The 43707-nt window shown below is 64.3% G+C and carries 43 protein-coding genes, 4 tRNA genes and 1 pseudogene; 27 read left to right on the plus strand and 21 right to left on the minus strand.

Annotated features, from left to right (window positions below; genetic code table 11):
• Nucleotides 1-770 precede the first annotated feature (770 nt).
• From C2R25_RS08910 to C2R25_RS08925, 4 genes are all read right to left on the minus strand, one after another.
• A tRNA-Pro gene (locus tag C2R25_RS08910) sits at nucleotides 771-847 on the minus strand.
• Between the two features lie 44 nt (nucleotides 848-891).
• Nucleotides 892-967 (minus strand) — tRNA-Ile (locus C2R25_RS08915).
• Nucleotides 968-1055: 88 nt separating this feature from the next.
• Nucleotides 1056-2051: a polysaccharide deacetylase family protein gene (locus tag C2R25_RS08920; RefSeq protein WP_103728859.1), complete on the minus strand. Its 996-nt coding sequence runs from the start codon at nucleotides 2049-2051 to the stop codon at nucleotides 1056-1058.
• Nucleotides 2052-2062: 11 nt separating this feature from the next.
• Nucleotides 2063-3913, minus strand: a complete 1851-nt coding sequence (locus C2R25_RS08925) for a HAMP domain-containing histidine kinase (RefSeq protein ID WP_103728860.1) — start codon at nucleotides 3911-3913, stop codon at nucleotides 2063-2065.
• A gap of 252 nt (nucleotides 3914-4165) precedes the next feature.
• Between C2R25_RS08925 and C2R25_RS08930 the strand changes: the two genes are divergently transcribed.
• On the plus strand, nucleotides 4166-4630 hold the full coding sequence (locus C2R25_RS08930) for an Lrp/AsnC family transcriptional regulator (RefSeq protein ID WP_043975394.1): 465 nt from the start codon (nucleotides 4166-4168) through the stop codon (nucleotides 4628-4630).
• 14 nt (nucleotides 4631-4644) lie between these two features.
• Complete coding sequence (locus tag C2R25_RS08935) at nucleotides 4645-5136, plus strand: hypothetical protein (protein ID WP_103728861.1); 492 nt, start codon at nucleotides 4645-4647, stop codon at nucleotides 5134-5136.
• An 11-nt stretch (nucleotides 5137-5147) separates the two neighbouring features.
• Here C2R25_RS08935 and aroQ read toward each other — a convergent pair whose 3' ends face one another.
• The 4 genes from aroQ to C2R25_RS08955 all read right to left on the minus strand — a co-directional run bounded on the left by aroQ (nucleotide 5148) and on the right by C2R25_RS08955 (nucleotide 6798).
• Complete coding sequence (gene aroQ, locus C2R25_RS08940) at nucleotides 5148-5585, minus strand: type II 3-dehydroquinate dehydratase (RefSeq protein ID WP_103728862.1); 438 nt, start codon at nucleotides 5583-5585, stop codon at nucleotides 5148-5150.
• 99 nt (nucleotides 5586-5684) lie between these two features.
• Nucleotides 5685-6047, minus strand: coding sequence for a hypothetical protein (locus tag C2R25_RS08945; RefSeq protein ID WP_103728863.1), 363 nt, complete (start codon nucleotides 6045-6047; stop codon nucleotides 5685-5687).
• A gap of 34 nt (nucleotides 6048-6081) precedes the next feature.
• Nucleotides 6082-6696 (minus strand): holin family protein, encoded by a 615-nt coding sequence (locus C2R25_RS08950; protein ID WP_103728864.1) that lies wholly within the window; start codon nucleotides 6694-6696, stop codon nucleotides 6082-6084.
• A gap of 25 nt (nucleotides 6697-6721) precedes the next feature.
• A tRNA-Pro gene (locus C2R25_RS08955) sits at nucleotides 6722-6798 on the minus strand.
• Between the two features lie 279 nt (nucleotides 6799-7077).
• On the opposite strand from C2R25_RS08955, the gene yajC reads away from it, so the two are divergent.
• The 3 genes from yajC to secF are packed head-to-tail and all read left to right on the plus strand — an operon-like array spanning nucleotide 7078 to nucleotide 10059.
• Nucleotides 7078-7413, plus strand: coding sequence for a preprotein translocase subunit YajC (gene yajC, locus C2R25_RS08960; protein WP_103728865.1), 336 nt, complete (start codon nucleotides 7078-7080; stop codon nucleotides 7411-7413).
• Between the two features lie 30 nt (nucleotides 7414-7443).
• Nucleotides 7444-9054, plus strand: coding sequence for a protein translocase subunit SecD (gene secD / locus C2R25_RS08965; RefSeq protein WP_103728866.1), 1611 nt, complete (start codon nucleotides 7444-7446; stop codon nucleotides 9052-9054).
• 15 nt (nucleotides 9055-9069) lie between these two features.
• On the plus strand, nucleotides 9070-10059 hold the full coding sequence (gene secF, locus C2R25_RS08970; RefSeq protein WP_103728867.1) for a protein translocase subunit SecF: 990 nt from the start codon (nucleotides 9070-9072) through the stop codon (nucleotides 10057-10059).
• 89 nt (nucleotides 10060-10148) lie between these two features.
• Here secF and rsmA read toward each other — a convergent pair whose 3' ends face one another.
• The 4 genes from rsmA to C2R25_RS08990 form a co-directional block, all read right to left on the minus strand.
• Nucleotides 10149-10976 (minus strand): 16S rRNA (adenine(1518)-N(6)/adenine(1519)-N(6))-dimethyltransferase RsmA, encoded by an 828-nt coding sequence (gene rsmA, locus C2R25_RS08975; RefSeq protein WP_103728895.1) that lies wholly within the window; start codon nucleotides 10974-10976, stop codon nucleotides 10149-10151.
• On the minus strand, nucleotides 10973-12001 hold the full coding sequence (gene pdxA, locus C2R25_RS08980) for a 4-hydroxythreonine-4-phosphate dehydrogenase PdxA (protein WP_103728868.1): 1029 nt from the start codon (nucleotides 11999-12001) through the stop codon (nucleotides 10973-10975). Before pdxA ends, rsmA begins: the two co-directional genes overlap by 4 nt.
• Nucleotides 12002-12021: 20 nt before the next feature.
• On the minus strand, nucleotides 12022-13383 hold the full coding sequence (locus C2R25_RS08985) for a peptidylprolyl isomerase (protein WP_103728869.1): 1362 nt from the start codon (nucleotides 13381-13383) through the stop codon (nucleotides 12022-12024).
• Between the two features lie 179 nt (nucleotides 13384-13562).
• The gene (locus tag C2R25_RS08990) at nucleotides 13563-15893 is read right to left on the minus strand and encodes an LPS-assembly protein LptD (protein WP_103728870.1); all 2331 of its coding nucleotides are present in this window, start codon (nucleotides 15891-15893) and stop codon (nucleotides 13563-13565) included.
• Between the two features lie 95 nt (nucleotides 15894-15988).
• On the opposite strand from C2R25_RS08990, the gene C2R25_RS08995 reads away from it, so the two are divergent.
• From C2R25_RS08995 to C2R25_RS09010, 5 genes are all read left to right on the plus strand, one after another.
• Nucleotides 15989-17464: a leucyl aminopeptidase gene (locus C2R25_RS08995; protein ID WP_103728871.1), complete on the plus strand. Its 1476-nt coding sequence runs from the start codon at nucleotides 15989-15991 to the stop codon at nucleotides 17462-17464.
• 17 nt (nucleotides 17465-17481) lie between these two features.
• Nucleotides 17482-17919, plus strand: coding sequence for a DNA polymerase III subunit chi (locus tag C2R25_RS09000; protein WP_103728872.1), 438 nt, complete (start codon nucleotides 17482-17484; stop codon nucleotides 17917-17919).
• A gap of 71 nt (nucleotides 17920-17990) precedes the next feature.
• On the plus strand, nucleotides 17991-18413 hold the full coding sequence (gene ndk, locus C2R25_RS09005; RefSeq protein WP_103728873.1) for a nucleoside-diphosphate kinase: 423 nt from the start codon (nucleotides 17991-17993) through the stop codon (nucleotides 18411-18413).
• Between the two features lie 125 nt (nucleotides 18414-18538).
• Nucleotides 18539-18673 carry a hypothetical protein gene (locus C2R25_RS21150; RefSeq protein WP_255400454.1) on the plus strand — a complete coding sequence of 45 codons (135 nt, stop codon included), beginning with the start codon at nucleotides 18539-18541 and terminating at the stop codon, nucleotides 18671-18673.
• Between the two features lie 95 nt (nucleotides 18674-18768).
• Entirely contained in the window at nucleotides 18769-19014 is a 246-nt protein-coding gene (locus C2R25_RS09010; protein WP_103728874.1) for a hypothetical protein, read from the plus strand.
• 47 nt (nucleotides 19015-19061) lie between these two features.
• Here the strand turns inward: C2R25_RS09010 and purN are convergent.
• Together purN and purM are read right to left on the minus strand one after the other, a co-directional pair.
• A pseudogene (purN, locus tag C2R25_RS09015) lies at nucleotides 19062-19628 on the minus strand (phosphoribosylglycinamide formyltransferase); the annotation flags it as partial.
• Nucleotides 19621-20724, minus strand: a complete 1104-nt coding sequence (gene purM / locus C2R25_RS09020; RefSeq protein ID WP_103728896.1) for a phosphoribosylformylglycinamidine cyclo-ligase — start codon at nucleotides 20722-20724, stop codon at nucleotides 19621-19623. The pseudogene purN and the gene purM, both read right to left, overlap by 8 nt.
• 69 nt (nucleotides 20725-20793) lie before the next feature.
• Here purM and C2R25_RS09025 point away from each other — a divergent pair, with 69 nt between their 5' ends.
• The 4 genes from C2R25_RS09025 (at nucleotide 20794) to C2R25_RS09040 (ending at nucleotide 23899) form a co-directional block, all read left to right on the plus strand.
• Nucleotides 20794-22083, plus strand: coding sequence for a hypothetical protein (locus C2R25_RS09025; protein WP_103728876.1), 1290 nt, complete (start codon nucleotides 20794-20796; stop codon nucleotides 22081-22083).
• Nucleotides 22084-22091: 8 nt separating this feature from the next.
• Complete coding sequence (locus C2R25_RS09030) at nucleotides 22092-22730, plus strand: ATPase (RefSeq protein WP_103728877.1); 639 nt, start codon at nucleotides 22092-22094, stop codon at nucleotides 22728-22730.
• Between the two features lie 84 nt (nucleotides 22731-22814).
• Nucleotides 22815-23519: a serine O-acetyltransferase EpsC gene (epsC, locus tag C2R25_RS09035; protein ID WP_103728878.1), complete on the plus strand. Its 705-nt coding sequence runs from the start codon at nucleotides 22815-22817 to the stop codon at nucleotides 23517-23519.
• Between the two features lie 8 nt (nucleotides 23520-23527).
• A complete protein-coding gene (locus tag C2R25_RS09040; RefSeq protein ID WP_103728879.1) occupies nucleotides 23528-23899 on the plus strand; it encodes a DUF2794 domain-containing protein in 372 nt (123 codons plus the stop codon).
• 33 nt (nucleotides 23900-23932) lie between these two features.
• On the opposite strand, the gene C2R25_RS09045 is transcribed toward C2R25_RS09040, so the two are convergent.
• Entirely contained in the window at nucleotides 23933-24844 is a 912-nt protein-coding gene (locus tag C2R25_RS09045; protein ID WP_103728880.1) for an SDR family NAD(P)-dependent oxidoreductase, read from the minus strand.
• 128 nt (nucleotides 24845-24972) lie between these two features.
• On the opposite strand from C2R25_RS09045, the gene purS reads away from it, so the two are divergent.
• Complete coding sequence (gene purS / locus C2R25_RS09050; protein WP_103728881.1) at nucleotides 24973-25209, plus strand: phosphoribosylformylglycinamidine synthase subunit PurS; 237 nt, start codon at nucleotides 24973-24975, stop codon at nucleotides 25207-25209.
• On the plus strand, nucleotides 25209-25886 hold the full coding sequence (purQ, locus tag C2R25_RS09055) for a phosphoribosylformylglycinamidine synthase subunit PurQ (protein ID WP_103728882.1): 678 nt from the start codon (nucleotides 25209-25211) through the stop codon (nucleotides 25884-25886). The genes purS and purQ overlap by 1 nt, the downstream gene beginning before the upstream one ends.
• A gap of 7 nt (nucleotides 25887-25893) precedes the next feature.
• On the opposite strand, the gene C2R25_RS09060 is transcribed toward purQ, so the two are convergent.
• The 4 genes from C2R25_RS09060 to C2R25_RS09075 form a co-directional block, all read right to left on the minus strand.
• A complete protein-coding gene (locus tag C2R25_RS09060) occupies nucleotides 25894-26958 on the minus strand; it encodes an ABC transporter substrate-binding protein (RefSeq protein WP_103728883.1) in 1065 nt (354 codons plus the stop codon).
• Between the two features lie 90 nt (nucleotides 26959-27048).
• The gene (locus tag C2R25_RS09065) at nucleotides 27049-27576 is read right to left on the minus strand and encodes a nuclear transport factor 2 family protein (protein ID WP_103728897.1); all 528 of its coding nucleotides are present in this window, start codon (nucleotides 27574-27576) and stop codon (nucleotides 27049-27051) included.
• A gap of 22 nt (nucleotides 27577-27598) precedes the next feature.
• Nucleotides 27599-28411 (minus strand): SDR family NAD(P)-dependent oxidoreductase, encoded by an 813-nt coding sequence (locus tag C2R25_RS09070; protein ID WP_103728884.1) that lies wholly within the window; start codon nucleotides 28409-28411, stop codon nucleotides 27599-27601.
• Between the two features lie 90 nt (nucleotides 28412-28501).
• The gene (locus C2R25_RS09075) at nucleotides 28502-28891 is read right to left on the minus strand and encodes a hypothetical protein (protein WP_103728885.1); all 390 of its coding nucleotides are present in this window, start codon (nucleotides 28889-28891) and stop codon (nucleotides 28502-28504) included.
• Between the two features lie 138 nt (nucleotides 28892-29029).
• Here C2R25_RS09075 and efp point away from each other — a divergent pair, with 138 nt between their 5' ends.
• The 9 genes from efp (at nucleotide 29030) to C2R25_RS09120 (ending at nucleotide 39832) form a co-directional block, all read left to right on the plus strand.
• On the plus strand, nucleotides 29030-29593 hold the full coding sequence (gene efp, locus C2R25_RS09080; protein ID WP_103095827.1) for an elongation factor P: 564 nt from the start codon (nucleotides 29030-29032) through the stop codon (nucleotides 29591-29593).
• A complete protein-coding gene (locus C2R25_RS09085; RefSeq protein ID WP_103728886.1) occupies nucleotides 29593-29997 on the plus strand; it encodes a hypothetical protein in 405 nt (134 codons plus the stop codon). Before efp ends, C2R25_RS09085 begins: the two co-directional genes overlap by 1 nt.
• Nucleotides 29998-30048: 51 nt before the next feature.
• A complete protein-coding gene (locus C2R25_RS09090) occupies nucleotides 30049-30870 on the plus strand; it encodes an inositol monophosphatase family protein (RefSeq protein ID WP_103728887.1) in 822 nt (273 codons plus the stop codon).
• A gap of 181 nt (nucleotides 30871-31051) precedes the next feature.
• Nucleotides 31052-31135 (plus strand) — tRNA-Leu (locus C2R25_RS09095).
• A gap of 516 nt (nucleotides 31136-31651) precedes the next feature.
• Complete coding sequence (locus C2R25_RS09100; RefSeq protein ID WP_103728888.1) at nucleotides 31652-32968, plus strand: amidohydrolase; 1317 nt, start codon at nucleotides 31652-31654, stop codon at nucleotides 32966-32968.
• Between the two features lie 207 nt (nucleotides 32969-33175).
• Complete coding sequence (locus tag C2R25_RS09105) at nucleotides 33176-34561, plus strand: TIGR03013 family XrtA/PEP-CTERM system glycosyltransferase (protein ID WP_103728889.1); 1386 nt, start codon at nucleotides 33176-33178, stop codon at nucleotides 34559-34561.
• Complete coding sequence (gene prsK / locus C2R25_RS09110) at nucleotides 34558-36666, plus strand: XrtA/PEP-CTERM system histidine kinase PrsK (protein ID WP_103728890.1); 2109 nt, start codon at nucleotides 34558-34560, stop codon at nucleotides 36664-36666. Before C2R25_RS09105 ends, prsK begins: the two co-directional genes overlap by 4 nt.
• Nucleotides 36666-38033, plus strand: a complete 1368-nt coding sequence (gene prsR / locus C2R25_RS09115; RefSeq protein WP_103728891.1) for a PEP-CTERM-box response regulator transcription factor — start codon at nucleotides 36666-36668, stop codon at nucleotides 38031-38033. Before prsK ends, prsR begins: the two co-directional genes overlap by 1 nt.
• Nucleotides 38034-38047: 14 nt before the next feature.
• On the plus strand, nucleotides 38048-39832 hold the full coding sequence (locus tag C2R25_RS09120) for a tetratricopeptide repeat protein (protein ID WP_233203867.1): 1785 nt from the start codon (nucleotides 38048-38050) through the stop codon (nucleotides 39830-39832).
• A 13-nt stretch (nucleotides 39833-39845) separates the two neighbouring features.
• Here the strand turns inward: C2R25_RS09120 and panB are convergent, their stop codons facing one another.
• Nucleotides 39846-40715: a 3-methyl-2-oxobutanoate hydroxymethyltransferase gene (gene panB / locus C2R25_RS09125; RefSeq protein WP_103728892.1), complete on the minus strand. Its 870-nt coding sequence runs from the start codon at nucleotides 40713-40715 to the stop codon at nucleotides 39846-39848.
• Between the two features lie 185 nt (nucleotides 40716-40900).
• Here panB and C2R25_RS09130 point away from each other — a divergent pair, with 185 nt between their 5' ends.
• Nucleotides 40901-42466: an amino acid permease gene (locus tag C2R25_RS09130; RefSeq protein ID WP_103728893.1), complete on the plus strand. Its 1566-nt coding sequence runs from the start codon at nucleotides 40901-40903 to the stop codon at nucleotides 42464-42466.
• 613 nt (nucleotides 42467-43079) lie between these two features.
• Nucleotides 43080-43412 carry an SMR family transporter gene (locus C2R25_RS09135; RefSeq protein ID WP_199183799.1) on the plus strand — a complete coding sequence of 111 codons (333 nt, stop codon included), beginning with the start codon at nucleotides 43080-43082 and terminating at the stop codon, nucleotides 43410-43412.
• Nucleotides 43413-43437: 25 nt separating this feature from the next.
• Here the strand turns inward: C2R25_RS09135 and C2R25_RS20930 are convergent.
• Nucleotides 43438-43707, minus strand: a 270-nt coding sequence (locus C2R25_RS20930; protein ID WP_233203869.1) for a hypothetical protein, incomplete at its 5' end; no start/stop codon positions are given.

Here is a 43707-nt window from a genome sequence, read left to right on the forward strand (position 1 = left end):
ACAACCAACATCCCTGTACCCGCCGTTCGGAACCCAAACGGCGGCGCTTCTCACAATGAGATGAAGGGGGTCAATTTTAGACGCCGATCACCCCGCTAAGGGGGGCAATTTTGCACGCCGCTCCACAGTCCGAGATGCCGGCTTTTCGTTGTCAAGCCGAGTAGCGTGACACAACAACTAACACGAGGATCGACCCATGGCATGGTTGGCGAGATTGCTTCTGCTGGTTCCGGCGATCGTGGCCGGCTGGTTCGTATCGCGTGAAGATCCGCGATATTGGGTTATCGCTATGGTGGTCGCATTGGTCTTCCTGGCGTTGACATGTGTGGCGGCGATCTATGCTCCCCGTCTCTCGATCGTTCCACGGCGGCGCGGCAAGCGCCGCGGGGCAGGAACTCGCACGAGAGGGCGATGACAGCGGCATCTTGCAGGAGGTTGCACGCCTCCCTCACGTCTCCGCAGGCGCGAGCACGCTACGGCAAACCGCTGTAGCGCTTCCTCGTCGTCTTCATTCCCGTACCGATCCATCAGGTCGGGAGTAGCTTAACACCCCGTCCAGAGAACCGGCACCACCTCAGCCCGCTCACACATTGGCGGAACGAATCGGCTTGGATGAGGAACTATGCTGGATCGTTTGTGTGGATCTACGTTGCTAAACGTGTGTGGTTTCGCACCCGCTACTGCTCCGTCGCGCCCCATCGTCAGCTTCGGGGGCACCGGTTGCTACAGCATACATCCTAAGCCGTTTTAAACGAAGAATTTTTGGAAAATGGTCGGGGAGACAGGATTCGAACCTGCGACATCCTGCTCCCAAAGCAGGCGCGCTACCGGGCTGCGCCACTCCCCGACCTGGGGTGTCGATGTCCGGCATCACGAGATGCCGTTCGGCGTTGGTGGGCCCGGCAGGATTCGAACCCGCGACCTAGCCGTTATGAGCGGCCAGCTCTAACCGCTGAGCTACAGGCCCCGCCTTGCCGTTCCGGCTCCATCGACGAAGCCGGCCTGAAGCGCGTTAGCTTGGCTTTGTGAATCAGGCAAGCGGGCTTCTGACGGTTTTACACCGCCTCCACGATTTCCTTCGCACTGGTCGGCTTCACACCGCGCATCATCAGGTGCGTGAAAAGGCTGCTCCACCAGGCATAGAGGGTGTCCAAGTCGGCTGCGCTGCGCACGTAGGGTGTGTGGCCCGGTGCCAGCGAGGGGCTGTGGAAGGAGAAGACGAGAACGGGCAACCCTTCGTCGAGGGCGATGTCGACGCCGCGCAGGGCTTCTTCGGCGGTGACGCCTTCCGGGGTCAGCGGTATGCGTTCAAGCAGCCCGGCTCGTGCGAGGGCGCCACGGAGCGAAGGCGCACGCCACAGGTGAGGATAGAGAATGTTGCCGATCTGGCGCAGCGGTCCCCAGTACACCGTGGTCAGGGGCAGTTCGAGCAGCCGGCGTGCCGGATCAGCCCAATAGGGGTGAAGGGGGTGCTCTCGAAAGTTGGGGCCGCCTCCACGGCTGTAGTCGAACCGGGCCCGCACCGACGTGTCGATCCGAATGCCGCATTCGAGAAGGATTTCGGCCGTCTTCGGGCCAAGACCGTAGCGGCCGGCGCGGTAGGTCTGCGGTGCGACTTCGAAGACCTCCTCCAGCCGATCCCGAAGCGTCAGAAGCTTTTCCCGTTCCAGCGCGAAGGGCAGGTTGCCGGCGTAGCTGTTTCGCTCGTTCACCTCCTCGCGAAAAGGCGGGCTGACCCAGGGATGGAGCTGCACACCGATTTCCGCCGCGCCCCGTGCCACCGCGTCGCCGAGTGCATCGCGGGCGAGCGGTGAAACGGCGACCGGCCAGTCGATCAGGTATGTCGGAACGACCCCAAAGCCCTCGCAGAACTGCTGGAAGTGGCGAAGTGCCGGCACCGTGGCGGTGCCATGCGTCGTCCGGTCCAGCGGTGAGGACCAGTCGAATTCCTCTTCCGTGTCCACCGTGACGATGAAGCGTTGTCCGAAGCCTTGATCAAAGGTCGCAAAGGCCTGCCGGGACGGCGGCAACAGCAGATTGGGGGTGGGCAACTGGTTTCCGTTCAGGAGCGGTGCGAAGACATCGCCGGGCCGTCCGGGGCATCGGCAGCGAGCGCGGGTAGCGAGAGCCGCAGGACGTCACCCACGCGGTGAAGACTACCGCCCGCAGCGGTCGCTTCGGCCGTGGCAAGGCGGAGGGTGAAGCCGATGCCGAACATGCCTGCAGCCAAAGATTGTCCCCGGTCGCCGGCGATCGCATCGAAAAGCGCGTCGGGCTCCCTCTCCACAAGTGCGGCGGGCAGGGCGATGGACAGTTCGACGGCTTCCGGACGCACGAGCCATCCGATCCTCAGCATTTCGCCCGGAGCGGCCGAGCCTGCAAGCGCGGCGAGCAGGCGCCAGATCAGGCGCTCGGCCTCGACCTTTGCCAAGCGGACGGGGAGGCGGGTGGCCGCAAGATCCGCAGCAAGAGAGAAGCCACTGTTTCGCGGCTCCGTCCAGGCCCGCAACTGGACGATCGTCTGGGCGAGGACATGGGCAAGGTCGCACTTGCCAGCCTCCATCGCCTGAACCCCCGATTCGAGCTTCACCAGCCGGTCAAGCTCCTCGAACCCGGCGAGAATATGCGCGCAATCGCCCGCGATCGCGGCAGCGAGAGCCCGATATTCATGAGGGGCGGGCCCATAGAGCTGCTGCTGGATGATCTCGGCGGCGACCTGGATCGCGTTTGCGGGCGTCCGCAGTTCGTGAAGCACCTCCCGCATGCGCTCGGCTTCCGCATGGGGGCCGGACCGTCCTGCCGTTTCAGCCGCCGAGGCTGGCCGACGAAGGCGGCCGCAGTACCCCTCGAAGCGGCCATGGCGGAAACGCGGCACGGCATCCACGCGCCACGGACCGCTCACGGCCGGAGCACCAGTGACGACGATATGGGCGCCCTGGATCGCAAAACGCTGCCGTAGGCTGTGAGCAAGATCGCTGACGCAATCGGCTTCCTCGGCAGCCAACGCCAGGTCAAGCCCGGTCACGGAGGGCGCGTGAGGGCCATCCGCCCAGTCGATTCTGCCTTCGACATTCGTTGTGAAGTCGATTGCGCTGGCCGTGCGTTGAGCGGGCGCGGAAGCGCTTTCCGGGCCGATGCCCGTAAGGTCCGCCGGCGCCTGGGCCAGCGCCTTTTTCTCCCGGGCCTTGCGGAACTCCTCGATCCTGCGGACGATGGCCCCGATGCCCTCGCGTGGGCTGGCGGCCGGATCGGCCGCGACCTTGTGCTGAAGTTCCTTTTGCTGCTGCACCGCCCGGGCTCGCGCCCAGTCGCTCAAAGAGGTGGGCGGTGGCGGCTGATCGTCGAACTCCAGCAGCTTCATCACATCGGCCGAGATATCCTGATCGGCGGCGATGTCTCCTGTCGGGAGCCTGGCGCCGGGTTGAACGCTCTCGGGGATCGGGTCCTCTGGCAGGGGCTCGGCGGGAGGCGCCGCCGGCAATCCCCGGTCGTGCACGCCAAGCTGCTCAAGCAGGTGATCGACGCCTGCGGGAAGATCACGCCGGTGGCGCAGGATGCCACGTGCCCGGACAGGCAGGCGCGGCACGAGCGCCAGCCACTCTTCATCTCTCAGTCTTGCGGACGCAATTGCCGCGCTGGCGACGTCGGGTTCGGCCTCGGCCAGCCAGCCGAGAAGGCGCGCGTTCGAAAGCGGTTGCAGCGGATGGCGCAGCAGCCGCGCCCGCTCCCCAGCGGGGAGACGACGGGCCAGCCGCTCAAGCTGCGCGAAGGCCGCTTCCACCGTTTCGCTCCTGCCGGCGCGCTCCGGCGCGCTCCCGAGTATATCGACGAGTTGCCGAAACTGGATCCGCGCCATGCCCTCTCCCGAGGAGGGCAGGCGCAGGACAGTGGCAAGGCGATCGTCGAAGTGCATTCCAACTCCAGGAGTGCGACCGCTGGCCGCGCCGATTCGGGTGACAGGCTCGTTCTATGGACCGTTTAGGTTTACGATAAGGAAACCGCCGGGAAGAACTTTGTAGCAGCGCCGCTTTTAGACGAAAGAGTGCGTTTTGTGGCGTTGCAAACTGGCACGATTACGCTATGGCATAATTATATTACGGCGTTCTAGCTTTTTTGAAGTGTATGTTGCTATGGGGTACGGAAGACGTCTGCCCGGGGAAAGCAAATGATCAATCTTGATGAAATCGACCGCCGCTTGCTTGCGGAACTGCAGGCGGAAGGCCGGATCACCAATGTCGAACTTGCGCAGCGCGTGGGCCTGACCGCGCCGCCGTGCTTGCGCCGCGTGCGCAGCCTGGAGGAAGCCGGCGTCATCCAGGGGTATCACGCTGACCTGGATGCATCAAAGCTCGGTTTCACCATCACGGTCTTCGCTCTTGTCAGCCTCAAGAGCCAGGCGGAGGAATCCCTGCGCGCCTTCGAAGACCACATGAAGGGGCTCCCGGAAGTCCGGGAATGCCACATGCTGAATGGCGAAATCGACTTCATCCTCAAAATCGTCAGCCGCGACCTGCAGAGCTTTCAGGAATTCCTGACGAGCAAGCTGACGCCCGCCCCGAACGTGGACAGCGTCAAGACCTCGCTCACCATTCGCACCGCGAAGAACATTCCGGGTGTTCCGCTGGGCTGAGGCCGAATTCTGAGATGAACGTTCGATCACGACGCACCCTGCTGCTCGCTGTCGTGGCGTTGCTGTTGCTGGGGGCCAACATCTGGTGGCTGACACGGCGAGCCGGGGATACGGAGCCTGCTTTCGTGCTTGGCGGCAGTTCCACCGCCATCACCGTCGACAGTTCTGAGCTTGGCAGCCTTCCAATATTCGAGGGGAAAAGCGGCTGGACTGTGCAGGGGCGCCCGCTGTCGTCCCTGCGGGGCTATGTGCGTCAGCCTGATGACCCGCAGTCGAAGGCAGGGGGAGCGTCACAGCCTTACGTGCTTGTAGCGCTGCCTGCCAAGGCGGATGCTGAAACGGTGCAGGCGATGCTGCTCTCGCTCGTCCGGGAGGACCTGTGCGCCGTCGCTGTCGTGCAGATGGACGAGAAGCGTGCCCCCGGGGCCTCGTTGAAGGCGTTTGTTCAGCGCATCGTTCTTGTGCGCGATGAGGACGGCGGCCGGCAGAGCTGCCGCGCCGCCTGATACCGATATCGTCAGAGCCGTGCGGCCGCTTCGAGCGCCAGCACGTAGCTTTGGGCGCCGAATCCCGCGACGGTTCCCTTCGCAGCTTGACCCACCCAGGAAGTGTGGCGGAATTCCTCGCGAGTATGAGGGTTTGAAAGGTGTACCTCGATCACGGGCACCGAAATCGACCGGATCGCATCGAGCAGCGCGATCGACGTGTGCGTATAGGCTCCGGCGTTGAGCAGAACGGCTTGGGCTCCACTGTCTTCGGCTTCGTGCAACCAGTCTACGAGCGCTCCCTCGTGATTGGACTGGTGCATGACCACCGAGATCCCCAGTTCACGTCCCCGATCCGTGAGGAGAGCGGCGATGTCGTCCAGGCTCTGCGAGCCGTAGATCGAGGGCTCGCGCTTGCCCAGCCGGTTGAGGTTAGGGCCGTTCAGCACGTAGACGAGCTTTTCCGCCATTTCTCTTGATAACTCCGCTGCTCAAAGGGGGCGAAGACTCCGCTTTAGCGGAGGCACCCACAGGCGCAACCTGCGGTCAGCGCAGAGCAGCCTTTGGCATTATCCGACCGGCGGTATGCCGGGGTCCGGTGCAGGAGCATTGCCGGGCAGGGGCGGTGGCGGCGGCGCGCCATCCGGCGCCATGGGGAACCGCGGCTGCTCCTTGATGTCCTCGTCTCGCGTGGTCTCCGCACCTTCGGCCGGCTCGCCCGCCCCTGCATAGAAGCGGGCCAGATCGGCCTCCCGCTTTGCCTTGGCCTCGGCCTTGAGGCGGGCGGCCTCCTGTGCCGCCTGCTCCTCCGACGAGGCTGTGCTCTCGAGAGCCTCGGGTGAACCTGATTGTCCGCAGGCAGCAAGGGCCGGAACAAGAGCAAGGGACAGAAGAGCTGCGCGCACGGCGTAGGAAGGAGCGGAACGGGCCATGGGCATCACGTAGCAGAAAAAGTTAGCGTTTCGTTCAACGGTCCGAGCCCTTGCCTTTCCCCCACTGGCGCATAGCCGAATAGCCGAGGTAACCCGTGCCAAACAGTACGTACAGCGGTTCAGGAAGCCCGGCGAGATAGCTGTTCATACCATCACCGATCGCCTTCGCGAGCGTGGGGTCGAACGCTGAAATCAGCCCCATCGGCAGAGCCCACAGGATCACGATGTACATGACGTAGAGAAAGGTCGGCCGCGCCCGGCTGGTCCACGGGTCCGCACTGCTGCCTTCGGCAATGATGGCCGAGACGCTGGATTCCACCCATGCGATTTCCTGCAGGCTTTCGAGTTTGAGAAGCTCCAGCTTCGCCCGATCACGCGCCTCGGTGTCGGGGACGACTCTGTCGATGATGCGGACGAGGGTTGCGAACAACGATTCGGGTAGCGCCATGACAAGTCCTCGCTGGAAGGTAGACTTGCCGATCTTTAACCGATCTGGTTCGTGTAGGAAAACGGAAAAGGCTTTCCGCTGCTCTTCCAGCTTCAGCACGGTGCGCCAGGAGAGATCGTGCCGCGGCGACCAGCCGAGGGTGGCGACAGTCAAAGGAAGGAAGGCCCGGTCTGAAGAAACGAAAACAGCCGTCTGTTGCACAAGGCAGCAAACGGCTGTTTTTGATTGGTCGGGACGAGAGGATTCGAACCTCCGACCCCCACACCCCCAGTGTGATGCGCTACCAGGCTGCGCTACGTCCCGACCGGAGCGCGGCCTATAGGCAGGTCCGTCGGGATGCGCAAGCGTCTCTGTAAGAGTTTTTCGTCGCAGCCCGCGCTCGCTTGAACCTTAGAGGCCAGGACCTATCTGCCTCACGCGGGCGGGGTGTGCGAAGGCGTTCGCGTTGCCACCGCTCGCCTTTATTGCTAACCGCCCGCATCCGACTGCACGTTGGGGCGGATATTCTCCACCACGCGTGCAGGAATCGACCGCTGTACGAATCGCCGGTCGATCCGCGACACGAGAAGGCCCATCATTTCCATGCAGACCTCGATCCTTGCCCAACTTGCCGCAGCCGCTCCTGCCGGTGCTCCACCGGCCTGGATCACGTATATGCCATTCGTGGCCATGGCGCTGATCTTCTGGTTTCTCATCCTGCGTCCGCAGATGAAGCAGCAGAAGGAACACAAGGCGAAACTTTCCGGTCTCAAGAAGGGCGACGAAGTGCTGACCGGCGGCGGCTTCATTGGCCGTATCGTGAAAGTGGATGACACCTACGCCGAGGTTGAGCTTGCGCAGGGTCTCAAGGTCAAGGCGCTCAAGTCGACCATCGTCGATGTGATTCCGCCTGCCGGCGCAAAGCCCGCGAACGATTGAGCGGACGCTTCTTGGGGAAAGCGATAGGCGATGCTTGAATTTTCCATCTGGAAGAAGGTCTGGTACTGGGGGGTGGCGCTGGTGCTCTGCCTTCTTGCGGTACCGACGCTGCTTTCCTTTACCACCGTTCACCTGCCGGAAGGCGTACCCGCTCCGAAGGTCAACCTCGGTCTGGACCTGGCGGGCGGTTCGCGCCTTCTGCTTGAGGCCGACCGCAACCAGGTCATCCAGCAACGCCTGGAAGGCATGGAGGAATCGGTCCGTACCAAGCTCAACCAGGCTCAGCCGCGCATCGCCATCGGCGACGTGTCCAGCCGCGGCGGACGTCTTACATTCACGGTACGCGATGCCGCGCAGGTGGATGCCGCGCGCGAAGCCTTGCTGCCGCTGACCAATGGCGCCGGTCTTTCCGGACAGCGCGACTGGGACATCCAGGTCGTGAACGGCAACCAGTTCGTGATGGCGCCCACGGCGGCCGGCATCGACCTGGAAGTCAGCAACGCCATGGAAACCGCGGTCGAGGTCGTGCGCAAGCGCATCGACGCGCTGGGGACCAAGGAGCCCGACATTCGTCGCCTGGGTGGAACCCGCATCGACGTCCAGGTTCCGGGGCTTCAGGATCCCGCCGCGCTGAAGGCGCTGCTCGGCCAGACGGCCAAGCTCGAATTCAAGATGGTCGACGAAACGGCCTCGCCGGCTGACCTGGCACAAGGCGTCGTGCCGCCCGGGTCCGAAGTGGTACCCTACGCCGATGCTGCCGACGCCGCTGGCGGTGCTCCCGTGATCGCCGTGAAGCGTCTGGGCGGGATCAAGGGCGATCAGCTCACCAACGCCAAGCAGAGCTTCGAGCAGCAGACCAACCAGCCGGTCGTCGATATCACGTTCAACCAGCAGGGCGGCGAACGCTTCGCTCAGCTGACGAGTCAAAATGTCGGCAAGCGCTTTGCCATCATCCTCGACGGCAAGGTGCTCTCGGCGCCGGCGATCAATGAACCGATCCTCGGCGGCAGCGCTCAGATTTCCGGCAGCTTCACGACCAAGTCGGCGACCCAGCTGGCGATCGCCCTTCGTTCGGGCGCTCTCCCCGTCGATCTCAAGGTCGTCGAGGAACGCACCGTCGGGCCCGATCTCGGTGCTGAAGCCATCGACAAGGGCGCCATCGCCATGGCCGTGGGCACGATCGCACTGATGCTCTTCATCGTGTTGACCTACGGCCGTTTCGGCATCTATGCCTGCGTCGCGCTGGTGCTGAACGTGCTCATGATCCTTGGGGTCATGGCTCTTTTCGGAACGACCCTGACGCTGCCAGGCATTGCTGGCTTCGTGCTGACCATCGGCGCCACCGTCGATGCGAACGTGCTCATCAACGAGCGCATCCGCGAAGAACTGGCGAGGGGGCGGCGTGTCGTCCAGTCGGTGGAACTGGGTTACCGCGAAGCAAGCCGCGCCATCTTCGATGCGAACATCACCAACTCCATCGCGGCGGTTCTGATGTTTGCCTTCGGCTCTGGCCCGGTTCGCGGTTTCGCCGTCGTGCTGATGATCGGCATCGCCACCTCGGTGTTCACGGCCGTGACTCTCACTCGCATGTGGATCGCCGGCTGGTTGCGCAAGGCGCGGCCTGCGACCCTCAATCTGTAAGCTCGGACAAAGATCATGAAGCTCCTGAAGCTTATTCCTGACAACACGAACATCCGCTTCCTCAAGTGGCAGTGGCCGTTCTTCATCAGCAACATCGCGCTGATGCTGGCGTCCGTCGTGTTGCTGTTCACGCACGGGCTCAACCTGGGCGTGGATTTCGTCGGCGGCCAGATGATCCGGGTGACGTTCGAGCGCAGCGCCACCGCGCCTGTCCAGCAGCTGGAAGACGCGGTCGGCAAGCTCGGCTACGGCGAGCCGGTCGTGCAGACTTTCGGCAAGCCCAACGAGATCTCGCTGCGCATGAAGCTGCCCGAAGGCACGGAGGCCCAGCCGCAGCTGGCCGATGCCATGGCGCGCAAGATCACCGAATCCATCAAGCAGAGCTTTCCCGACGCCCGCATCGACGGTGTTGATTCGGTGTCCGGCAAGGTTTCGGGTGAGTTGTTCAAGACCGGCATGATTGCGCTCGGTCTGGCGATGATCGGCATCTCGATCTACATCTGGGTCCGCTTCGAATGGCAGTTCGGCGTTGGTGCCCTGTTCGCCCTTCTTCAGGACATTCTCCTGACGGTGGGGATGTTCTCCTGGACGCAGATGGAGTTCGACCTCAACATCGTCGCCGCTCTGCTGACGTTGCTCGGCTATTCGCTGAATGACAAGATCGTGGTCTACGATCGTATCCGTGAAAACCTGAAGAAGCACCGCCGGATGCCGATGGCCGAACTTCTCGACCTGTCAGTGAACGAGACGCTTTCGCGTACCGTGGTGACGTCGCTCTCGATGCTTATCACCTTGCTCGCGCTGCTCCTTCTCGGGCCGGACGTGATCTTCGGGTTCACCGCTGCCATCACGCTGGGTATCTTCATCGGCACCTACAGCTCGATCTTCATGTCGGCACCGATCCTGATCTGGCTGGGCGTGAAGTCGGACAGCTTCGTAACGACGGAGTCCGCCATCGACCGGCAGGAGCGCCTCGCGCGCGAGCAGGGCTCGCCGCAGGTCTGATCACCGGATCCTGGCAGGAAAAAAGCCCGTTCCGCCAATGCGGGACGGGCTTTTTCGTGTGCAGCCTTGTTTGGGCTGGCGGCCGGTATTCAGATAGCGGGCGTCAGAACCCGGGCGACGCTGACAAACTCCGCAACCGTCAGAGTCTCGGCGCGGCGTTGCGGATCTATCCCGAGCGCCTCCAGAGCGGCCAGAGCGCCGGGTACGCCCTTCAGGCTCTGGCGCAGCATCTTGCGGCGCTGCCCGAAGGCCGCTTCGGTCACGCGCTCCAGCACCCGCATGGAAACACCCGGGGGCGCGGCGCCGGGCACGACATGCACGATCGCCGACATGACCTTCGGCGGCGGCGTGAACGCGCTCCGGTGCACCTTCATCGCCAGCTTCGATCGGGATCGCCACTGGGCCAGCACCGCCAGACGGCCATAGGCGGACGTATCAGGCTCCGCGACGATGCGACGGGCGACCTCTTCCTGGAACATCAGCGTCAGCGTTGCCCATTGCGGCGGCCAGGTCTTTCCGGACAGCCAGCCGGTAAATAGCGCCGTGCCCACGTTGTAAGGCAGGTTCGCGACGATGTGATAAGGCCCCGCAAACAGGCTCTCCGGGCTGATCTTGAGAGCATCGCCCTCCATCACCTTCAGCTTGCCCGGATAGGCGGCTTCCACCTCAGCCAGCGCCGGCAGGCAGCGCCGGTCCATCTCGATGGCCGTGACGTTAGCCCCGGCGCGGAGGAGCGCGCGCGTCAGGCCGCCGGGGCCGGGGCCGATTTCCAGAACGTCGCGGCCTTCAAGTGAGCCCGGGATGGCGGCTATGCGGTCAAGAAGCTGTTCGTCGAAAAGGAAGTTCTGGCCGAGGGCCTTGGACGCCGAAAGCCCGTGGCGAGCGATGACTTCACGAAGCGGGGGGAGGGGGGTCATCTTCTTCTCGCGGCGCATTCGCCGGCCATTCTCAGCGCGGCAACCATGGCGCCGGCGTTGGCCAGCCCCTTGCCAGCGATGCCGAAGGCCGTTCCATGGTCAGGGGAGGTGCGGACGATCGGCAGGCCCAGCGTGACATTCACACCCTGGTCGAAGTCGAGCGTCTTGATGGGGACGAGTGCCTGATCGTGGTACATGCAGAGCGCCACGTCGTATGCGGCGCGCGCGTGAGGCGTGAACAGGGCGTCGGCTGGGTGAGGGCCCGTCACGTCCAGACCTTCGGCGGCCAGCGCCTGGATGGCCGGTAGGATTATGTCGCGGTCCTCCGTCCCCATGCGGCCGTCTTCCCCGGCATGAGGGTTGAGGCCGGTGATGGCGATGCGGGGGTTCGGCAGGCCGAAATCGCGGGAGAGCGCACGGGCAACAATGCGCGCCTTCCCCTCGATGAGCTGTCGGGTGATCAGCCGGGGAACTTCGGCCAGAGCTTCGTGGACGGTGAGAGGCACCGTTCGCAGCGAAGGCCCGGCCAGCATCATCACCGCGGCATCATGGGGAAGGCCGGAAGCGTCCGCCAGAAACTCCGTCTGACCGGGCTGCGAGAAGCCGACCATGGCCAGCCGCGACTTCGCAATAGGCCCCGTGACCACCGCGCCCGCCCTGCCGGAAAGCGTCAGTTCCGTTGCACGGGTGAGGGAGTGCAGCGCGAGCCGCGCGCCGTCCAGCGTCGGCTGCCCGGGAGAAGCACCGCAATCCTCTTCCCCGAGCACAGGCAGGCCTGCAGCGAAAGCGTCCGCAGCCTCCGCAGGATCGCCGATGCGGATGATGGGAAGGCTGATTCCGCGCGTCCGGGCCGCGCTTTGCAGAACATCGGCGCCGCCAACCACAACGAACGGGGGAAGAGCGCTTTCCTCTCGCCGGGCCCAGCTTTCAGCGATCACTTCCGGAGCGATGCCGGCAGGGTCGCCAAGGGAGACGGCAAGCGGCAGGTCGGCCTGCGGGGCAGCCCCAGCCTTGCCAGGGTTCATGTCAGCTGCCCCGCCCGATCTCAGTTGTATTCGATGACTGCGTCACGACGCAGATCGCGCAGGTACGTCTGCGCGCGCTTGTTCACGCGATCGTCCTCGAGCTGTGCCTGCAACTGTTCGAAGCTGGGTCCGCTTTCGGACTGCGCGTCGTCGCGGCCGCACAGCATGAGGATGCGCACGCCGTCCTCAAGCGAGCCGAAGGGCGGCAGGGTTTCGCCGGGGGAAAGCTGCAGGACCGCGTTCTGAAGCTGGCCCGGAAGGTCGCGCGCCTTGACCTGGTCGTTGGTCACGACCTGTGCTCCGAGCGTCTTGGCAACGCCGTCGACATCGCCGCAGCCCTTGGCCGCCTTCATTGCCTTGGCGAATGCCTCGGCGCGCCGGCTTGCTTCCGCCTCGCTGACGCCTTTGGGGAAGGGAAGCGAGATCTGCTTGAGCGAGAGGATCGCGTCGCGCGGGTCGGCCGTCAGAACTTGCCGCTTGTCGATGAGGTAAAGAATGTCGAAGCCGCCGGGGACTTCGATCGGACCGGCGAGCTGACCGGTGTCCAGGTCACGCGCGACGGTCTGGAGCTCGGCGGGAAGCTGCGCCAGGCGGACCCAGCCCAGATCGCCACCGACGGACGCCGTGCTCGCCTGCGAATACTGGCGTGCGTAGGCGACGAAGCTGCCGCCCTGCCGCAGTTGCTGGACGATCTGGCTGGCGTTCTTGTACACCTGCTCACGCGTTTCGGGCGTGGCGGCGAGATAGATCTCGCCCAGGCGGTATTCGTCCGTACCCTTGGCCGCCTTCAGGCGGGCGAGCACGTCGTTCACTTCATCGTCGGAGACGTTGATGAAGGGTTGAACGTTACGCTGGAGCAGTCGCTGCCACGACAGTTCGCCCCTGATCTGGCGCTTGAGCGATTCGGGCGAGGAGCCCACGCGCTTGAGGTACGCGTCCATCGCGGCGGTGTTCTGGCCGAAGTTCTGCTGTGCGACGCGCGCGTAGGACTGGTTCACCTCGGCGTCTTCCACGGACACGTCGGCAGCCTTGGCTTCCTGGATCTGCAGCGTTTCGTCGATCAGGTTGCGCAAGATCTGCAGGCGCAGACGCTTCATTTCCTCGGCGTCAATCTTGCCCTGGTTAGCCGCGACGATCAGCGCCAGACGCTGGTCGACGTCCGTACCGGTGATCACGTCGCCATTAACTACCGCCGTCGCGCGGCGCATGTTCGGGTTGTCGTCCCCGAAGATCTTCACATTGTCGGGAATCACGATCTGGCCCTGTGGGGCCGACTGCGCCGACACGCCCTGCGCGGCGCCGAGGGCGGCGGACACGGCGACGAGGCTGCCGAAACATTGAAATGCGCGCTTCAGGAATCTGCTGCGATTGACTGCTTGCACCGTGATATCAATCCCGTTTCTGACCGGCCGTAAGCCGGTTCATCCGCGGCAGCGCTTCACCGAAGCTGTCTGTCGCATAGTACGTCGCACTTGCCGCGCGGCGGCTTAACCGAAAATGAGCACACCCGATAGCGGCTTTGGCCGGCAGTGCCAATGGTCCGAAATCAAACGGCAGGGCGTCACCCCCCGCCGATGTTCTTAAGCGTGAAACCAAGCTGGAACGAATCGCCGCGGCGCACGTCCCCCAACGCCACGTAGTCGCGGCGCCACGTCAGCGAAAGCTGGATACAGTCGTCCTCGTAGGCCGCGCCGATGCGCGTCCGGAGAGGCTGGAAACCATCGGAGCCGTTGAGGGGGTCTTCCTGCCTGTCGGTCATGTTGACCACGGCGGAGCCGAACACGGACCAGTAGCGCGCGAAGGCCAGGCGACCGGCGGCGCGCAGCTCCTCGCGATCCTGCAGATCCTCGATGTCGACTGAGATGTCCCGGTTCAGCTTGGTGTAGCCGACCTCGAGATATGTGCGGGTATTGCCGATGACCGCGTCGAATTCGTTGCGGCGCACGGCGAAGGTGTCCTTGTCCACGCGGAAGCGGTGGATGAAGTTGATGAAGTCGCGGTATCGGATTTCAGTGCGCCCGACGATGTCGGACGTCTTGTTCGCCAGCCCCGTGCCGTCCGGCAGGACCGTGGCGCGGTTGTTCAGCCGGACCGACTGGCCAACCGTCGTCTTGATGCGCCAGCGCGAGCGCTCGAACTGCCAGTCGAGCCCATAGGTGAAGCGCACGCCGTCTTCGATCCGATCGTAGCCGGGGAAGCGGTTGATGGCGAAAAGATTGCCGGTATCGAGTTCGATGGCGCGGGAATCTTCATTGGGAATGTCGAGGTTTCGGATCTTCGGGCTGGCAACCAGCTGTACGCGTGGGGTGAGCACCTGGGTCCCGCCGAATGCCTGGCCGACCAGGGGCCACTTCACGTCGATAGCGGCCGTCGCCACGCCGCGGCCCTGCCACCCGGACATGCCGCGGTAGAGATCCTCGCTCGTCAGTTCGTTCTGCCGCGAATGATAGACGTCTCCGCGCACGAGGCCGGTGAGGGTGATTTCCTGGCCCATTCCGGTCAGGCGGCGTAGTGACCACTCACCGTAGGCGAAGGCGCGCTGCGTATCCTGCCCGTCCGGGCGGGTGATCGCGAGCGAATTTGCCCGCAGTTCGAAGCGTCCACCCAGCAGCGGATCCTCGAGCCTGCGGCGGTATTCGACAACCGGCAAGGCGATCGGAATCAAGCCCTGCTTGCGATCCGCGACAAGCGTCTGCGTCGCATAGCCCGCAAGGGAGAAGTAGCTGTCCTGATCGATCCGCTCCAACTCGACCATGGAGCGCAGCCGGTCATCGCGGTTGATGTCGTAGCGGCGCAGGAAAGTGCGGTCCGTGGCGCGGCGGATCGATCCGGTCACGCTCCAGTTGTCATTGAGCTGAAAGCGGCCGTTCGCGAAGATGTAGCCACGAAACGCACGTTGGCCATCGACATCCTCGCGCCCGTCCGAGATCGGTATCTTCTGGCTTGCGGTGGCGTAGCCGGTGATCTGGTAGGCCCCATTTTCCGTGAGGGCCCGGTACTCCAGCCGACCCATCGGCGCCGCCTCGGTGAAGACGGAGAACGTCCCGGTGAGGTCCCGGTTTTCCGCTATCTTCCAGTAGTACGCCTGGGCGACTTCAAACCCGTTCGACGGGCTCGACTTGATGTCGGGCATGAGGAAGCCGGACACCGCATGGCCGTCGGTGCTGACCGTGAGGCCGAGCAGCGGAAGCTGCACCAGTCCGAACAGCTCGATCCGGGCTCGCTTGAAGCGAACCCGCTTGTCGGCGTCCGAATAAATGACCTGCTTTGCAACGACGCGCCAGCTGGGGTTCTTGGGGCAACCATCGTCATCGACCACGTCGCACCCGGTATAGGCGGCACGGGTAAGGATGACGTCCCCGTTGGGGATGCGTTCCCCTTTGAGCGCCGCGAGACGGCCTCCTTCGCGCAGGACGAGAAGGAGGTTCTCCATCATCCCCGTCTTCAACTCGTCGGTAAGCTCGACCTGTTCGGTGTAGAGCTGGTTGCCGTCGTCGTCGACCATGCGCACGTTGCCGTCCGCGACAATCTTGCCGCTGTCCCGGTCCCAGCGGACAGTGTCTGCCCGGACCGACTGGACGCGGCCCTGGTCGTCCCGCCGTCGTAGAACGACGTTGCCGCTTGCGGTAACGACCTCGCTGTCCTGCTCGTACTGCACGTCGTCCGCTTCGAACGCGACCGGTTCGGTGTCACCGGTGGAAGGAGGCGGAGCGGGGGGCGCACCTTCGATCGGTGCTGCATCGACGGGCCGCGCGACGTCCTGTGCAAACGCTGCATGGGGCAGGACGGAAGCAGAAATTCCCATCGCCAGTGCACAGAGGGGAAGGGAAGGCAAGCAACGGTCCGAAAGGGGAAAACGGGCTTGCAGGTTGGGCTGCGCGGCTGGGAGCATGGGTTGCCTATCGCATCGCCTGTGCCTAACTGCAATCCAGTCATGCGGTGAAGCGCAAAAGTTCAGCGTTTCATCGGGGAAATCCAGGAGAATCCATGAAGATCCAGTTCCTTGGCGCGGCTGAAGGGCCGAATGCCCTCAACGGAGCCACCGTCGCTGCACGCCTCGTCAACCAGGACGCCGTGCCTGCCGACCTGGAGCCCGTTCTTGCCGAGGGGGCCCGCCGGGCTCGCTTCACCGGCAAGGCAGGGCAGATATTCGAAAGCTTCGTCGATCGCGGGGGTAAGGTGGTCCGCGTTGCGCTCGCCGGTTTGGGCGAGCCGTCCGCGAAGGATCGCAAGAGCGCGATCGAACGGGCAGGCGCCGCGGTCGTCGCGAAGTACCTGACGAGCGGAGAGACCGCACTCGTGCTCGATGTGACGGGCGCGGGTCTTTCGGCCGAGGAAGCGGCCGGTGCGTTGCTCGGCGCGGTTCTGCGCTCCTGGCGTCATGACGTATACCGCACCAAGCTGGCGGATGACGCGAAGCCTTCTCTCGCGCAAATCGCACTCGTGGGCGCGCCAGACGGCACCGAGGCGGTGTGGGAGATCGAGCAGGCCATCGCCCAGGGCGTGGCATTCACGCGCGAACTGGTGACCGAGCCTGCGAACATCATCTATCCGGAAAGCTTCGTGGAGCGCTGCAAAGCCCGCATGGAATCTTCCGGTCTCACGATTCGCGTTCTCGACGAGAAGGAGATGGCGGAGCTTGGCATGGGCTCGCTGCTTGGCGTAGCGCAGGGGTCGGTCAAGCCGGCCCGCCTGCTGGTCATGGAGTGGCGGGGCGGCGAAGAGGGTGCCAAGCCCGTGGCCTTCGTCGGCAAGGGTGTCTGCTTCGACACCGGCGGTATCTCGATCAAGCCTGCCGCCGGCATGGAAGACATGAAGTGGGACATGGGCGGCGCCGGTGCCGTCGCCGGGACCATGCTCGCACTGGCGCTGCGCAAGGCCAGGGCGAACATCATCGGCGTGTGCGGCCTCGTCGAGAACATGCCCGACGGCAACGCCCAGCGTCCGGGTGACGTCGTCACCTCGCTGTCGGGCCAGACGATCGAGGTGATCAACACGGACGCCGAGGGTCGCCTGGTGCTCTGTGACGCCCTGACCTGGGTACAGCGTGAGTACGCTCCGGCCAAGATCGTCGACCTGGCAACGCTGACGGGTGCGATCATCCTCAGCCTCTCGCACGAATATGCCGGCTTGTTCTCCAACAACGACGATCTGGCAGCAGCCCTCAACGCAGCCGGCGATGCCTCGGGCGAGCGTCTGTGGCGCATGCCGATGGGTCCGGCTTACGACAAGATGATCGACAGCCCGATTGCCGATATGAAGAATGTCGGTCCGCGCTTCGGCGGCTCGATCACTGCGGCGCAGTTCCTGCAGCGCTTCATCGAGAACGATACGCCCTGGGCCCATCTCGACATCGCCGGCACTGTCTGGACCGACAAGGCAGGGGCGACCTGGGACAAGGGCGCCACGGGCTTTGGCGTGCGCCTGCTTGATCGCTTCGTGCGCGATACGCTGGAAGCCTGAGCGGAGGAACGCGGCTGATGCGCGTGGACTTCTACCAGCTCAGCCGCGACCCTGTCGAAGCGGCGCTTCCCCTGATCGCACGCAAGGTGCTGGCGGACGGCGGGCGGCTGCTCGTCGTTTCCGCAGACCGCGACCAGCGGGAACGCATATCGCGCAGCCTATGGTCGCTCGGGCCCGAGACGTTCCTGGCGAACGGTCATTCGGGCGAGGGGGAGGATGAGCGCCAGCCCATCCTCCTGTCGGAGAACGTGGCGCCCGTGAATGACGCCACCTTTCTGGCTCTGGCCGATGGCCGCTGGCGGGAAGGGGAGGCTACGTTCGCGCGCACCTTCTTCATGTTCGACGAAAATACCGTCCAGCATGCCCGTCAGGTCTGGAGGGACCTGCGCGCCCGAGAGGGTGTCGAGCACTTCTACTGGAAGCAGGAGAACGGCCGCTGGGTGCAGGCCGGATAGCCTTGCGACTGCCGCAAATCCCGGCTAGGGGCGCGCGCAACAATCACGCTTACATTCGCAAGGAACACCCCATGGCGGTCACTCGCACCTTCTCGATCATCAAGCCCGACGCCACCCGCCGTAACCTGACCGGCGCCGTCACGAAGATGCTTGAAGAAGCCGGCCTGCGGGTTGTCGCTTCGAAGCGCATCCAGATGACGAAGGAACAGGCTGAAGGCTTCTACGCCGTTCACGCTGAACGCCCGTTCTTCAACGACCTCGTTTCGTTCATGATCTCGGGTCCGGTGGTCGTTCAGGTGCTTGAAGGCGAAGACGCCGTGAAGCGCAACCGCGACATCATGGGCGCGACCAACCCCGAGAACGCCGATGCAGGCACGATCCGCAAGGAGCTGGCCGAATCCATCGAAGCCAATTCGGTTCACGGTTCGGACTCCGACGAGAACGCGGCCATCGAGATCGCGTACTTCTTCAAGCCGGAAGAGATCGTCGGCTAAGAAGACGGTTAATTTTCGTTAAGAAAGACGAAGGCCGCCGTTTCTGGCGGCCTTTTTCTTTGTCTGATTCCAATCACGGTCTTATCCCGTTCTTGAACGCTACCAAGGCGATTCTGGAGGGTAGGATGGCAAAGACAATTCTGGCAGCGGCATCCGTGTCGTTCCTTGCGGCGGTCCTGATGTCGCACGTCGGCAGCACGAAGGCGGTGGCGTCCGGCGGAGCGATGCAGGCCTACGCCGCCGAAGTGGAAACGCGCTGATTTCGCCCATATCGGCATGGCGCTTGACGGCTCGCAGTTTCGATTTGATCGAGCCTGTCTCGCTGCTGTAGCGTCTGCGCGATAGGAGACGCGCTATGCAAGGCATGGGTGAGACAGGAGAGGCCTGCCCCTTCGAATTCAACTTCGATGAAAAGAGCTTCAAGGTCGGGGACACGGTAAGCTACCGCGTGAACGGCAGCCTCGAAGGTTTTCCCTTCGTTGGCACGCTCGTCGAAGTTCATGAGGATTACGTGCTGATCGCCGGAGATCCTCAGGACCCGGACAAGCGGTATCGCGGCACGCGCGAGAGCCGGCCGATGGTCGATTACGAGCAGATCTGACGAGGCACGGCCAACCGTCCGCTGCGGGTCTAGGCCTCCGGCGTCGCCTGCGTGACGAGCCTGGCGAGGCACCGTGAATAGAGCTGGTGCTCCGCGATCAGCACGCGAGCCGCCAGACTGTCCGCCGTGTCGTCCGGCATGATGGCAACTTGCGTCTGGCCGAGGATGGGGCCGTCGTCGAGTTCGGCGGTCACAAGGTGGACGGTGACGCCGCCATGGCTGTCCCCCGCCTCGATCGCCCGTTCGTGCGTGTGGAGCCCAGTGTACTTGGGCAGGAGAGAGGGGTGGATGTTCACCATCCGGCCTTCCCACTTCGCCACGAACTGGCCGGTGAGGATGCGCATGTAGCCGGCGAGAGCGACCCACTCGGCCCCTGCAGCACGAATGGCCGCGTCCATCGCGGCGTCATGCTCGGCGCGCTTCATGCCCTTGTGGCTGAGGGCGAAGGTCTCCACCCCCTCGGCCTGCGCCAGGCGCAGGCCCTTCGCATCAGGGTCGTTGGCTGCGACCAAAACGATCTCGTAAGGGCAGTCGTTCGCGCGGCTGGCGTAGAGGAGGGCAGCCATGTTGGTGCCGCCCCCCGAGATCAGAACGGCGACTCTGGCCTTAGCCAAGGTGGACCGCCTCCCACTGTTCACGTGCCGACCAGGCTTCCGCCGATCCCTGCACGGTGCAGCCCTTGTCGCCCGGTTCGATGGCGCCGATCACGAAGACCGTTTCGCCGGCCGCTTCAAGCTCGGTCTTGAGGGCCGCTGCCTCGTCGGCCGCCACGGCCAGCACCATGCCGATGCCGCAGTTGAAGGTGCGCGCCATCTCGGCAGGTTCGATGTGCCCCTGCGCCTGCAGGAAGGCCATCAGTCGCGGCTGGGGCCAGGCATCGGCATCGATGCGGGCATGAAGGCCCTTGGGCAGGACGCGCGGAATGTTTTCAAGCAGGCCGCCGCCGGTGATATGGGCAAGGGCATGGATGCGGCCGGCCCGGATGAAGGGCAGGAGGGTTTTGACGTAGATGCGGGTCGGCGCGATCAGCGCGTCGATCAGCAGGGTGTCCTGGTCGAACAGGGCGGGGCGGTCGAGCTTCCAGCCCTTGTCCTCTGCAAGCCGGCGGACGAGCGAGTAGCCGTTGGAGTGGACGCCTGAGGAGGCAAGGCCCAGCAGCACGTCGCCTGCGGCAACCTTGTCGCCGGTAAGCTGCTCGCCGCGTTCAACGGCGCCCACGCAGAAGCCGGCAAGGTCATAGTCGCCAGCGGCATACATGCCCGGCATCTCGGCGGTCTCGCCGCCGATGAGAGCGCAGCCGGAGATCCGGCACCCTTCGGCGATGCCCGCCACGACCCGCTCGGCTACGCCATTTTCCAGCTTTCCGGTCGCGAAGTAGTCGAGGAAAAACAGCGGCTCGGCGCCCTGCACGATGAGGTCGTTCACGCACATGGCGACAAGGTCGATGCCAATGTGGTCATGACGGTCATGATCGATGGCCAGTTTCACCTTGGTGCCCACCCCGTCGTTTGCGGCGACGAGCAGCGGATCCTTGTAGCCAGCAGCGCGCGGATCGAAGAAGCCGCCAAAGCCTCCCAGCTCCGCGTCGGCACCCGGACGCGCGGTGGACCTGGCGAGCGGGGCAATGGCTTTCACCAGCGCGTTTCCGGCCGCGATGGAGACGCCGGCCTGCTCGTAGCTATAGCTCTTGGGGGAGTTATCGTCGGACATTGCGGCCGCGTAGCCGTTTGTGGCTTGGATTTCCATCTTCGTTTAGGCAAAAGGCCAGCGGTTTCGACAATGGCGATCACAATCTCATCAAAAAACCCGCGGCCTGCCCGCATGGGCCTGGCCTTCAAGAGGTCTGCGGGCAAGGCTGCGCTCTGGTGGTGCGGGGCTGCGTGCCTTGCCGTCGGCGCCATAACCGGGGGCCAGATCCTCGCGCAGATAGAGGGTGATCGCGGCATAGCGCCGCTCGCCAACTCTCAGGACATCCAGGTCAACGGCATCACGGTGGATGTAACGGCCAAGACGGGCGCTGAGGCGCGCATCGCGGGCTGGAAACAGGCTCAGAAGGAAGCCTGGAAGAAGCTCGGCGGGCCGGACATGCCAATCGAATCGATCGATGCGATGGTCTCTTCCGTCGTTATCGGGCGGGAGCAGATCGGGCCAAAGCGGTACATCGCGACGGTGGGGGTCATCTTCGACAAGGCGAAGGCAGGACAATACGTCGGGGCAGGAGCCGGAACCGGTCCGCGGTCAGCGCCCCTGCTGCTGATTCCCGTCCTGGATTCCGGTGGTGTGCGGCAGGTGTTCGAGGTTCGCGGCCCGTGGCAACGCGCCTGGGCGGAGTTCCAGGCCTCCTCCAGCCCCGTCGACTATGTGCGACCAACCGGCTCGGGCGGCGAATCGCTGATTCTGACCGCCGGGCAGGCGTCCCGGCGCAGCCGCCTTTGGTGGCGAAGCGTTCTTGGGCAGTTCAATGCCTCGGACGTGGTGATGCCGGTCGCGCGCCTTGAGCGGCAATGGCCGGGCGGCCCCATCAAGGCCACGTTTACGGCGCGCCACGGGCCCGACAACACGTTTCTCGGCAGCTTCACCATGCAGGCAGCGAGCGAGGAAGAACTCCCGCGCATGCTCGAGCAGGCCGTGGTCCGCGTCGATGGGATGTACCGCGACGCCTTGTCCTCCGGTGCTCTGGATCCTGATCCGTCCATCAATGCGGGCGGCGTGGCGCTGGACCGTGCCTTTGCCGAACTGCGCGAAAAGCTCATGCCGAAGGGCGACGTCAGCCCGCCTGCCGCTGCCCCGCAGCCGGCGACGGAGCAGACCGAAAGCGCGGCGCCCATTGTGGCGGAGGCCGTGTCGGTCCAGTTCGCGAGCCCGGATGCCGCGTCGGTCGACAGCGCTCTGGCTGCGGTTCGCGGCGTACCCGGCGCGCAAGGGGCCGCAGCGGTCAGCCTTGCAATCGGCGGAACTTCCGTGATGCGGGTCATGATGGTCGGTGGCGGTGAACGCCTCGCCGCCGCGTTGCGGGCGCAGGGCTGGAAGGTTTCGGGCGGCGGTTCCGCCCTGAGGATCAGTCGCTAGGCTTCCCGATGAGGCAGATCGCTCTCCCACTGTCCGCCGCGAGCGACAGCCCGCCGCGCATTGTCGTTGGCGACGCCAATGCGCCTGTCATCGACGCGCTCATGGAAGCGGACAAGTGGCCGTTCCACACAGCGATCCTGTCTGGACCACCCCGATCCGGCAAGTCTCTCCTGGCGCGGTGGTTTGTTGAATCGGGTGCCGGGAATGCCGTGGACGATGCGCAGGACATGCCGCAGGACGAACTCTTCCACCGCTGGAACCGCGCGCAGGAGGACGGGCGGCCGCTGCTGCTCGTCTCGAACAGGCCGTTCGTTCCCGGCGTAGGGGAAAGCGACGCGAAGTGCTGGCGGGTCCAGCTTCCGGATCTGTCCTCGCGCCTCGGTGCCGCCCTTGACCTGACATTGAGCGAACCCGACGACGCGATGCTGATCGCTCTGATGGAGGTTCACGCCGAAATGCGCGGCCTCGTTCTTGATCATTCGGCAACGCAATATCTTGCGGGACGTTGTACCCGTAGCCATGTGGGCGTCGAAGAGCTCGTTGCTGCCATTGACCGGTTGAGTCTCGAGCGCAAATCACCACCCACTCTGGCCATCCTGCGCGAGGCGCTGGATGAAACCAGGGCGGGCAACCCGTTGCAGGGATGACGGCTGTTTTGCGGCCTGAGTCCGAGAAGCGGGAGTTCAACGCGAGCCGTTGCAAAGCGGTTCGATCGATGGGAGTTTCGGGCAATGCTGCGTAAGATTGTCCGCTACCTTGATGCTGTCGTCGCGCGCGATCCGGCGCCGCGTTCGCGCTGGGAAGTCCTGCTTTACCCGGGCGTCTGGGCGCTTTTCTGGCACCGCGTGGCCCACGCCCTCTTCATGGCGGACCTGTTTTTCCTCGCCCGTCTGGTGAATCACCTGTCGCGGTTCCTCACCGCGATTGATATTCACCCCGGCGCGCAGATCGGAAAAAACTTCTTTATCGATCACGGGTTCACCGTCATTGGCGAAACGGCTGTGATCGGGGACAATGTCACGATCTACCAGTGCGTTACGCTTGGTGGCTCAAACCCGACGAACGGTGTCGGCGGCAAGCGTCACCCGACCTTGCTCGACAACGTGATCGTGGGATCGGGGGCGCAGATCATCGGTCCCGTGACCATCGGTCGCCGGGCGCGGATCGGCGCTAGCGCCGTCGTGACTGAAGACGTGCCGGAAGGGGCCACGATGATCGGGCTCAAGGCCCGGTCCACTCTCGTCAAGGCGGAGACCTGGGCGAAGGAGTTCATGCCTTACGGCACGCCATGCAAGGAGCCGTGCGAGCCGACCGGCGGCACCCAGCGGGTAGAGGATCTGGAACGGCAGGTCGCCAGCTTGCGGGCGCAGGTGGAGGAACTTCTGGCCGCCAGGTCGGACGGCTCGCAGACCGCGCGCGAGAACGAGCGTTGGTGATGGCCTGAATGGCGACAGGCGGCATTTCCTCCGGCGGCACTTCCGGCACCGTCGTGGCGTTTCCGGGTAATCAGACGCTGCAGGTGGGTTTCGACCGGCTCGAACTGCAGCGCATTCTCGATCTTTATGGCCGAATGGTCGCGGCGGGTATCTGGCGCGACTACGCCATGGACTTCGCCCGGGAGGCGGCCAGCTTCAGTGCGTTCCGTCGCGCTGCGGAGCGACCGCAGGCCCGCATCGAAAAGCGTCCGTCACTGCGCAGCCGGCAGGGCATGTGGACGCTCTTTGGCGAGATGGGGCAGATCCTCAAGCGCGGTCATGAGCTTTCCAACGTGCTGAGCCCGCTTGAACGCAAGCTCCTCAAGGTTGTCGAGGATTAGCCATCCGTTCGGCGCCGGCCCGTTCGGCTTCCATCACGATTGCTCCCGGGCTTTGGCTAGAACGGAAAGGGCGTTGTGCGCCTGATCCATGCCGGTGTCGAACGGATGGTCCGGCTCTCGCTCGCTGATTTCCTGCCAGGCAGCGGCCACATCTTCTGCCGTCGGCGCATCGCCCGGCAGCAGGAGGCCATCGTTCATCGTGACCCACGCCCGCTGGAAAAGCCCGCCGCCGGCGGCCAGAACCGCGTCCGTCGGAGCTTCTTTCGACACGAGGAAAATAGCGGCGGGGACGACCTTGGCGGGGTTGAACGCGCGGTACGCGTCTTCCGGGAAGATGTCGGCGGTCATCCGGGTTCCAGCGGTAGGCATGAGTGTGTTCACCCGGATGCCGTACTTGGCGCCTTCCAGCCGCAGGGTCCGCGCCAGACCCCAGACACCGGCCTTGGCCGCCCCGTAGTTGGCCTGCCCGAAGTTGCCGCCAAGCCCGGTGGAGGAGGAAGTCATGAGGATGCGCCCGTAATTCTGCTCCCGCATCGTCTCCCAGGCGGCCTTGGTGGCAAAGGCGCTGCCGAGAAGATTCACGCGGACGACGAACTCGAAGTCGGCAGGGTCCATCCTGGCGAAGGCGCGGTCCCGCAGGACGCCGGCGTTGTTCACCAGCACGTGGACACCGCCCCATGCCTCCTTCGCCCGTGCGACCATCGCTTCCATCTGGTCGTATTGCGAGACATCCCCGGCATCGGCCATTCCTTCGCCGCCAGCTTGCCGGATCTCCTCCACCACTGACGCCGCTGCATCGGAGTGGCCGGAACCGTCCCGCGCCGGACCGGGGTCGTTCACCACGACCCGCGCGCCCCGCCGGGCAAGTTCGAGTGCGTAGGCACGGCCGAGGCCCTGGCCGGCGCCAGTGACGATTGCGACCTGATCTTTGAAGGAAATGGACATGGGGGAACTCCAGATTCGAGGGTCGTCGTTGGCAGGTCCCCGCTTCGCGTTCAACCTTGCCCCGGCGGCGCCGAACAGCCATAGGCGCTTCCAACGAATCTGCCTGCCCTCCACCGAAAGGCCCCGAGATGAAAATCCGCGTCCACGTCAGCCTCAAGCCCGGCGTCCTCGATCCGCAGGGCCGCGCGATCCATCACTCGCTGGAGGGCCTGGGCTTCTCGGGCGTGAACGATGTTCGCGCCGGACGGCTGTTCGAACTCGACGTCGAGGACAGCGTTACCGACGAGGCGCTGGACGACATGTGCCGCAAGCTCCTCGCCAACATGGTGATCGAGAACTACCGTATCGAGAAGGTGGCCGCCTGATGCCCTTCAACTCCGCCGTCATCACCTTCCCCGGATCGAACTGCGACCGCGACATGGCGGTGGCGCTGGAGAAGGTTGCGGGCACGGCCCCGCACCGCGTATGGCATGGCGACAGCGAATTGCCGGCCGGGCTGGACTTCATCGCGGTCCCGGGTGGTTTCTCTTACGGCGATTACCTGCGCTGCGGCGCGATCGCCTCGCGTTCGCCGATCATGCAGGCTGTCATCGCCGCTGCCGGAAAAGGCGTTCCTGTCCTTGGCGTCTGCAACGGGTTCCAGGTCCTGACCGAGAGCGGATTGCTGCCCGGCGCCTTGCTCCGCAACGCGGGGCTTAACTTCGTCTGCCGCGAAGTGGGGCTCGAGGTGGTCAACGCCCAGTCGCTGTTCACGTCGGGCTATGAAGCGGGCCAGGTCCTGCGCATTCCCGTTGCCCACCACGACGGCAACTACTTCGCGGACGAGGAAACGCTCAACCGTCTCGAAGGGGAGGGGCGCGTGGCGTTCCGCTATGCCGAGGAGGTCAACGGCTCGGCCCGTGCGATCGCGGGCGTGCTCAATGACACGGGCAATGTGCTCGGCATGATGCCGCACCCGGAGCGTGCGGTCGAGACGACGCATGGCGGTACGGACGGCCGCGGCCTTTTCGAGAGCGCCATTCGCGGGCTCGTCGGCGCCTGAGCTTCGGCTAGGCGACCTCGCGGGTTTCGCCCGACAGCCACTGGCGCACCACGAGGTAGCGCCCGTGCAGCGCACCGCGGTCATGGACGCCGAAGCCGAGAAGGGTACCTTCATGCCCTTCAGCGGCGGGCAACCATTTGACCTGCTCCAGTCCGAGCCTCACGCCCTCCCGCGTGAAGTCGCTGGAGCGGGCGAGCGCTTCGGCTATCAGTCGGCCGATGTCATGCCCTCGGGCCACGGAAAGGGCCTGACGGGGGGACGCGCGGAGCCGTTCCATCACCTCGCGCAGCGTCAGGTTCGCGTCTGAGTGCATGTCGATGTAGAACCAGCCGTCGCATGCTTCCGCAAAGGTGCCGTGGTAGCCGCGCAGGCCGGCCGTGTTCATGATCCTCGGACCATCCCAGCCCGCTTTCCCGAGTGCGCGCGCCACAGCGGGAGCCGAAAGTCCGAGGCCGAGGTAGACCACGGCCCCCGGCCGGGACGGCAGCAGCGTGGAGATGACGGCCTCGGCGTCGTCCGCGAGAGGGGAGATGCCGGCCTCCGCAACGATCTCCATGCCGAGAGCCTTCGCCTCCAGTTCGAGGAACTTGAGGTGGCGTGTACCGATGGGTGAAAGGTCATGGACGACGGCCAGCTGTGTACAGCCCAGCCGGGCAATGTGGCGGGCCATGACGATCGACTCGTCCTCGTGGCTGCCCACCTGGTGGTGGAACATCCAGCGCCCGCGCGCACGCTCAGCGCCAGCCCAGTTGATCGTGGGCACACGCAGTTGCTCCGCAAGGGGCGTGGCGACGAGGGCGTTGTCACCGATGGCCGGTCCCACGATGAGACTGACGCCACTTTCCGCCAACTGTCTGTACGCCTGTTCGACCGCTTCCGCCGTCCCTGTAGGCAGACCGAGCGCGTAAGCGTGAATAAACTCTACTTCCGCGTTCAGACGGCCGGCGGACTGGACGGCAGCGACCTCGCGTTCGATCCAGCCGGTAATGTCGCCCGGCACGGGAACGTCATCGTCCAGCGCTGAAAGATCAGCCATGTCGTTGAGAATGCCGACCTTCAAACGTGCTGGCATCAATGTCCTCCAAGGGGCGGACGCGCCCCTGTCGGGCCTAGCAATGAGTCAGTCGCCAAAAGGCTGCACGAATGGCCGGAAGAAATGTCCTCAGCTGCGGGCGCCGCGGCGGAAGAGGGGCAGAAGGCACTCGGCATAGCTGGGATCGCGCTCGCCCTGTCCCAGATCGCCGCCGCCCGTGAACGGTCGCCTCAGCTTGAGGTCGTATGTCACCACGCGCTTGGAGAACCGCCAGCGACCATCCCCGCACCGTCGGTAGTTGTCGATGTAGCGCACGGCCATGAAATCCTCTTCCCGGCCGCCGTCCCGCGTCGGGATCAGGTGATAGGCGAGGGCGTAGACCTCACCGTTGGCGACATTTCCATCGACCGCGATCAGGTGATTGCACACGTGATGTCCCGAATAGGGCATGTACGGGAACGATCCTTCGATAAAGTGGCAGTAAGCGGGCGCCGGGCCATCAAAGCTGTCACCGTGGGTATCCGTCGCGTCATCGGTGTAGAGATCGCGCAGGAGCGCGATGTCCTGCCGGTCGATCGCGCGCGAGTAGAGAAGCACCAACTCGCGGATGGCGTCCTTGTCCACCAGCGTTTGCAGCGCCGCCTGATCAATCGTCATGTTCATCCCCTTCCGTCGTCGTCTAGAGCAGGGCGCCGCCGTCCACGGAGTAGACCTGCCCGGTTATGAAACTTGCCCGGGAAGAGGCCAGGAACACGGCCATGGCGGCAATCTCCTCCGGTCGGGCAAACGGGCTGCCCGTGAAGGTGCGGCGCTGCCGGAGGGCGCGTTCGTCTTCGGTGAGGTTCCCCATTCCTCTAGAGAACACGCCGGTTTCCGGATGGAAGCGGCTTCCGGTACTCAGGCTGGCCGTATCGGTCGGGATGGTAGCGTAAGGCGCAACGGCGTTCACGCGGATGCCGTGTGCGCCGACTTCCTTGGCCAGTGCGATCGTGAAGCTATGCACGGCGCCCTTCGCTGCCGAATAGACCGGGAGCATGTAGTCCCCGACGAGGGCGGCGGTGGAGCCGATGTTGACGATGGCTCCGTGCCTGCCGGCGATCATCCCCGGCAGCACCGCGTGTGTCATGCGCAGGACGGTGCCGAAATTGAGATCCACGTCGGCCATCCACTTCGACGGATCGGATTCGACGAAAAGACCCTGATCGATGTTGCCGCCGACATTGTTGATCAGAATGGCGACGGGCCCGAACAATTCGGCGGCCCGGAGCACCCGTGCCGGAGAGGCAGGGTCGAGCATGTCGGCGGCGATGAACAGCGTTTCGGGTGCGCCGCGGTCCCTGCAGTCTGCCTCCAGCCTGGCTCCGGCCGCTCCGTCGCGACCGACGAGGATGGGGATCGCGCCTTCGCTTGCCAGGTCCAGCGCGATGGCACGCCCGATGTTGGCCGTCGCGCCGGTGACGATCGCCACTTTTTCCCGCAGCTGAAAGTCCATAGGTCCGCTCCCGAATGGTCTACGGGAGCTACCGGGGCGCGGGCCTCGGGGCAAACCGCGCTGGCGATGAAGACTGGGGGAGGAGTCGCGTCAGTGGTGCGAACTGCGCACGCACCGCATCTCGCCGTCGGTTCCGTCTTCCTCGACCTTGCGCAACACGTTCGAGGAGATCCGGTGCAGGCGGAGCCCCCTGAGATTGCCGCCGGTCATGCTGACATGCTCACCGGTCAGGAGATAGCTTCCGCGGACACCGCCGGCCTTGTACGTCGAGGCGTTGGTGACGCGAAATTCGTATTCGGGAAGAGGCTTGCTCAGGGGGCCGCCGGCATCGCCCGCAAGTTCGCAGGTGTAGGTGCCGAGCGGGAGCGCGGAAATCGGACCGCCGGGGACCATCGGCGGCGGCTCGCTCGCCGCGCAGCCGGAAATGACGGCGCCGGCGAGAAGAGCCAGCAGGACGGCAGGTTTGGCAGCACGCTTCATGGCATTCAGCTAGCATCGCCTTGAAGCAATTGCCATGCCTCGCTGCCTCGTCTAAGGGCGCATCCTTTCGAAGGTTGCGCAACCAGCACCAGGTTCCGCGATTCCGATGAAGCTCTTTCCCATCCTGAGGCCAACACCATGAAGATCAGCGGCGTCGATATCCGTCCAGGTAATATTCTTGAATACGAAAAGGGCATCTGGAAGGTCGCCAAGACGCAGCACACCCAGCCCGGCAAGGGCGGTGCCTTCATGCAGGTCGAGATGAAGAACCTCATCGATGGCCGCAAGACCAACGTGCGTTTCCGCAGCGCCGACACCGTCGAGCGCGTCCGTCTCGATACCAAGGATTTCCAGTTCCTGTACGCCGAAGGCGACGATCTGGTGTTCATGGACATCGAGACCTACGAGCAGATCACGCTTCCTGCTGACCTGCTGGGTGACGCTGCCGCGTTCCTGCAGGATGGCATGCAGGTCCTTCTCGAAATGTGGGAAGAGCGTCCGATCTCGGTCCAGCTTCCCGAGCAGGTCGAAGCCACTATCGTGGAAGCCGATGCGGTCGTGAAGGGTCAGACCGCCTCGTCCAGCTACAAGCCGGCCGTGCTCGACAACGGCGTGCGCGTGATGGTGCCGCCGCACATTGAAAGCGGCACGCGCATCATCGTGGACGTCTACGAGAAGACTTACGTGAAGAAGGCTGACTGATGAGGGCGCTGGCGCTCTCGCTCGCATGCCTCGGCCTTGTGGCCGGTGCGTCCGGCGCGGCGCCGGCCTTGGCTGCGCCCGCCAAAAAGGCCTCTCCCAAGGCGTCTGCGGCCAAACCTTCGGAGCAAACGCAATCGGCGCATGCCGTGTTGTACCTCAAGGTCCTGATCAACGCCTTGCAGTCAGACGAGGTGAAGGAAGAGGCGAAGGCCAGCCTCGTCGCGTGCCTCTACAGCCACACGCTGCAGGAAATCACGACCGCGGCGGATGAAGTTTTCACCAAGGCAGCCGGGAAGGTGAACCGGGATAAGCCGGCCCAGGTGCTCTTCGTGCTCACGAGCGTCTGCGGCTTCGAGGGCGATCCCCGCAACGCGGCAACCAGCAGCGTGCCCAAGGGGCGCTGACACCATCATCGGGCCAGCTCTGTCTGCGGCCCACAGGAGTGAAGTAAAGTCATGGCCGCCATTTCCGGTCTTATCCGCGTCATCGAAAAGGCCGCACGCAAGGCCGGCAACCGGCTGCGTCGCGACTTCGGCGAAATCGAGCACCTGCAGGTCAGCCGCAAGGGCCCGGCGGACTTCGTCTCGAAGGCCGACCAGGCTTCGGAGCGCACCATCTGGGACGAACTGCGGGCTGCGCGGCCGGACTGGGGATTCCTGTTCGAGGAAGCCGGTGAAATCGAAGGCGACCCGACGCTGCCGCGCTTCATCGTCGATCCGCTCGACGGCACGACGAACTTCCTGCACGGCATTCCGCACTTCGCGATCTCGATCGCCGTGCAGGAGCCGCGTCTGGACGGGAAGGGCTGGGGTGAAGTCACTGCCGGCCTCATCTACAACCCGGTCACGGACGAGAGCTACTGGGCTGAAAAGGCACGCGGGGCGTGGCTGCAGGATCGCCGCCTGCGCGTATCCTCGCGCCGCCATCTCGACGAAAGCCTGATCGCTACCGGCATTCCTTTCGCCGGACACGGAGACGCCGGGCAGTGGACCAAGATCTACCATGCGCTGGCACCGCAGGTTGCGGGCATTCGCCGCTTCGGGTCGGCGGCGCTTGATCTCGCCTGGGTCGCTTCGGGCCGCTACGAAGGGTTCTGGGAAGCCGACCTCAAGCCGTGGGACACGGCGGCAGGGTGCCTTCTGGTTCGGGAAGCCGGCGGCTTCGTGTCGGACTGGAAGGGTCGCTCCTCGCCAATTTGCGACACCGAGGTCCTGGCAGGCAACGATGTGCTGCACTCGCGGCTGCACAAGATCGTCGCCGGAGCGCTGAAGGCCTGATCGGCCGTCGCTGCAAATCCGGAACGGTTCAGCAGGAGGGGCGGGGAAACCTGCCCCTTTCGCTTTGGTGGCGAAGAGCGGGGTGAGAGAGCCCTGACCCTCTTTCTTCATGTAAATGTCGTCCTACGCATGAACACACTTGAACGAGAGCGCAGCGCCGTCTAAGCGTCCGCCTCTTCGTGCCCCTGTGGCGGAATGGTAGACGCGAACGACTCAAAATCGTTTGCCGCAAGGCGTGCCCGTTCGAGTCGGGCCAGGGGCACCATCTTTCCGCGTTCTGTTCTAGGCCGTGTCATTGGGGCTCGATCCGCTGTGACATCGGCGGTCCGGGGACCAGAGCGCCGATGTCATCAACGTCAAAGACCGAGGCGGGACCAGAAGTCGTCCGCCGTTTGGATGCGGGCGCCATCCTCGTTGTATTCACGTGTCGCGGCCCGCCATGACGGATGCGGCAGCCGGCCGTCGGAGCGGCGGCTGGCCCGGAGCACCTGTGATCTTATGGGTGGTGTCGAGATTGGCATTCGTATCTCCGAAGGAGGCACGAAGGTGGCGTGGTCGCCTTGCTTCGAGCGCTTTAGCGGTTGGTGACGCGGAGCAAGCTGACAAGCATCAAATGCCGCGGAAGACCGAGCGAGCCTCAGCCTTCGACGATGACTGTACTTCCATGGCAGGCGTTGTCCATTTGCCGTTTCTATGGGTCTTATCAGAAAAACTTCACCGGATCGGACCCATACCTTCAAAGCCGATTGCGCGGTGGCGGCGCCTCGCTTAGCCTTGATGGATGCGCGCCATTCTCCTTGCTTCCGCCTTCGTCCTGACGAGCCTTCCGCTGACCGCTCACGCCGAAACCGTTGCCGATACCGTCTCCCGGGATATGCCGGGACTGCTGGAGATCTACCGCGATCTTCACAGCAATCCGGAATTGAGTTTTCAGGAAGTCCGCAGTGCCAGGATCATGGCGGACGCTGCCCGGAAGGTCGGCTTCACCGTCACGGAAAAGGTCGGGAAGACGGGCGTAGTGGCCGTGCTGAAGAACGGCGCGGGGCCGACCGTGCTGATCCGGGCGGACATGGACGGCCTTCCCGTGGTCGAGCAGACGGGCCTGCCCTTCGCTTCGACCAGGCGTGGCACGTCCACCGCAGGCGTGGAAAGCGGTATCATGCACGCCTGCGGTCACGACACGCACATGACCGCGTGGATCGAAACCGCGCGGCTCATGGCGGCCCGCAAGGACGAGTGGTCCGGTACGCTGGTGATGATCGGCCAGCCGGCAGAGGAGATCGGCCTCGGTGCATTGGAGATGCTCAAGGACGGGCTCTACACGCGCTTCCCCAAGCCTGATTACACTCTGGCGTTCCATGATACGCCCGAACTGCCCGCCGGGACGGTGGGGGCAGCGAAGGGTTGGGCGCTCGCCAACGTCGACAGCGTGGATGTCCTGGTACGGGGGGTGGGCGGCCACGGGGCCTATCCGCAGACCACCCGCGATCCCATCGTGCTGGCAGCGTCCATCGTTACCAAACTGCAGACGCTGGTCAGCCGGGAGAACAACCCGCTGGACCCGGTGGTCGTGACCGTCGGATCGTTCCACGCGGGAACCAAGCACAACATCATCTCCGACGAGGCGAAGCTGGAACTGACTGTGCGCAGCTACTCGGACGAGACGCGGAAGCGGCTTCTCGACGGCATTGCGCGCGTGGCAAAGGGGGAGGCGATTGCCTCGGGCATGCCGGACGACCGGATGCCGCAAGTCACGGTGAAGGAACCCCATACCCGGGCCACATGGAATTCGCCTGAGTTCGCCGAAGAAGCCGTGGCCGACCTCAAGTCGAAGATGGGAGCCGACAAGGTGGTCATCACGCCCTCGGTGATGGGCGGCGAGGACTTCGGGGAATTCCGCCGTGCCGACGAAGGCAGGATCAAGTCGGTCATTTTCTGGGTGGGGGGAACGGATCCGCAGAAGCTGGCAGCGGCCAAGGCAAACGGTACGGCCATGCCTTCGCTACACAGCCCCTTCTGGGCTCCACAGGCAGACAAGGTGATCGCGTCCGGCGCCCAAGCCCTGACTCTCACCGCGTTGCGCCTGATGCCGCGGTAGGCCTGCTCTTCGCCCGCTGCGGATGGACGCTTTCCCGTGGGGCAGCCTCTCGTCCCGTCTGTTACCGATCCGCCATGCTGCGCGCTCCTCGGGCCGCAGCGCTTCGAAGACGTGCTCTGGTGGATCATGGTAACCGACATTTTACGCCTTTAACCTAATGGCTTCGGCAGAGCCGCCCTTTGGGGCGCGAAGGATGCACAAGCGACGATGATTCGGCTGTTCAAACACTACATACCCCATGCTGTGGTGTTGCTCTGGCTGGTCGATATCCTGCTGCTCGTGGCTGCCAACGAAACGTCCTGGCGGCTGCGCGCGGGCCAGATCGGGATGGAGCTTGCTCCGGCTGCAGACCGGCTGCTTCCTCATTTCGCCTTCGCTGCCGTCATTTCCATGTCGATGGTCGCAGTCGGCGTCTATGGCGCCGAAGCGCTGCGTTCCATGCGGTTTGCGGCAGCGCGTCTTCTGGTCGCCATCTCGCTGGGCGTCATCGCCCTTTCCTTCGCGGACTTCCTCCTCAGCGGCCATACCTTCTGGCGCTCGACGCTGGCCTATTCGATGGCGCTGGCTGTCGTCCTGATGATCGGGAACCGCCTGATCCTGGGCATGTTCCTGGGAACAAGCGCCTTTCGCCGGCGCGTGCTGGTGCTCGGCGCAGGGGAGCGCGCAGCGCGCCTGCGGCTGCTGGGTGAACGGCCTGAAAGCGGCTTCGCGATCGTCGGTTACATCGCGATGAGCGACGGCGTGCCGGTGATCGAGGAAGCGATCCCGCGCGGCGCCATCAGCAATCTCACACGCTACGTGGAGAATCTGGGCGTAAGCGAGGTGGTCCTCGCGCTGGAGGAGCGGCGCAATGCCCTGCCGCTGAAGGACCTGCTGAGGGTGAAGACCACCGGCGTTCACGTCAATGAATTCTCCAGCTTCCTGGAACGCGAGACCGGCCGCGTGGACCTGGATACGGTCAATCCGAGCTGGCTGATCTTTTCGGACGGCTTCTCGTCAGGCCGGGCCATCTCCGGGGCGGCCAAGCGGCTGTTCGACATCACCGTCAGCCTCATCCTGTTGGTCGTCAGCGCACCCGTGATCCTGCTGTTCGCGCTGCTGGTGAAGATCGACAGCCGGGGGCCGGCCTTCTACCGCCAGCCGCGCGTCGGGCGGTTCGGTGAACCGTTCGACGTTATCAAGCTGCGGTCCATGCGAGTCGATGCCGAGGCTGCGGGGGCGCAGTGGGCGTCCAAGGACGATCCGCGCGTCACTCGCATGGGCCGCTTCATTCGCAAGGTGCGGATAGACGAGCTGCCTCAGGCCTGGACTGTCCTCAAGGGCGAGATGAGCTTCGTAGGCCCTCGGCCCGAGCGTCCGGAGTTCGTGGCCGACCTGGAGCAGCAGCTCCGCTATTACGCCGAAAGGCACATGGTGAAGCCCGGCATCACCGGCTGGGCGCAGATCAACTATCCCTACGGCGCGTCCATAGAAGATTCGCGGCACAAGCTCGAATACGACCTCTATTATGCCAAGAACTATACGCTTTTCCTGGATTTTCTCATCATTCTTCAGACGCTGCGCGTAATCCTCTGGAGCGAGGGCGCGCGGTGACGAGTGGCTCGTCCCCCTTCACCACCCTTGGCGTGGGGCTGGACCTCACCGGCGCGATAGCGCTGGTGAGTGCGGCCTTCTGGTTGCTGCCGCGCCGGAACCGGTATGGGGCTGCCGGTCTGTCGATCATCTTCGCTCTTCTCATGACGGGCCTGTGCCGGCTGACCGAGGCGGCTTCATCAGCGTCGGCATCGCCGGTGGCAGACCTGCTGCCGTCGCTGGCGGAAAGTGGCCGCAACCTGGCGTGGCTTCTGGTCGTCTATCGTTTCTTCGCCACCGACGGGCGCCACGCCAGCCTTTCGCCGATACGCTCCGTCATCTTTTCCCTTGCCTTCGTCGAGATGCTGCACCTCGTCGTCGACTATGGCTTCTCGCGGCTGGTACTCGCGGGAGAGGTGGTCGCCACCGGGTTCGAAGTGGGCGTGATGTTGCGCCTGCTGATCACCGTAGGAGGCTTGGTTCTCGCTCATAACCTCTACGCGGGAGCACCCCGCGAATCCCGCTCCTCGCTACGCTGGCCGGCGGTAGGTCTGGCCGTCCTCTGGGCGTTCGACCTCAATCTGTACACCATCGCTTATCTTGCCGGGACCTGGCCTGGCGAACTGGCGGCGCTGCGGGGCCTGACCACGACGGCGCTGGCCGCGTGCATCGTCCTTGGCGCGGTCGGAGATCGGGTGGACTTCAGGCTGCGGCCATCAAGGGCGGTCACCTTCCAGACATTTTCGCTTCTGGTGATCGGCGTCTACCTCATCGCCATGGTCGCAGTGGCCCAGTGGCTCTCCTATGCAGGCGGTGACTTCGCGCGGCTTGTCGAACTGGTGTTCCTCACCATGGGGAGTGCCGGCGCACTTGTCATCCTGCCGTCGCGCCGCGTCCGTGGCTGGCTGAAGGTGATGCTGGCGAAGCACTTCTTCCAGCACCGGTACGACTATCGGGAAGAGTGGCTGCGCTTCACCCGCACGATCGGATCGGACCAGTCCATTCCCCTGGGGGAGCGGGCGGTGCGTTCTATGGCTGATATTTTTGATTGCTCCTCCGGCCTGCTGCTGGCGCCGGGAGACGGGGGCGAGATGACTCTCGCGGGGCGGTGGAACTGGCCGCAAATCGACGTACCGGGCGTTGCGATGCCTCTTTCCGCCGTTTCCTATTTCGAACGGACTGGGTACATCGCAGACCTTGACGATATCCGGGCCGGTCGCGTGACCGGGTGCGAGGTTCCGTCGTGGCTCCTGGAGGATGTCCAAGCCTGGGCCCTGATCCCGCTCGTGCATTTCGACCGGCTCGTGGGCATGGTGGTGCTCACCCGCCCACAGGTGGCGCGGGGGTTTGACTGGGAAGACCTGGACCTTTTGCGGGTGATTGGCCAGCAGGTGGCCAGCTATCTGTCCGAGAATGCCAGCCAGCTTGCGCTCGCCGAGTCTGCACGCTTCGAGGACTTCCACCGGCGCATCGCCTTTGTCATGCATGACATCAAGAACCTCGCCAGTCAGTTCAGTCTTCTTGCCCGAAACGCAGAGCTTCACGCTGAAAAGCCGGCATTTCGTGCCGACATGCTGATCACTCTGCGCAACGCGTCGGATAAGCTGACCGCTTTGCTGGCGCGGCTTTCGCGGTACGGGTCGGGTGCCATCGACAGGATCGAGCCGGTGAATGCGGCCGAGGTCCTGGCGCACGCCATGGAGCGGTTCGCGGGCAACCCGCAAGTGGTCGCGGGCACGTCCAGCCAGGTGTCGATCCTGGCGAGCCGTCACCCGCTGGAGCAAGTGCTGGTGCACCTGATCCAGAACGCCGTCGAGGCCAGCGAGGCGGGAATGCCGGTGATCGTTTCACTCACCGCCGATGGAGCGGAGGCGTACTTCGAGGTGCTCGACAGCGGCAGAGGGATGAGCGCCGACTTCGTTCGCAACCGCCTGTTCAAGCCTTTCGTCTCGACCAAGTCCGGCGGGTTCGGCATCGGTGCCTTCGAGGCGCGCGAACTGGTCAAGGCCATGCGGGGGCGGCTTGAGGTTGAATCGCGCGAAGGTCTGGGTTCCCGCTTCACCGTGCGCCTGCCGCTTGACACGCCATCCCGAGATTACCTGTACAACGCCGAAAAGGTGGCCTGATGACTGATCCTCTGCCCAAATTGCTCGTCGTCGAGGACGACGCCGGGCTCCAGGCGCAGCTCAAATGGGCATATGAAGACTTCGAGGTATTCGTTGCCGGCGACCGACCCGGCGCCATTGCGCTGCTGCGGTCGGAAATGCCGGATGTCGTCACTCTCGATCTTGGCCTGCCCCCCGATCCCGATGGGACGACCGAAGGCTTTGCAATTCTCGATGAGATCATGGCGCTGAAGCCCGATACCAAAGTCATTGTCGCCTCTGGCCATGGAGCGCGGGAAAGCGCGCTGCAGGCAATCGCCCGCGGTGCCTACGATTTCTACCAGAAGCCGATCGAGATCGAGACGCTTGGCCACATCGTCCGGCGCGCGCTTCAGCTGCACCGGCTGGAAGAGGAAAACCGGCGGCTCGCCAGCAGGGTGGTGAAGGACGAGCGTGTTCTGGGCGGCATCATAACGGCCGCGCCGGAAATGGTGAAGGTGGCCCGCACGATCGAGCGGGTTGCCAATACCAATGTTTCCGTCATGCTGCTCGGCGCGAGCGGCACCGGAAAGGAGCTTCTGGCGCGCGGACTTCATGAGGCAAGTGCACGCTCGAAGCGCGGGTTCGTGGCGATCAATTGCGCCGCGATCCCGGAGAACCTGCTGGAAAGCGAGCTGTTCGGACATGAGAAGGGCGCCTTTACCGGGGCGGTGAAGACGACGCCGGGGAAGATAGAACAGGCGGCTGGGGGAACGCTCTTCCTGGACGAAGTAGGCGACATCCCGCTGCATCTGCAGGTCAAGCTTTTGCGCTTCCTTCAGGAGCGGGTCATCGAACGTGTCGGCAGTCGGGAATCCATCCCTGTAGACACCCGCGTCGTCTGCGCGACGCACCAGAACCTGGACGCCATGATTGCCGAGGGTCGTTTCCGGGAAGACCTGTATTATCGTCTGGCCGAGATCGTCGTGCGCATACCCAGCCTTGCCGAACGTCCCGGTGATGCCATCCTCCTCGCCAAGGCTTTCCTGACGCGGTACGCCAAGGAGATGAACACGCGCGTGCGGGGCCTTTCGGCTGATGCGCTTGCCGCGATCGACGCCTGGCACTGGCCGGGCAACGTGCGCGAGTTGGAAAACCGCGTGAAGCGGGCTGTCATCATGGCCGATGAAAAACTCGTTTCCACTGCGGATCTGGATCTGAACCATCCCGGAGAAGAGGCCGCGACGGCGCTTAACCTCAAGACCGCGCGCGAACAGGCTGACCGCCGCGTCATTCGCCATGCCCTGGCGCGCAGCGAGGGCAACATCTCCAACACGGCCAAGCTGCTCGGCATCAGCCGGCCGACGCTGTACGACCTGCTCAAGCAGTACGATCTGCAGCCGGCCTGAAGGTCATCGGGGGGGTGGCAAAACGGAAGTGGCGCTGGGCGGCGCTGATTGTGCCGCCTCTGCTGATGCTTGTCATGGGCAGCGCCCTTGCGCTTCGCCTTACGCGCGGAGAGGCGCATCCCGAGGCCTCACTGATCGAGCAGGCGCGCCGGTCTCTGCTGAGGGGCGACGGGATCGACGCGGAAGTCAAGCTGCGCGCCGCTCTTCTGCAAGGCGCTGCACGGGCGGAAATCGCTCCGTTCATGGGCCAGGCCTATCTTGCGCAGGGGGATCGCAGCCGCGCGCGCCAGTGGCTTCAGACAGGTGCCTTCGCACCATCGACCGCGGGAGAGGGGTGGCGCGCACTGGGCTTTCTCGAGAGAATTGACGGGAACCTTGAGGCCTCCGCCCGGGCCTACGACAAGGCGCTGACCATCCGCCCGGACGACGCGAGTCTGTGGGTTGAACTCGGCCGTCTGCGCTATGTCGCGGGGGATCACGGCAGGGCGATCGCCGCTGCGGAACGGGCTATAACGCTGCAACCGGACGATGTTCGCGGGCTGGAGTTCCAGGGGCAACTGGTGCGCGACCGCTCCGGTCTGACGGCAGCGCTTCCGTGGTTTGAACGCGCCATCGCGGCTGCGCCGTCCGATGTATCCACGCTCCTCGAATACGCGGCGACGCTGGGCGAGTTGGGGCGGGCGACCGAATGCCTTCAACTCACGCGCCGCGCGCTGGAAGTCGGTCCGGGCAACCCGCGCGCCTACTATCTGCAGGCGCTGATCGCCGCGCGGGCAGGGCGCTATCCGCTCGCCCGGGCGTTGCTGATCCGCACCGGCGGCAGGTTGGACGACCGGCCCGGCGTGCAACTCCTGAAAGGTAGCCTTGAACTCGCGTCCGGAAATCCGGGTGCCGCCGAGGAGGCTCTAGAAGCCGTTTTGCGGGCGAGACCGGATCATCGGGCGGCCAAGGAGATGCTCCTGCGTGCCATCGCCATGAGCGGGCGTCATCGCTACGCCACGATGCGCTTTGCCGACGAGATCGCCGGCGGCGGCGCTTCTCCTTACATGATGACAGCCGTTGCCCGCGCCTTCGAGGCTCTCGGTGATCGGAAAGCGGCGGGGGAGTTGCTGGACCGTGCGGCGCGGCCGCCGGCCTTCAGCCTGCGCGTCCAGGCCTCGGCCGGACGACTGGGCGGGATGCTGCGCGCGGGGCGGGGGCAGGCGGCACTCGCTCTGGCCGAGGCGGCGCTTCGTCGGGCTCCGGGTTCCTACGATGCCCGGTCCGTGGCGGGCGACGTTCAGCTTGCGCTCGGTCATGGGAAGGAGGCTCAGGCCCGGTATGCGCTGGCCTCGGAAATCCGGATGCCCGACAGCCTTCTGGAACGGCGTCTGGTCGCTTACGCCATGGCCGGCGATCGCAGCGGGGCGGAGGCTTTGCTGCAGGCGTACCTCAGGCAGAATCCCACCAGCCGCGCCGCCATGCGCCTTGCGGCGGAACTGGCCTCCCGGTCGGGAGATCCTGACAGCGCGCGGGCAGCTCTTCTGCGACTGCGTGCCGACGGGCGCGAGCAGGACGTGACTCTCCTGTCAAACCTGGCAGCGGCGGAAACCGCAATGGAGAACCCCAGCGCCGCACGGGAAGCCGCGTGGCAGGCTTATCGGTTGCAACGGTCCAGCCTGGTGGCAGCCGAAGCGCTGGCGATGGCCTATACCGCTTCGTCCCGCCATGCCGCCATGGTCCGCGCCCTGCGCGCCAAGGCCGGTCTGGTCGGAAACAAGCCAGCGGCGGCCTCACCGCCCGGAGCGCTTCCGCCCTGAACGGAGCTCACGGTTATCTGGGCTGGTAGGTCTGTTCTAGGCCCGGGAAGGTGCGATCCCGGACTTCGGCTGCGTAATGTGCCGCCGCCTCCGAGATAAGCGTCGCCATATCGGCATAGCGCTTCACGAAGCGTGGAACGCGCTCGAACATGCCCAGCATGTCTTCCGCGACGAGCACCTGCCCATCGCACTGGGCCGAACCGCCGATGCCGATGCTCGGGCAGGCGATCGCGCGGGTTGCTTCTATTGCGATTGGTTCCACCACACCTTCGATCACGATGGAGAAGGCGCCCGCCTCGTCGAGGGCCACGGCATCGGCTACGATCTTTGCGGCTTCCGCTTCGCTGCGGCCGCGTGCGTTGTAGCCGCCCAGCACGTTCACCGCCTGCGGTGTGAGGCCGATGTGACCCATAACGGGAATGCCCCGTTCGTTGAGGAAGCGGACGGTTTCCGCCATGGTGGCCCCGCCTTCAAGCTTGACGCCGGCACACCCGGTTTCCTTCAATATCCGCGCGGCGCTCTCGAACGCCTGTTGCGGAGACTGCTCGTAGGATCCGAAGGGCATGTCGACGATGACGGCAGCGTGATAGCTGCCACGCACGACGGCGGCGCCGTGAGCGATCATCATATCGAGAGTGACAGGAACACTAGAAGGAAGGCCATAGATGACCTGACCGAGGCTGTCCCCGACCAGAAGCATGTCGCAATGGGCGTCGAGGAGTTGTGCCTGGCGCGCCGTGTAGGCCGTCAGCATGACGATGGGCTCCTGTGTGACCCCGTCCTTCTTGCGGCGGCGGATCGCCGGGACGGTAAGGCGCTTCATCGGAGCCGGCGTGGGAGTGGCGCGACTGGTGGCGGTGTCGATCTGAAAGGTCGTGGACATGCGCGGCCTTTTAGCGAGAGCAAAGGCCCTCGGCAAACATGCAGCCATGCACCGGTGGAGAATCGGTGGCGGCATCTATCACAATGCTGCAATATCGTTACAAGTCTGGGGAATTTCCGTCCCAGGCCTCTTGCCAAGTGGTACGTTCTCGTTAGCGTCCTGCCATTCGCAATTCGGGGGTCCACATGTTCGGACGCGTAAAGCCGCTCGACGCTATTCTGGCGACAGCGGAAAAGAAATCTCTTCACCGATCACTGGGTCCTGTTCAGCTTACGCTTCTCGGCGTCGGGGCGATCATTGGCACGGGCATTTTCGTGCTCACGGCTGCAGCGGCGCAGAAGGCCGGGCCGGGCATGATGTGGAGCTTCGTCATCGCCGGCTGCGTCTGTGCCGTCGCTGCGCTGTGCTACTCGGAACTGGCCTCGATGGTGCCTGTGTCCGGTTCGGCATACACCTATTCCTACGCTGTCGTCGGCGAATTGCTCGCTTGGATGGTGGGCTGGGCCTTGATCCTGGAATATGCCGTCGCAGCCTCCGCCGTTTCAGTGGGCTGGTCGGGCTATTTCATGGGACTGCTGAAAAGCCTCACGGGTTTTGAATTGCCTCCAGCGCTGGCGGCCGGACCGACCTGGTCCCTTGGCGGCGTCGATTTCTCCAGCGGCATCATCAATGTGCCTGCCGTCGTGGTCGCCCTTGCAGTGACCTTGCTGCTGATGCGCGGCACGAAGGAGAGCGCCACGTTCAACGCCGTGCTGGTGGCCATCAAGGTCGCGGCGCTTGCCATGTTCGTCATCCTCGCGCTCCCGGTCATGGAGGGCGAGCACTTCGCGCCGTTCGCTCCGAATGGCTGGTTCGGCCCCGAGGGTTCGAGCGGTCTCGGCATCGTCGGTGCGGCATCGTCGATCTTCTTCGCCTATGTGGGCTTCGACGCCGTCTCAACGGCAGCGGAAGAAACCAAGAACCCGCAGCGCAACGTCCCGATCGGACTGCTGGGAAGCCTGGCGCTTTGCACCGTGTTCTATCTGCTCGTCGCCGCCGGCGCTATCGGTGCCATCGGTGCGCAGCCCACGGCACTGGGCGTTCAGCCCGGCTCGGCGGAATTCGCGGCGCAGTGTTCCGCGCTCGCCCGCCAGGGGCAGGAGCCGCTGGTCTGCTCGCAGGAAGCGCTGGCGCACGTTCTGCGCGCGATCAACTATACCCGGGCCGGCGATCTCATCGGTCTTGCCGCGAACCTGGCGCTGCCCTCGGTCATCCTGATGATGCTCTACGGCCAGACCCGCATCTTCTTCGTGATGGCTCGCGATGGCCTGCTGCCGGAGAAGCTGGCGTCGATCCACCCCAAGTGGAAGACGCCGCACGTCGTCACGCTGATCACCGGCCTCTTCGTTGCGGTCGCAGCGGCCCTTTTGCCGGTCGGCCAACTCGCCGATATCTCGAACTCGGGCACGCTGTTCGCCTTTCTGATGGTCTCCGTGGCCGTCCTGATCCTGCGCGTGCGCGATCCGCACCGCCACCGCCCGTTCCGCACGCCGCTGGTCTGGGTTGTCGCACCCATCGCCATCATCGGCTGCGTCATGCTGTTCTTCAACCTTCCGATCGAAGCCATGCTGGTGCTGCCGGTATGGGGCGCGATCGGGCTCGCGTTCTACTTCGCGTACGGCTTCCGCAAGAGCCATGTTGCACACGGCGTGGTCGAAGTGCACGAGGACGACAGCGACGCTCCGCCGCAGCCGGTGCCGCCGATCTCCTGAAGCGAGCAGGTATCGTCGCACGAGAAAGGGGAGCCTTGGCTCCCCTTTTTTATGCCGCGTTGTCCCGCGCTTATCCACAGGGTTGGGCACAGGCATGCACGCCGGATGGCGCCTGTCCGAAGCCACGGCGAGAGAGCCCCGCCGACACATACAGACTCGTGCGAGGTGCTCGCAACACCGCAGCGAAGGCGTTGGGCCTACACGGGTTTTTCTAGAAAGGAGGTGAGGATGAACCCTGCGGCTCGGCCGGACGATCCCGGCGACCGAAGCTTGGTGGTGACCCCTACGGGACTCGAACCGGGCCTTCGGGGTAATACAGGGTAACACAGGGGAAGCAAGCCCTTGATTTGCGGTGCGCTAATTGCCCCTGATTGCCCCCTGTTACCCTAAATGTGCCACGAAATGTGCCACGGAAATGCTGCTGGATCGTTACCTCACGTCACATCTGGAGACGTGACGAAGCGGCCGTCGCGGAGTAAGGTGGATGCGCCGAGAATAGAGTAGCAGGGTGGTGTCTCCTGCGCCCGTAAGGGTTCTTCCCAGCCACGGCGTCAACCCCCGGATGGGCTGACGGCGCGTGACCTGTCGCTGCGCTCCGTCATGGCCAGGAGCGATTATGAATTATCTTTACTTGACTGGTGCGATTGTGGCCGAAGTCATTGGCACCAGCTTCATGAAGCAGTCGGAAGGGTTTACGAAGCCCGTCCCAAGCGTGATTACGGCGATTGCTTACGTGATTGCATTCTATTTTTTATCGCAAACCCTTAAGACGATCCCGACGGGTATAGCCTATGCCATCTGGTCCGGTTCAGGCATTGTGCTCATTGCTGCGATTGCCTGGATCTTTCAGGGGCAAAAATTGGACGCGCCCGCGCTCCTTGGGATTGGCTTGATAGTGGCCGGCGTTGTCGTGATGAACGTGTTTTCCAAGGCGGCAACTCACTAAGGCCGCTCGTTTGTGGGTTCACAACCTAGTTTGTCGACTTTGGCTTCGCGTTGGCGCGATTCAGTTCGATGAGAAGCCAATCCCGAAACTTGCCCATATAGCTGCCCGTATCGGCGGCGATCTGCGCCAGCAGTTCTTCGCTTAGGTCATCTTGTTTGAGATCGAGATTGTCAACCGGCGCGCAAAACTGACCCCCTATCGGCGCCCAATATTGACCCCACCTTTCGGCAGCGCGGCGGTTATCCCGGTAGTCGATAGGAGGGGCCCACGGACGACGACGCGCACCGTCAGGTTT

Source organism: Novosphingobium sp. HII-3, assembly GCF_002916655.1.
Lineage (GTDB): Bacteria > Pseudomonadota > Alphaproteobacteria > Sphingomonadales > Sphingomonadaceae > Novosphingobium > Novosphingobium panipatense.

What these genes read in the sequence shown, in the direction of transcription:
- C2R25_RS09030 (WP_103728877.1), top strand. Translation starts at nt 22,092, where the DNA reads ATGAGGCAGATCGCTCTCCCACTGTCCGCCGCGAGCGACAGCCCGCCG.
- rsmA (WP_103728895.1), bottom strand. Translation starts at nt 10,976, where the DNA reads ATGACCCCCCTCCCCCCGCTTCGTGAAGTCATCGCTCGCCACGGGCTT.
- C2R25_RS09040 (WP_103728879.1), top strand. Translation starts at nt 23,528, where the DNA reads ATGGCGACAGGCGGCATTTCCTCCGGCGGCACTTCCGGCACCGTCGTG.
- C2R25_RS21150 (WP_255400454.1), top strand. Translation starts at nt 18,539, where the DNA reads ATGGCAAAGACAATTCTGGCAGCGGCATCCGTGTCGTTCCTTGCGGCG.
- C2R25_RS08935 (WP_103728861.1), top strand. Translation starts at nt 4,645, where the DNA reads ATGAACGTTCGATCACGACGCACCCTGCTGCTCGCTGTCGTGGCGTTG.
- C2R25_RS09045 (WP_103728880.1), bottom strand. Translation starts at nt 24,844, where the DNA reads ATGTCCATTTCCTTCAAAGATCAGGTCGCAATCGTCACTGGCGCCGGC.
- C2R25_RS09090 (WP_103728887.1), top strand. Translation starts at nt 30,049, where the DNA reads ATGGCCGCCATTTCCGGTCTTATCCGCGTCATCGAAAAGGCCGCACGC.
- C2R25_RS09105 (WP_103728889.1), top strand. Translation starts at nt 33,176, where the DNA reads ATGATTCGGCTGTTCAAACACTACATACCCCATGCTGTGGTGTTGCTC.
- C2R25_RS08990 (WP_103728870.1), bottom strand. Translation starts at nt 15,893, where the DNA reads ATGCTCCCAGCCGCGCAGCCCAACCTGCAAGCCCGTTTTCCCCTTTCG.
- C2R25_RS09060 (WP_103728883.1), bottom strand. Translation starts at nt 26,958, where the DNA reads ATGCCAGCACGTTTGAAGGTCGGCATTCTCAACGACATGGCTGATCTT.
- C2R25_RS08930 (WP_043975394.1), top strand. Translation starts at nt 4,166, where the DNA reads ATGATCAATCTTGATGAAATCGACCGCCGCTTGCTTGCGGAACTGCAG.
- purS (WP_103728881.1), top strand. Translation starts at nt 24,973, where the DNA reads ATGAAAATCCGCGTCCACGTCAGCCTCAAGCCCGGCGTCCTCGATCCG.
- C2R25_RS09025 (WP_103728876.1), top strand. Translation starts at nt 20,794, where the DNA reads ATGGCGATCACAATCTCATCAAAAAACCCGCGGCCTGCCCGCATGGGC.
- C2R25_RS09075 (WP_103728885.1), bottom strand. Translation starts at nt 28,891, where the DNA reads ATGAAGCGTGCTGCCAAACCTGCCGTCCTGCTGGCTCTTCTCGCCGGC.
- purQ (WP_103728882.1), top strand. Translation starts at nt 25,209, where the DNA reads ATGCCCTTCAACTCCGCCGTCATCACCTTCCCCGGATCGAACTGCGAC.
- C2R25_RS08995 (WP_103728871.1), top strand. Translation starts at nt 15,989, where the DNA reads ATGAAGATCCAGTTCCTTGGCGCGGCTGAAGGGCCGAATGCCCTCAAC.
- purM (WP_103728896.1), bottom strand. Translation starts at nt 20,724, where the DNA reads ATGTCCGACGATAACTCCCCCAAGAGCTATAGCTACGAGCAGGCCGGC.
- efp (WP_103095827.1), top strand. Translation starts at nt 29,030, where the DNA reads ATGAAGATCAGCGGCGTCGATATCCGTCCAGGTAATATTCTTGAATAC.
- C2R25_RS09100 (WP_103728888.1), top strand. Translation starts at nt 31,652, where the DNA reads ATGCGCGCCATTCTCCTTGCTTCCGCCTTCGTCCTGACGAGCCTTCCG.
- C2R25_RS08945 (WP_103728863.1), bottom strand. Translation starts at nt 6,047, where the DNA reads ATGGCCCGTTCCGCTCCTTCCTACGCCGTGCGCGCAGCTCTTCTGTCC.
- C2R25_RS09065 (WP_103728897.1), bottom strand. Translation starts at nt 27,576, where the DNA reads ATGACGATTGATCAGGCGGCGCTGCAAACGCTGGTGGACAAGGACGCC.
- C2R25_RS09010 (WP_103728874.1), top strand. Translation starts at nt 18,769, where the DNA reads ATGCAAGGCATGGGTGAGACAGGAGAGGCCTGCCCCTTCGAATTCAAC.
- C2R25_RS09130 (WP_103728893.1), top strand. Translation starts at nt 40,901, where the DNA reads ATGTTCGGACGCGTAAAGCCGCTCGACGCTATTCTGGCGACAGCGGAA.
- ndk (WP_103728873.1), top strand. Translation starts at nt 17,991, where the DNA reads ATGGCGGTCACTCGCACCTTCTCGATCATCAAGCCCGACGCCACCCGC.
- aroQ (WP_103728862.1), bottom strand. Translation starts at nt 5,585, where the DNA reads ATGGCGGAAAAGCTCGTCTACGTGCTGAACGGCCCTAACCTCAACCGG.
- C2R25_RS09000 (WP_103728872.1), top strand. Translation starts at nt 17,482, where the DNA reads ATGCGCGTGGACTTCTACCAGCTCAGCCGCGACCCTGTCGAAGCGGCG.
- secF (WP_103728867.1), top strand. Translation starts at nt 9,070, where the DNA reads ATGAAGCTCCTGAAGCTTATTCCTGACAACACGAACATCCGCTTCCTC.
- yajC (WP_103728865.1), top strand. Translation starts at nt 7,078, where the DNA reads ATGCAGACCTCGATCCTTGCCCAACTTGCCGCAGCCGCTCCTGCCGGT.
- prsR (WP_103728891.1), top strand. Translation starts at nt 36,666, where the DNA reads ATGACTGATCCTCTGCCCAAATTGCTCGTCGTCGAGGACGACGCCGGG.
- C2R25_RS09085 (WP_103728886.1), top strand. Translation starts at nt 29,593, where the DNA reads ATGAGGGCGCTGGCGCTCTCGCTCGCATGCCTCGGCCTTGTGGCCGGT.
- pdxA (WP_103728868.1), bottom strand. Translation starts at nt 12,001, where the DNA reads ATGAACCCTGGCAAGGCTGGGGCTGCCCCGCAGGCCGACCTGCCGCTT.
- panB (WP_103728892.1), bottom strand. Translation starts at nt 40,715, where the DNA reads ATGTCCACGACCTTTCAGATCGACACCGCCACCAGTCGCGCCACTCCC.
- epsC (WP_103728878.1), top strand. Translation starts at nt 22,815, where the DNA reads ATGCTGCGTAAGATTGTCCGCTACCTTGATGCTGTCGTCGCGCGCGAT.
- secD (WP_103728866.1), top strand. Translation starts at nt 7,444, where the DNA reads ATGCTTGAATTTTCCATCTGGAAGAAGGTCTGGTACTGGGGGGTGGCG.
- C2R25_RS09070 (WP_103728884.1), bottom strand. Translation starts at nt 28,411, where the DNA reads ATGGACTTTCAGCTGCGGGAAAAAGTGGCGATCGTCACCGGCGCGACG.
- C2R25_RS08925 (WP_103728860.1), bottom strand. Translation starts at nt 3,913, where the DNA reads ATGCACTTCGACGATCGCCTTGCCACTGTCCTGCGCCTGCCCTCCTCG.